The organism is Siccirubricoccus phaeus (genome assembly GCF_008360935.1).
Classification (GTDB): Bacteria; Pseudomonadota; Alphaproteobacteria; order Acetobacterales; family Acetobacteraceae; genus Siccirubricoccus; species Siccirubricoccus phaeus.
This window is the reverse complement of the sequence record NZ_SRXO01000026.1, coordinates 1-55,693: the sequence shown is the minus strand read 5'-3', so window position 1 is coordinate 55,693 and position 55,693 is coordinate 1. Positions and strand designations below refer to the sequence as shown.

The following is a 55,693-nucleotide window of genomic DNA, read 5'->3' as shown; positions in this document are numbered from 1 at the left end:
GCCACCATCGCCTCCACCACCAGGAAATTCGGCGCATCCCGCGCCACCACCAGAGCGGCCAGCGCGCCCGCCACCACCAAGATCGCCCGGACCCACATCGCCCGTCCTCCTACCGATGATGGAAGCCTAGCCGATCCCGCGCGGTTGTGCCTTGCGCTGGCGCAAGGCCTGGCGGTGCCTCAGGCGCCGAGCCGGTACCAGGCGAGGCGCGGTTTTGGCCACCGCCTTCAGCCGGGCGATCTCCGCCAGCGCTTGTCCGGGTCCCAGCCTGCCTCGCCAGCCGGAATCTCCAGCACCGCGGCGGAGCAGCAGAGCAGGGGGAAGGTCCGTTCCCGCCCCTCGCGGTCCTTACGCGCGCACCTGGTCGGCGGCGCGGTCCGCGGCATTGTAGAAGGTGGCGGCGGAGGCGGCGAAATTCGCCAGCAGCCCCGGCGATCCGGCGGCGCAGCTCCTCCGGCGCCGGGCCGGCCGGGCCGGCGAAGAAGTCGTCGCCGCCGATATGGCCGAGGAAGACGCCCTCCTGCTCCGGGAAATGCCGCTGCAGCGCCTCGGCGAAGAGGCGGATGGCACGGTCCCCGACGCGACGGCCGGGCCCGGTAAAGGAACAGCCGCCCCGTGGCTCCCCGACGCGGCTGCTGTCCGCAGGTCCCGGCGGCGCACCGGGCTGTCCGGTGCCGGCCGGGGCTTCGCCCTGGCCGGCCGTGCGAGGCGCCGGTCGCCCGGCGCCTTCGGGGCCCTCGCGAAGCCGCTGCGCGGCTTCGCGAGGAGCTAGCCCGCCATCGCCGCTTCCTTGCCCTTGCGCAGGGTGGGCATCAGCATGGCGATGAGGGCGACGGCGGCGATCGCCAGCATGGTGGCGCTGATCGGCCGCTGCACGAACACCATGGGATCGCCGCGGGAGAGCAGCATGGCGCGGCGCAGATGCTCCTCCATCATCGGGCCGAGCACGAAGCCGATGAGCAGCGGCGCCGGCTCCATCTTCAGCTTGGCGCAGACCACGCCGAACACCGCGAACAGCACCGTCATGTACACGTCGAAGACGTTGTTGTTGATGGAGTAGGAGCCGATGCAGCAGAACACCAGGATCGACGGGTAGAGGAATTTGTAGGGCACCTGCAGCAGCTTCACCCACATGCCGATCATCGGCAGGTTGATGACCAGCAGCATCACATTGCCGATCCACATGGAGGCGATGAGGCCCCAGAACAGGTCCGGCTGGGCTTCCACCATGCGCGGGCCCGGCTGGATGCCCTGGATGATGAGGGCGCCGACCATCAGCGCCATCACGGCATTGGCCGGGATGCCGAGGGTGAGCAGCGGGATGAAGCTGGTCTGCGCCGCGGCGTTGTTGGCCGCTTCCGGCCCCGCCACGCCCTCGATGGCGCCCTGGCCGAACATGTTCCGGCCCCTCGAGATCTTCCGCTCCATCATGTAGGAGCCGAAGGAGGCCAGCGAGGCGCCGCCGCCCGGCAGGATGCCGAGGACGGAGCCGACCAGCGTGCCGCGCAGCACGGAGGGCGTCGCGCGCCTGAATTCCTCCCTGGTCAGCCACAGATTGCCGACCTTGGTCTTGAGGACGGAGCGCGCCTCCGGCCGCTCGAGGTTCAGGATGATCTCGGCGATGCCGAACATGCCCATGGCGAGGGCGACAAAGCCGATGCCGTCGGAAAGCTCCGGAATGCCGAAGGTGAAGCGCTGCTGGCCGGTCTGCACATCCGTGCCGACCAGGCCGAGGGCGACGCCCAGCACCACCATGGCGACCGATTTCAGCACCGAGCCCTGGGCGAGCACGGCGGAGATGATCAGGCCAAGCAACATGAGCGAAAAGTAATCCGCCGGGCCGAAGGAGAGGGCGACCGAGGTGAGCAGCGGGCCGGAACCGGCGACCAGCACGGTGGCGACGGTGCCGGCGAAGAAGGAGCCGAGGGCGGAGGTGGCGAGCGCCGCGCCGGCGCGGCCGTTGCGCGCCATCTTGTAGCCTTCGAGCGTCGTCACCACCGAGCTGATCTCACCCGGCAGGTTGAGCAGGATGGCGGTGGTGGAGCCGCCATACTGCGCGCCGTAGTAGATGCCAGCGAGCATAATGATGGCCGTCGTCGCCGGCTGGCCGAAGGTGATCGGCAGCAGCAGGGAGATGGTGGCGACCGGCCCGATGCCCGGCAGCACGCCGATGGCGGTGCCGATCAGGGCGCCGATCAGGGCAAAGAGCAGATTGGTGAAGCTGAAGGCGACGGTGAAGCCGTGCCCCAGATTGGCGAGGATGTCCATGGCCGTTCGGTCCCTTTTCCGGCGCCTGGGTCAGAACTGCGGCCAGACGGCCACGCGGATGTCGAGTTGCTTGATGAACACCCACCAGCAGAGCGCCAGAAGGAAGATGCCCATGCCGAGCACGCCGAGCGGACGCTGCCGGTGCTCCGGCTCCGCCGCGCAGGCGACCAGGATGGTGCCGATCAGCGCCAGCATCAGCCCGCCCTGCTCGAGCAGCAGGGAGAAGACGCACATGGCGGCGCAGATGAAGCCGATGAGCGACCAGCCCTTGGCGATGCAGACCACCAGGAAACCGGCCAGCATGCCGAGGCCGACGGCGTTGTAGGTGCTTTCGAAAAACGTGCCGAGCGCGGGGGCGAGCTTCCACACCAGGGTGCCGACGACGATCCCGGCGATGAGGGTGGTGATCTCGGTTCCCGTCCATTTCTGCAGCGGGTCCGGGCCATTGAACAGCGCCGTGGCCAGCACCAGCGAGCCGAGGCCGAATTGCAGCCAGAACACCAGCATCGGCATGTAGCCCGGGCCCATGCGACGCGCCGAGCCCAGCGCATGGTCCTGGTTGAGCCATAGGCCGATGACGGCCAGCAGGACCAGCAAGGCGCCCGCCGCGATATCCTTTGCATTAAGTTTCATTTGTCGACTTTCCTCGGCTCCCAGGCTGGCCCCGGGCGTAGTGAGGCCCGGGTTCCGGCTTTCGCTGCAACGACACCCTGGCACGCGGCCCCGGTCAAGCCGGTGGCGCAACCGGGGCAATGGGGCGGCCTTACGGCCCGCATCGGAGCCCGGGCCCGGAGGCCCGGCAGATGGTCGCCCGGCCGGCCGGCGGGGCGACCGGGCGGGCCGTGCATGTCGCGGGTGAGAACGCCGCCGCCTCCGGCCTGCGCAAGGCGCCGCCCGGCCGGGCAATGCCGGCGGCCACGCCGCGGCTGGCGCGGGCGGTACCAGGCGAGGTCCGGCCCCGCTGCACCGCGCAGCCAGCGGCAGCGCATCGCCACGGTGGCATGGCCAGGCAGCGGCGGCGCAGCACCGTCCGGCACGGCCGGGCCGCCCCGCATGGCAGGCAGGCCGGGCCAGGCCGTGCGCTGAGCACGCGCCACCGGCGACAGCGCCGCCAATGCAGCACTGTCCGCGACAAGCATGTGGCGCGGCGACGTCCCGGACATCTTCCCCCCGGTCGGATGTGCCGGTCCTATGGCATGGGATTGTCCCACCGGGCAAGCGGCGGCGCATCGTTCAAGGCACCGCAAGGCTTTGTTGCGCTGCGACATTCCGGCTCTTGTGTCCGTGTAGGCTTCCCGTAATCCTCGCCGCCCGATCTCCCGCGCAGGACATGCCATGGCCGACCGCCTGCTGAACGACCCTGAAACCCGCATCCGCGTCGCGACCGAGGCGCTGGAGCCGCAGCTCATCGCCATCCGCCGCGACATCCACGCCCATCCGGAGCTGGCCTTCGAGGAGGTGCGGACGGCCGGCATCGTCGCCGCCGAGCTGGCGCGCATGGGCATCGCGCACCGCACGGGCATCGGCAAGACCGGTGTCGTCGGCGTGATCGCAGGCGGGCGGCCGGGCCCGACGCTCGCCCTCCGCGCCGACATGGACGCGCTGCCGATCCATGAGGCGACGGGGCTGCCCTTCGCCAGCACGGTGGACGGGAAGATGCATGCCTGCGGCCATGACATCCACACCACCACGCTGCTCGGCGTGGCGGAGGTGCTGCAGGCGCTGGCGCCGCAGCTTGCCGGACGGGTGGTGCTGGTGTTCCAGCCGGCCGAGGAGGCGCTGGGCGGCGCTGCCGCCATGGTGGCGGATGGCGTGCTGGAAGGCGTGGACATGGCAGTGGGCTTCCACAACATCCCGGACATGCCGGTCGGCGAATTCGGCTATGTCCGCGGTGCCACGCTGGCCGCGGCGGACCGCTTCGACCTGGTGGTGCAGGGCCGCAGCGGCCATGCCGCGCATCCGGAGGATGCGATCGACCCGATCGTCGCCGCCAGCGCCTTCGTCGCCAATGCGCAGACCGTGGTGAGCCGCGAGATCGACCCGCTGCACCCGGCCGTCGTCACCATCGGCATGATCCATGGCGGCACCGCGCCCAACATCATCCCGGAAAGCGTCGAGCTGCGCGGCACGGTGCGCACGCTGAGCGTGGAGGCGCGCGATACGGCGGAAGCCGCGCTGAAGCGGCTGGCGGCAGGGCTGGAGGCGATGCACCGCGTCACCTGCCACCTGAATTACCGCCGCGGCGTGCCGCCGCTGATCAATGCGGACAGCGTACTGGATCCGGCCGTTTCCGCCGTGCGCGCGCAATTCGGGGAAGTGGTGGCGGAAGGCAAGCCCAGCATGGGCGCCGAGGATTTCGCGGAATTCGCGGAGCGCGTGCCGGCCTTCCAGCTCCGCATCGGCAGCGGCGCGCCGGGGCGCAACGACCATCTGCACAATGCCGGCTACCAGCCGGATGAGCGCTGCATCGGGCTCGGCGTGCAGGCGCTGTCGCGCATCGCGCTGGAGATCCTCTCGTGAGCCGGCGCATCGCCGAGCTGACGGCGCCGGACGTGGCCGCGCGCCTGGCCGCAGGCGCCGCCGTGCTGCTGCCGCTGGGCAGCCTGGAGACGCATGGGCCGCAGGCGCCGATGGGCGATTTCCTGCTGGCGGAGGAGATCGCGCTGCGTATCGCCGAAGCTGCCGGCGCCGCAGGAACGGATGCGCTGGTGCTGCCGCCCATCCCCTTCGGCGGCGAGGATTTTTTCTCGTTCGTCCCGGGCGGCATCGTGCTGACGCCGGCGACGCTGCAGGCGGTGGTGGAGGAGGTGTGCGACAACCTCATCCGCACCGGCGCGCGGCGTATCCTGCTGGTCAACGGCCATGCCGGCTCCATCGCTCCGGTGGATGCGGCGATGCGGGTGCTGCGGCGGAAATACGAGCTGCGCCTGCCGGTGCTGCATCTCTGGCGCGTCGCCGGCGCGCTGCACCAGGAATTCGGCGGCGCGGCGGCAAGCTTCGGCCATGGCGGCGATCCGGTGTGGTCCGTGGCGCAGCATCTGCGGCCGGAGCTGTGCAGGCCGGAGAAAGCGCGGGAGCGGGAAGCGGTGCCGCCGATCTACGGCCTGCCGGTCGCGGATTTCGCCACGGTGAAGATCGAGGGCGTCGCCTTCACCCTGCCGACCGAGGTGGAGGAGGTGGCACCGGGCGGCGTCGCCTGCGCCGACAGCCGTCCGGGCAATGCCGCGCATGGCGCGCGCATCGTGGAACGCATCACCACCGCCGGCGCCGCCATGCTGGCGCGGCTGAAGGAGCATGTGGCATGAAGGTCTGCATCTTCGGCGTCGGCGCGATCGGCGGCGTCATCGCCGCGCGCCTCGCCAAGGGTGGCGCGGAGGTCTCCGTCCTCGCCCGCGGCGCCATCCTGGAGGCGATCCGGACGAAGGGGCTGACCATGCACGCGCCGGACGGCACGCTGCACAGCAGGCCCCGCGCAGCGGCGACGCCGGCGGAGCTGGGGCCGCAGGACTACGTCATCGTCACCACCAAATCGCCGGCGCTGCCTTCCGTCGCCGCCAGCATCGCGCCGCTACTGGGGAAGGAGACGCCCGTCGCCTTCGTGATGAACGGCATCCCCTGGTGGTATCGCGACCGCACCCCGCGCGAAGGTGAAATCCTGCCGGAGCTCGACCCCGGCAATGCGGTGCGCAGCGCCATCGGCGTGAACCGCACCATCGGCGGCGTGGTCTATTCGGCCTGCGAGGTGGTGGAGCCCGGCGTGGTGCATGTGGAAACCGCCGATGGCCGCGTCATCCTGGGCGAGCCGGATGGCAGCCTGACGCCGCGGGTGGAGGTGCTGGGCGCGGCGATCGCCGCGGGCGGGCTGCCGGCGCCGGTGGTGCCGGATATCCGCAAGGCGATCTGGACCAAGCTGATGGGCAACCTCGTCTCCGGCCCGCTCTGCATCCTCGGCCGCGCCGGCATGGCCGATGTGCTGAGCAGCCCCGCCGTGCGCAGCCTGGCAGTGGAGATGATGCGGGAGGTGACGGCCATCGCCGCCTCAGAAGGCGTCGAGATTCCGGGGGACGCGCCGGATGCACGCATCGCGCGCTCGGCGAAGCTGGCCCACAAGCCTTCCATCCTCCAGGATCTGGAAGCGGGGAAATCCATGGAAGTCGCGACCATGTTCCGCGCGCCGCTGCACATCGCGCAGGCCAATGGCGTGGCGGTGCCGAATCTGGAGCGCATCGTCGCGCTGGCAACGCGCGCGGCGATTTCCGCCGGGCTTTACGCCCTGCCGGAAGGGGTGGGGGCGTGAGGGTCTGTGTCTTCGGCGCCGGCGCCATCGGCGGCCATTTGGCGGGACGGCTGGCCAGCGGCGGGGCGGAAGTGTCGGTCGTCGCCCGCGGCGCGCAGCTCGAGGCGATCCGCGCCAACGGGTTGCGCGTGCTGGCGGCAGACAAGGAGATGCATGTGCATCCCCGCGCGGCCTCCGACCCCGCCGCGCTGGGCGAGCAGGATGCCGTGCTGGTCTGTACCAAGGTGCCTGCGCTGCCTTCCGTCGCCGCCGCCATCGCGCCGCTGCTGGGGAAGGAGACGCCGGTGGCCTTCGTCACCAACGGCATCCCCTGGTGGTATTTCCACGCCCATGGCGGGCCGGAGGAAGGGCGCCGCATGCCGGAAGCCGATCCCGGCGACGTGGTGTGGAACGCCGTCGGGCCTGAGCGTGCCATCGGCGGCGTGATCTATTCTGCCTGCAATGTGAAGGCGCCCGGTATCGTCGAAGTGACCAGCCGCACGAGCAAGTTGATCCTCGGCGAGCCTGACGGAAAGGTGAGCGACCGCGCCTTGGCGCTGGCCCGCCTCTGCAAGCAGGGCGGCCTGGCCTGCGCGGTCAGCGAGGACATCCGCAGCGACGTCTGGGGGAAGCTGCTGAACAACCTCTCCTCCGGCCCTGCCTGCGTGCTGGTGCGGCGGCATATGCAGGATATGCTCTCGGACCCCGCGCTGCGCACCGCCTGCACGCGGCTGGTGGCGGAAGGCATGGCCATCGCTGCCGCGCATGGAAGGCCGGTCTCCGGCACGGCGGAGGATCGCATCGCGCTGTCCGCCAGCCTGCCGCACAAGCCTTCCATCCTGCAGGATCTGGAAGCGGGGCGGCCGATGGAGGTGGACTCGCTGTTCCAGGCGCCGCTGCGCCTGGCACGGGAGAAGGGCGTGGCGGCGCCGACGCTGGAACTCTTCGTCGCCATGATGGCCCAGGTCGCGGAAGCCGCCGGGCTCTACACAAGGGGGAAGGCTTGAGCATGGGCGTGCTGCAGATCGACCACATCGTCGTCGATGTCCGTGACCGGATGCAGGAAGGGGCGGAGGCCTTCCGCCGCCTCGGCTTCCAATTGACGCCGATGGGCAGGCACAGCCTGGGCTCCGCCAACCATCTGGCGGTCTTCGGCACGGATTACCTGGAGCTGCTGGGCACCGACGTGCCGGGCGGCAAGCTGCGGCCGGATATCGCGCCCTTCCCGCAAGGGCTGAACGGGCTGGTCTTCCGCGCCTGGGACGGGGAGTCGGAGGCGCTGGAGGCAAGGCTGCTCGCCAACGGCGTGCCGGCGCAGCCGACGCAAGCCTTCAACCGCCCGGTCGATCTGCCGGACGGCACGAAGGGCGATGCGAAGTTCAAGGTGGTGCGGCTGGACCGCGCCGCTGCCTTCGACGGCCGCCTCTACTGGTGTGAGCATCTGACGCCGGAGCATGTCTGGCGTCCTGAATGGCAGGCGCACCCGAACGGCGTCACCGGCGTCGCGCGCGTGCTGCTCTCGGTGCGGGACCCGGAACGCCAGGCGGCGCAATTCCGCCGGATGTTCGGGGCGGAGGCGGTGACCCTGCGCGAGGACGGGCGCGTCATACTGAAGGTGAAGGACGCGGTGGTGGAAGCGGCACCGCACGCCGCGGTGGCGGCGGAACTCGGCAACGCCGCGCCGGACCCGGCAGGGCGAGGGGACTATATGGCGCTGCTGGGGCTGCGCGTGAAGGATGTGGCGGAGGCGGCGCGCTGCGTGATGACGGCACGCCTCCCGGGCGCGATGGCGGCGGGCATCCTGCGGGTGCCGGCGAAATCCGCGGTGAACACCACGATCGACTTCATGGCCTGATGCGGTGTCGAGGGAGGGCGTCCGCCGCAAGGCGCGCCTTGCGGCGCGACCCTCCTCGTTGGGCGCAGTGCGCCCAACCCCACCTGCCGAGGGCCGAAAGGCCCTGGAACCCTTGAGTCAGGCCTCGGCCGGCAGGCCGAAGGCCTCCGGGTAGCCGAACAGGCCGGCCTGGCCGCCGGTGTGGAGGAAGACGATGTTCTCCTCCTTGCCGAAAGCACCCTTGCCGATCAGATCGATCAACCCGGCCATGCCCTTGCCGGAATAGACCGGGTCCAGCAGGATTCCTTCCTTCTGCGCCACCAGCTTCACGGCCTCCACCATGCCCTCGGTGGGCAGGCCATAGCCCTGGCCGACATAGTCGCAATTGGCGGCCACATGCTCCGGCCTGATGATCCCGGGCAAGCCGAGATGGGCGGCGGTGCGCTCGGCCAGCGCCAGCACATTCGCCTCCTGCCGTGGCTTCGGGGCACGGACGCCGATGCCGAGCACGGGAATGCCGGAATTCAGCGCCACCAGCCCCGCCACCAGCCCGGCCTGGGTGCCGGCGCTGCCCGTGGCATGCACCACCCGGTCGATGCGCAGCCCCATCTCCGCCGCCTGGTTCACCAGCTCCAGCGCCGCATTCACATAGCCCAGCGCGCCCACCGGGTTCGATCCGCCGCCGGGAATGACATAGGGCCGGCGGCCCTTGGCCCGCAGCTCCGCCGCCACCGCCTCCATCTCCGCCTGCATATCGGCCCCGCCCGGGCGGCGGGAGATCTGGGCGCCGTGCAGCCTGTCCATCAGCACATTGCCGGAGAATTTGTAGGCGGGATCGGCATAGCCGGTCCGGTCCTCCAGCAGGATCAGGCAGTCCAGCCCCAGCTTCGCCGCTGCCGCCGCCGTTTGCCGCGCATGGTTGGACTGGGTGGCGCCCTGGGTGATGACGATATCCGCCTGTTGGCCAAGCGCCTCCGCCATCAGGAATTCCAGCTTTCGCGTCTTGTTCCCGCCGGTGGAAAGCCCGGTGCAGTCATCCCGCTTGATCCAGAGCTGCGGCCCGCCCAGGTGGCGGGTCAGCGCCTCCATCTTCTCCAGCGGCGTCGGCAGGTGGCCGAGCCGGATGCGGGGGAAGCGGCCGAGGTTCATGCGCAGCGTCTCCTTGTCTCTTTTCCGGCAGCCTAGCAGGCCGCTGCAGAAGCCAGAACCAGGCTCCCCGCACCCGCCGAACCCGCGACGCCCAAACTCATGGTTTCCAAAGGCCTTTCGGCCTTTGGCGGGGAGAGCCGGAGGGGGGCGGCGCCCCCCTCGGCCCCGCTGCCGGGCATTTTGCATCCCTCCGGTCCAGCGGTGTCCTGCCCGCGTTGACCCCGCCGCCGCCCCCTGCCATGCCTGCCGCATGAGCGCCGACCCCACTCTCCGCACCGTCAAGGCCTGGCCTTTCGAGGAAGCCGCCAAGGTCGCCGATCGCCTGGCGGCGGCGCCGAAGCCCGCGGCGCTGTTCGAGACCGGCTACGGCCCTTCCGGCCTGCCGCATATCGGCACTTTCGGGGAGGTGGCGCGCACCACCTGGGTCCGCCGCGCCTTCGAGCGGATGACCGGCCTGCCTGCCCGCCTCATCGCCTTCAGCGACGACATGGATGGGCTGCGCAAGGTCCCGGACAATGTCCCGAACAAGGAGATGCTGGCGCAGCATCTGGGCAAGTCGCTGACCGCCATCCCGGACCCCTTCGGCACCCATTCTTCCTTCGGCGCGCACAACAATGCGCGGCTGCAGGCCTTCCTCGATGAATTCGGCTTCCAGTACGAATTCGCTTCCGCCACCGACTACTACAAGGGCGGCCGCTTCGACGCCGCCCTGCTGCGCATGGCGGAGCGGCATGAGGAGGTGCGGCGGGTGATCCTGCCCACCCTGGGGCCGGAGCGCCGCGCCACCTATTCCCCCTTCCTGCCCATCCACCCGGAGACCGGCGTGGTGATGCAGGTGCCGATGGAGGAGGTGCGGCCGGCGGGCGACCTGCTGGTCTGGCTGGACCCCGCGACCGGCAAGCGGCATGGCACGCGCATCACCGGCGGGCATTGCAAGGCGCAGTGGAAGGCGGATTGGGCGCTGCGCTGGTACGCCCTCGGCGTGGATTACGAGATGTCCGGCAAGGACCTGATCGACAGCGTGAAGCTTTCCTCGGCCATCTGCCGTGTCCTCGGCGGCACGCCGCCCGTGGGCTTCACCTATGAGCTGTTCCTGGACGAGCAGGGGCAGAAGATCAGCAAGTCCAAGGGCAATGGCCTGACCATCGAGGAATGGCTGCGCTACGCCCCGCCGGAGAGCCTGGCGCAATTCATGTACGCCGCGCCGCAGCGGGCGAAGCGGCTGTTCTTCGACGTCATTCCCCGCGCGGTGGATGAATACCTTGCCAATCTGGAGAAGCTGAAGGCGCAGCCGGAGCCGACCAACCCCGCCTTCCACATCCACAACGGCAGCAGCAACGACCCTGGCTCGCCCATCTCCTTCGCCATGCTGCTGAATCTCGCCAGCGTGGTGAATGCGGAGGGGCCGGAGATCCTCTGGGGTTTTATTCGTCGCTACGCCCCGGGCGTGACGCCGGACAGCCACCCCATGCTGGCCCGGCTGGCCGAGCATGCCGTTTCCTACTATCGCGATTTCGTCGCCCCAACGAAGCAGTACCGCGCGCCGAGCGCCATGGAACGCGCAGCACTCGAGGATCTGCTACAGGTGCTGCGCAGCCTGCCGGCGGATGCCGATGCGGAGATGATCCAGAACCAGGTCTTCGAAATCGGCAAGCGCCACGCCTTCGCCAATCTGCGGGATTGGTTCGGCTGCCTCTACCAGGTGCTGCTGGGGCAGCAGGAAGGCCCGCGCTTCGGCGGCTTCGTCGCCCTCTACGGCATCGCCGGCACCATCGGGCTGGTGGAGACTGCCCTGGCGCGGGAGGCCGGCGCGGCGTGACCGGCGCGCTGGGCTGGCTGAGGCGCCATGGGGCGGCGGTCTTCGGCCTGCTGCTGCTGGTCGGCGCCCTCTATGTGGTGCAGCGGGAATTCAGCAGCCTCTCGGTCGCCGATATCCGCCGCGCCATGGCCGCCATCCCGGCCCGCGCCATCTGGCTGGCGGGCGGCTGCACAATCCTCGCCTACCTGGTGCTGGCCATCTACGACAAGCTCGGCTCGGTCTATGCCGGGCGGTCGGTTTCCTGGACCAAGAGCTTCCTTGCCTCCTTCTGCGGCTATTCGCTGGCGCATAATCTCGGCTTCGCTGCCGTCTCCGGCGCCGCGGTGCGCTACCGGCTCTACTCCGCCTGGGGGCTGACGCCACTCGAGATCGCCAAGGTGGTGGGCTTCACCAGCCTCACCTTCGGGCTGGGCGGCATGGCGCTTGGCGGGCTGGTGCTGGTGCTGGAGCCGGAGGTGGTACCCTGGTTCGGCACCCATCTGCCGCATTGGGCGCTGCAGGCGCTGGCCATCCCGCTCTGGGGCGTGGTGCTGACCTATGTGGTGCTCAGCCGATTCTTCCGGCATGTGCGGATCTTCCGCCATGAGATCGAGCTGCCGCGGCCGCGCATGGCGCTGGCGCAGGCGCTGCTCGCCACCGTCGATGTCGCCGTCACCGCCGGCATCTTCTACATCCTGCTGCCGGAGGCGGAGGGGCTGACCTTCATCCGCTTCGTCGGCATCTACCTGGCCGCCTATGCCGCCGGGATCCTCGCGCATGTGCCGGGCGGCATCGGCGTATTCGACGGCGCCATCCTGCTCGGGCTGCAGCCCTACCTGCCGGCGCCGGAGGTGATCGGCGCACTCTTCGTCTTCCGGCTCTACTACTACATCCTGCCGCTCTTCATCGCCGGCGCGCTCTTCGTCGGCTTCGAGATCGGCCAGCGCCGCGCCATGCTGCAAAGGCTGACCGCGATCGGCACGGGCACGGATGCGCTGGAGGTGCCGGCGCTCGCCTCCCTGGTGGCGCTGGCCGGCGCGCTGCTGATCTTCCTCGGCGCGCTGCCGACGCGGGGGACGATCATCGAGCTCTGGGCCGGGCATGTGGCGGCCCTCGTTTCGCATTTCGCCGCCTCCATCGTCGGCTCCCTGCTGCTGGTCATGGCCTTCGGCCTGCTGCGGCGGCTGACCATCGCCTGGAGCCTGACGCTCATCCTGCTGCTGAACGGCGCCGCCATCGCCTGGGTGCGCGGGGAGGAATGGTGGCTCTGGGGCCCCTTCCTGCTGCTCACCGCCCTGCTGGCCAGTTTGCGCAGCGCCTTCTACCGGGACAGCCGGCTGATCCGGGAACCGCTTTCGGCGGAGACGCTGGTGCCGCTGCTGGCCGTCGCGGTCTGCGGCATCACCCTGGCACTGGTCGCCTATGGCGGGCGGGTTTCCAATGAAAGCTGGTGGCAGGTGGTGTTCTCCCGGCTGGCGCCGGATTCGCTGCGCTTCACCGTGGGGCTGACCGGGGTGCTGCTGCTGGCCGGCATGGTGCGGCTGCTGCGTCCGGCGCGCATCGCCCCGTTGCCCTGGGGTGCGGCGATGCGGACGCGGCTGACCGAACTTGGCGCCCTGGCCCCGGCCGAGGCGGATGGGGCGGTATTCGGAGAGAATGGCAGGGCCGGCTTCGCCTTCCTGAAGCGGGACGGCGTCTGGCTGGCGCTGGGTGATCCGGCGGGGGAAAGAGCGGATGCGATCTCCGCCATCTGGCGCTTCCGCGATCTGTGCGAGCGGGCAGGGGTGGACCCGGCTTTCTGGCGCATCGGGGACGGGCTGCTGCGGGTCTATGGCGATATCGGGCTGACGACGGTGCGGCTGGCGGAACAGCCGCCCCTCTATCTGGCGCTGAAGGCGGAACGCGACCTGGCGACGCTGCTGCCTCTGCTGCCGCCGGAAATGCAGCGCGAGGCGAAGCTGCAGAAGGCGCCCGCGGAGTAGGGCGCCCTGCGGCACGGCCGGAGCGGATTTACCGTTGGCCTTTCATGGCTTCGCCATGAAAGGCCGTGCGAGGCGCCGATCCCGGAGCGATAACGGGGCCCCCGCGGCGTTGCGCAGCAACGGCGCGGGGATTGGCGGCGTGGGGACTATTGCGTCGCCCAGATGATGCGGTGCATCCAGGTGATCTCGGCCAAGTCGAAGGCATAGTCCGGATGCGCGGGGTTCAGGCTGCGCAGCTCGATCCGCCTGGCGGATTGGCGCTTCAGCTCCTTCGCCATCACCTCCCCCTGCTGGGTGCGCACCACCACGCGGTCGCCGCGGCGGATGGGCGCGGCGGGGGAGACGATGACGGTGTCGCCATCGCGGAACACCGGCTCCATGCTCTCGCCGGAAATCTCCAGCGCATAGGCGTTGGGGTCGCCGACATCGGGCAGCGAGATCTCGTCCCAGCCGCCGCCCACCGGATAGCCGCCATCGTCGAAATAGCCGTCGCCACCCGCCTGGGCCAGGCCGATCAGCGGAATCCGGCGGGACGCCGTCTGGCGGCCGTTGCGCGAGAGTGCGGGCACGCCGGTGACGAGGGCGGCGAAATCCTCGAAGCTGGTGCCCGTCGCGCCCAGCACCTTGGCGACGCTTTCGGTGGAGGGCCAGCGGGAGCGGCCATCCGCCCCTACCCGCTTGGAGGGGTTGAAGGCGGTGGCGTCGAGCCCAGCCCGGCGGGCAAGGCCCGAGGCGGAAAGCCCGTGCTCGGCGGCGAGCGCATCCAGGGCACGCCAGATATCCTCATGGTTCACGTCCCGCTCCTCGGTTCAGCGCAATGGGTGGGTGGCCCTAGATATGGGGGCTTGACCTGGGCATAACATCCTAGGTTCGGAGTCGGGGATCAATAGGCGAATTTTCCTTTTTCGTGCTTGCCTTGGGAACAACCCTGGGTTTACGTTCCTGAAACGTTCCACCCTGGCGCGAAGGACAGCCCCCGATGACCACCGCCGCCCGCCCCGGACACGCCCCCGTCCGCAATACACCCAACCGGATGCAGCCCTTCGACACCACGGAAGAGGTCTGGTTCTGGACCATGGCCGCCCTCATCGCCCGGCGCGACGGCGCCCGCATCGTCTCCGGCGCCGGGCTGGTGCAGCGGCCCTGTGAGCCGGACGATGTGGTGAAGGCGCTGGACCGGCTCTACCGCCAGCGGCGGATCGACCTGCAGCATGCCCGCATCCTGCGGATCTGGGGCGAGCGCCAGGCGGCGCCGGACCCGCGCTATGCCAGCGAGAAGGGCGATTGGCGGCTATGGCGGGAGGCGATCTCGCGGCTCGACTGGCCGCTCAGGGTGAAGGGCATCGTCGCCGGCCCGCTGCCGGTGGCGCAGCCGGCGGAGGTGCTGGCCTTCCCGGGCCACCGGCCGTGATCCGGGCACGGCCTTCCCACGGGCGGGCTGTCGGGGCGGCGGGGCAGCGCGTCTACATCGCCTTCGGCGGGGCGGCGGAGCTGCCTTGGCTGCGCCTGCTGCGCCCCGGCTTCCGCCACTGCTTCGCGGCGCTGGAGGAGGCGGGCGGCTGGCTGGTGGCGGACCCGCTCTCCGGCCGGCTGGTGCTGACGCGGCTGGATCTGCCGGCGGGCTTCGACCTGCCGGGCTTCTACCGCCGGGCGGGGCTGACGGTGCTGGGGCCCTTCCAGCCGGGCGGGCCGCGCTGGTCCGTGCTGCCCTCGCTCTGGCCGTTGAATTGCGTCTCGTTCTGCCGGGCGGTGCTGGGGTGTGGGGCGCCCTTCGCGGTGACGCCGCATGGGCTGTATCGGGGGCTGAAGCGTGGGGGCTTCGCCCCCATACCCCCCAGCAGGGGCTCTGCCCCTGCACCCCGCCGGTGGTTGCGGCAGTGCCGGCAACTCCCTCCCCGGACCCCGGTGTAAGTCGGCAGGCTGAACCCACTAGAGCGGGATCGGTTGATCTGCGCTCACCCGCTCCGCTCTAGCTCTTTGTTCGGTCGCGTGATTCACGGTTTCGGTCGATTCGACCTCAAACCGATCACGCTCTAGTCCAAAACTCAGACCGGGGTCCGGGGCCAAGGTCCTGGTCCCGGCGGAGGTGCAGGGTCGCTGGCGCTGCCCGCGACGCCCTCCTGCCGGGGGTTCGGGGGCAGCGCCCCGACACACGCAGCGGCGGAACGGCACGGATGCCGTTCCACCGTTTCTGTGTTTGCAGGAATACCTGCTTATTCACTGCTATGGAATTCCGTCTGGTCCTAAGAATATTTTCTTGACCATCGCAGCATCCTCGGCTAAGAACCTCCTCGTCAACGGGCGAACTGCGCCCGCTGGCCTTCCTCCCGATCCCCTCCCTTGGCGCGGACCCGGCCCTTCCCCGTGAAGGACCGGGTCCGCGCTTTTTTGCGCCCGGGGTCGCGGAGCCCTGCCGACAGGAGAGGATGCGCATGGGTGGCCTGTTCAGTTCCCCGCGGCCGGTGATCGTCCAGCCGACGCCCGCCCCCGCCCCCACTCCCGCGGAGACGATCAGCGCGGCCGAAGCTGCCGCGGCGGATGCCGCCAGCCAAGCGCGCAGCGAGGCCCGCAGCCGCGCCGCCCGCGGCATCGCCGGCACCATCGCCACCTCCGCCCGCGGCGTGCTGGACCCGGCGCCCACCCTGCCCGCCGCCGCCCGCAAATCCCTGCTGGGAGAGTGACCCCGATGGACGCCGAAGCGCTCCTCGCCGGCCATGCCAGCGCCCTCGAACGGCGCCGGCCGGTCGAGCCGATCTGGCAGGCCTGCTACGACTACGTGCTGCCCGCGCCGCAGCACGGCCCCGCTTTGTTCGACGCCACGGCGGCCGATGCGGTGGAGCAGCTCGCCGCCTCCCTGCTGGCGGAGCTGACGCCGCCCTGGTCCCGCTGGTTCGGCCTGGCGCCCGCGCGGCCGTTGCAGGATACCGCCCGCGGCCACGCTGCGGCGCTCGCGCTGGAGGATGCGGCGGATACGCTGCAGCGGCATTTCGACCGCTCCAACTTCGCGATCGAGATGCACCAGGCCTTCCTCGACCTGGTCATCACCGGCACCGGGCTGCTGATGGTGGAGGAAGCGCCGCTCGGCGAGGCCTCCGCCTTCCGCTTCAGCGCGGTGCCGATGCGCATGGCGGTGCTGGAGGAAGGGCCGGATGGCAGGCTTTCCATCGTCTATCGCCAGGCCCGGCTGACCGCCACCGCGCTGCGCCGCCGCTTCCCCGAGGCAGTGCTGCCGCCTGAACTGCTGCGCGAGGCGGCGAATGGCGACACCACCGCCCATCCGGTGCTGGAAGTGGTGCAGCCGGACCGCGGCGGCATAAGCTACCACGCCCTGCTGATCGACGATCCGCTGCGGCCGCTGCCCTTGGCGGAAGGCCGCTTCGCGGAGAATCCCTGCATCGCCTTCCGCTGGATGAAGGTGCCGGGCGAACTCTACGGCCGCGGCCCGGTGATGAAGGCGCTGCCGGATATCCGCACCGCCAACAAGGTGGTGGAGCTGATTCTGAAGAACGCCTCCATCGCCGCGACCGGGATCTGGCAGGCGGAGGATGACGGGGTGCTGAACCCCGCCACCATCAAGCTGGTCCCCGGCGCCATCATCCCGAAGGCACCGGGCAGCGCCGGCCTGACGCCGCTCGCCGCGCCCGGCAATTTCGACGTCTCGCAGCTCGTGCTCGAGGATCTCCGCACCCGCATCCGCGGCGCGCTGCTGGCGGACCGGCTGGGCCCGGCGCAGGACGCGAAGATGACGGCGACCGAGGTGCTGGAACGCAGCGCCCAGACCGCGCGGCTGCTCGGCGCCACTTACGGCCGCTTGCAGACGGAGCTGCTGACGCCGCTCGTCATGCGCTGCCTCGCCATCCTCCGCCGGCGGGGCGAGCTGCCGCCGCTGCTGGTGGCCGATGGGCGGGAGGTCGCGCTGCGCTACGAAAGCCCGCTGGCCCGCGTGCAGGGCCGTGCGGATGCGGCGAATACCCTGCTGTTCCTGGAATCCGTCGGCAAGCTCGGCGGCAGCGCGGCCGCCCAGGTCGATGCCGTCGCCGCCACGCGCTGGCTGGCCCGCACCCTCGGCGCCCCGGCCGAGGTGCTGCTGTCGAGCCCCGCTCAACCCCCTGCCCAACCGGGAGTGACCCCGCATGCCTGAGGATCTGCTGCAGTCGCCGGACCAGTCTTCCGCGCCGGAGGGCAGCGCGCCCGCCCCGCGTCCCGCCCCCACCGATGTGCCGGAGAAATTCCGCGACCCCGAGACCGGCGCGCTGCGCGTCGACGCCCTGCTGAAATCCTACCGCGAGCTGGAGCGCCGCCTCTCCCAGCGCATGGGCCCGCCGGCTGCCGATGCGGCGCCGGAGGACCTGCTGCGCTTCCGCCAGGCCATGGGCATCCCGGACGCGCCGGAGGGCTACAGCATCACCCCGCCGCATGCGCTCTGCTGCTCCGACGACGAGGTGAATGGCCGGCTGCACCAGGCGAATTTCACCCAGGACCAGGCGCAGCTCGTCTACGATCTGGCGGCGGAGCGGCTGCTGCCGCTGATCGCCGAGGCCGCAGCGCAGTACGAGGCCGACCGGCAGCGCGAGAAGCTGATGGCGCATTTCGGCGGCGAGGAGCGGTTCCGCCAGGTGGCGGCGCAGCTTTCCGCCTGGGGCCGCGCGAAGCTGCCGGAGGGCGTCTACGGCGCGCTGGCCAGCACCGCGGATGGCGTGCTCGCCCTGGAGCAGATGATGCGGAAGGAGGAGCCGGGCCTTAGCCGGGATGCCGCGCCGCAGACCGCCGAGAGCGAGAGCGAGCTGCGCGCCATGATGCGCGACCCGCGCTACTGGCGGCAGCGGGACCCGGCCTTCGTCCGCCGCGTGACCGAGGGCTTCCGCCGCCTGGTCGGCAACTGAGCCGAGGCCTGATGTCCCGCTTCCGAAGTTCGCCGTTGGCGCGGCGCCCTTCGGATCGGGCACCAGCCTTTGTTTGAGGGTCCTGCTTATCTGCTCCTTCGCTGCCATGGCAGCGAAGGAGCGGGCAGGGCACCAGGCCCCCACCCTCTCCGGCAGGGCTGGAGTGCGCGCTGCCCCCTCCCCCACAGCGCCCTCGCCCTGCCGCGGGCGCCCGCCGCCTTCCTCGCGGCGCGGCGCCCGGGGGCGGGCGGATGCCCGGCCGCGCCGAGGCGCGCCCTGCCGACGCAGGCGCCACCCGCCTCGCGTGACGCGGCCGTTGTCGCATCGCCCGCCCCCTCCCTTCACGGCCATGACCAACCCGCAAGGCGCCGCGCCGTGCGGGCCATGGCCGCGCGCAGCCGTCCGGCCCGCGAACGCGGCCAACCGTGGCGGCGGCGCTTCCGCCCCCATCGTGAAAGGAAGGACACATGTCCGCTTCCATCGACCAGGCCTTCATCAAGCAATACGAAGCCGAGGTGCAGGAGGCCTATCAGCGTCACGGCAGCAAGCTGCGCCCCAGCGTGCGCAGCAAATCCGATGTCCGCGGCGCCTCCACCATCTTCCAGAAGGTGGGCAAGGGCACCGCGGCGGCGAAGGCCCGCAACGGCGTGGTGCCGGTGATGAACATCGACCACACCGCCGTCGAATGCTTCCTGCAGGACTACTACGCCGGCGACTGGATCGACCGGCTGGACGAGCTGAAGACCAACATCGATGAGCGCGCCGTGGTGGCGAATGCCGGGGCCTATGCGCTGGGCCGCAAGACGGACGAGCTGATCATCGCCGCGCTGGACAGCGGCACGGTCGAGGCGATCGGCACCAACAGCGGCGAGACCGACAATGACGGCCTGACCCGCGCCAAGGTGCTGCTGGCCTTCCAGGCGCTGGGCAATGCGGACGTGCCGGATGATGGCAACCGCTTCGCGGTGGTCGGCTGGAAGCAGTGGAGCGAGCTGCTGACCATCCAGGAATTCGCCAATGCCGATTATATCGGTCCGGACGAGCTGCCCTGGAAGGGCACCCAGGCGAAGCGCTGGCTGGGCGCCACCTGGATGCCGCATAGCGGCCTGACCCTGAGCGGCACGCTGCGCTACTGCTACTTCTACCACAAGAGCGCGGTCGGCCACGCCGTGGCGTCCGAGATCACCACGGACGTCACCTGGCATGGCGACCGCGCTGCGCATTTCGTCAACACCATGATGAGCCAGGGCGCGGTGCTGGTGGACAACACCGGCGTCGTGCGCATGCGCGCGAAAGAGTAGTTGCGGATGCGCGCCAAGGAATAGTTCGCGCGGCCTGGCCACCCCCACCCAACCCTCCCCCGCCAGCGGGGGAGGGCTTGCCGCACTCCCTCCCCCGCAATGCGGGGGAGGGTCGGGGTGGGGGTGGGCCCTTCCTTTTCCACCTCCCGCCTGCCCGGAGCCCCAAATGGCCCTTTCCGCCCTCGCGCTCTGCTCGCGCGCGCTGCTGAAGATCGGCGCACAGCCGATCGCCTCGCTCGATGAAGGCACCGCCGAGGCCGAGGTGGCGGCGAATCTCTACCCGGCTGTGCGCGACGCCCTGCTCTCCCTCTTCCCGTGGAGCTTCGCGACCGCCCAGGCCGCCCTGCCGCGGCTCTCCGCCCGGCCGACCGCGGATTTCGACCACGCCTTCCAGCTCCCCGTGGATTTCCTCCGCGCCCTCTCCGCCGGCACGCCGAATAGCGGCCGCGGCCTGGTCTACCGCATCCTGGAGGACCGGCTGCATTGCAGCGCGGAGCAGGTCATCCTCTCCTACATCTTCCGCCCGGTGGAGGCCGCCTTCCCGCCCTTCTTCGCCGCCGCGCTGGCCACGCGCCTTGCCGCCGAATTCTGCATCCCGCTGACCGAGAACACCTCCCGCGCCCAGCTTCTGCTGAACCAGGCGGAGGCGGAGCTCCGCAGCGCGCGCCAGGCGGACAGCCAGCAGGCGACGCCGCGCGGCATCGAGGATTTCCCGCTGCTGAATGCGCGGGGCTGAGATGGCCCAGTCCCGCATCCTGAAGACCAGCTTCGCCGCCGGCGAGGTGGCGCCCGAACTGCTCGGCCGGCCGGATCTGCGCGCCTGGGCCAATGGCGCGCGCAGGCTGCGCAACGTCTTCATCCAGCCCACGGGCGGCGTCACCCGCCGCCCCGGGCTGCGCCATGTGATGACCCTCCCCGGCCCTGCCCGGCTGATCCCCTTCGAGTTCAACACCGAGCAGACCTACCTGCTGGTGCTGACCGCGGGTCAGCTACGGGTCTTCATTAATGACGACCAGGTGGCGCAGATCAGCGGCCCCTGGACAGCGGCGATGCTGCCGCAGCTCGCCTTCACCCAAAGCGCGGACACGCTGCTGCTCTGCCATCCGGACATGGTGCCGCAGAAGGTGACGCGCAGCAGCCATACAAGCTGGAGCGTGACGGCCTGGAGCTTCCTCTACGAGCCCTTCTTCCGCTTCAGCGACATCGCGACGACACTGACGCCTTCCGGCACCAGCGGCAGCGTAGCGCTGACCGCCTCCGCCGCCGCCTTCCTGCCTGGTCATGTCGGCACGCGCTTCCGCCTCGGCGGCAAGCGGGTGCTGGTCACCGCCGTCGCCACCGCCACCTCCGCGACGGCCTCGGTGGAGGAAGTGCTCCCCGGCACCGCGGCGACCGCGGATTGGGACGAGGCCTCCTTCTCCGCCGTGCGCGGCTGGCCGGTCTGCCTCTGCTTCCACCAGGACCGGCTGGTGATCGGCGGTTCGCGGGATCTGCCGAACCGGCTCTGGCTCTCGCGCTCCGGCGATCTCTTCAACTTCGACACCGGCACCGGGCTCGACGACCAGTCCATCGCCTTCGGCCTGGTTTCCGACCAGGTGAATGCAATCCGCGGCGTCTTCTCCGGCCTGCACCTCCAGGTCTTCACCTCCGGCGCGGAGTGGATGGTCAGCGGCGCGCCGCTCACCCCCGCCTCCATCCAGCTCAACCGGCAGACGCGGGTCGGCTCGCCGGTGGCGCGGATGATCGCGCCGGTGGATGTCGATGGTTCCACCATCTTCGTCTCCCGCAGCGGCCGCGGCGTCTATGAGTTCACCTACACGGACCTGCAGCAGGTCTATCAGGCGAATGACCTGGCGCTGGCGGCGCAGCACCTGGTCCGCGACCCGGTGGCGATGTGCTACGACCAGATTCGCCGGTTGCTGCACGTGGCGATGGCCGATGGCGGCCTCGCCACGCTCACGCTCTACCGCGCCGAGGAAGTCACCGCCTGGACGCGGCAGGAGACGGACGGGCTGTTCCTTGCCCTGGCCGAGATCGAAGGCACCGTCTGGGCGGTGGTGGAGCGCGGCGGCACGCATCGGCTGGAACGCTTCGACCCGGCTCTGGCGCTGGATGCGGCGCTCACCGGCAGCAGCGCCACGCCGCAGGAAAGCTGGTCCGGGCTCGGCCATCTGGATGGCCGCACCGTCGGCATCCTGGCAGATGGTGCGCCGCGCGAGTCCGCCCTGGTCTCGAACGGCGCCGTCACCATCGACCCTGGCGCGCTGACCCTGCAGGCCGGCCTCGCCTTCAGCCATGTGATCGAGCCGCTGCCGCCCGACCTCGCCACCGTCACCGGCGTCAAGGCGGCGCCGCTGCGGCTGGTCTCCGTCACCTTCCGGCTGCTGGACAGCGCGGCGCTCTCGGTCGATCTCGGCCGCGGCAGCACGCCGGTTTCCTTCCGCCGGCTCGGCACGCCACTGCTGGATGCCGCGCCGCAACGCTTCACCGGCGATGTGCAGCTCCGCGCCATCGGCTGGAAGCGGGACGCGCTCGCGCCGCTCTGGCGGATCGAGGATGCGACGCCGCTGCCGATGACGCTGCTTTCCGTCACCACCGAGACGAGGATCACCGACTGATGGCTTCTCTCGCCTCGCTCGCCACCGTGCTCGGTGCGGGCGCTACCGTCTACGGCACCGTGCGTCAGCAGCAGTCGCAGCAGGCGACGGCGCGGGCGCAGGCGCAGATCGCCCAGCAGCAGCAGGCGGCCCGGCAGCAGGAGCTGGCGGTGCAGCAGGAGGAGCAGACGCGCCGGCGCCAGCAGGATCTGGCCCGCACCGTCGCCGCCACCCGCGCCCGGCTGGCGGCGAGCGGGCCGCAGCCGGATGAAGGCTCCGCCGCCGCCGTCACCGGCGGGCTGCAGCAGGATGCCGCCGCCGCCCAGGCAGCGGATGAGGAGGCCTACCAGGCGCAGCTCGCCCGGGGCCGCGCCAGCCTGTTGCAGCCGGACGGCACCCTCACCACGCTGCTGCGCAGCGGCCGCACCCTCGGCAGCGCCGCGCGCAGCCTGCTGGATTGACCCATGGCGCCCCGGCGCGCCTCCCCGCCGGGAGGCGCCGGCGCCCCCTGACCAGGCGCAGCCCCACACGGCCACGCCTGCGCCGCAACCGAGATATCGGAGCCCGACATGGCCGAGCACATCAAGATCGGCGACGTCGCGCCACGCGTGCAGTACGTGGCGGACGGCGTCCAGACCAGCTTCACCTACCCTTTCCCGATCTTCGCCGAGACCGACCTCGAGCTGCGGGTGGACGGGCTGGTGCAGGGCTACGGCTTCGCCGTGACCGGCGCGGGGGAAAGCACCGGCGGCACGGTGGAATTCCCCGAGCCGCCGCGTGCCGGCGCGGTGCTGACGCTGCGACGCAACCTGGCCGTGGAGCGCATCACGGATTTCCAGGAGAATGGCATCCTCCGCGCCCGCACGCTGAATGATGAGCTGGACTACCAGATCGCCGCGCTGCAGGAGGTGAAGGCACAGATGGCCAATGCCATCCAGCTCGACCCCTCCGATATCGGCGGGGTGACGACGGTGCCGCTGCGCGGCGGGCGGGTGAACAAGCTGCTGGGCTTCGACAGCATCGGCAACCTGACGGTGTTCGACCGCGGCGAGGGCACGATCAGCGTGCCCTTCCCGGATGGCGTGCCGCGCACCGTGGAGGACAAGCTGGCGGAGCGCCTCTCCGCCCGCGATTTCGCCGCCACCGGCGACGGCGTGACGGATGACGGCCCCTCCCTGCAAGCCGCGATGAACGCCGCGGCGGCCAGCGGCAAGCTGCTGGAGGTGGGGGAGGGCGTCTTCCGCACCACCCTGCCGCTGCTGCTGCCGGGGGCGGCGGCCGGCATCCAGATGCGCGGCACCATCCTCTATGCCGGGCCGGGCGGGCAGGCGGCGCTCACCCTCGGCGACGGCGGCGAGGTCAACAACCAGCGCAAGAGCTATCTCGGCCTCGCCGTCTATCGCTCGCTGCAAAGCGACTGGATCGACGAGGCAGATGTCGGCATCCGCATCCGCAACATCGATGCCTGCCAGGTGGAGATCCGCCGGGCGGAGCGCTTCACCATCGGCGTGCAGCTCCTCGGCGACCAGCGCGGCTGCGAGGACAGCGACCTGCGCTACGGCCGCATCATCGACAACCGCATCGGCCTCGATCTGCGCACGGCGACCGCTGCCGCCTGGATGAATTCGCTGCGGCATGCCGGCGGGCATTTCGCCTGCTCCTCCGGCACCAACCCGGGCATGGGCCGCTTCGGCGTGCGGCTTTCCGCCGCCGAGGGCGCCTACCGGCTGCACAACGCGCATCTCTTCACCGGCCCGGCCTTCGAGCTGCAACGCCAGGGCACGCCCGGCACCGTGGACGCCATCCCCTTCCTGGTGGAGGTGGATGGCCGCGGGCTGATCGCGCAGGGCGTGCGGATGGAAGCCTGCTCCCCCTTCGTCGCGCGGCATACCGCCGGCTTCTCGGATGCGCGCTACGAGGTGGCCTATGTCGGCACCTATGGCTTCACCGGCTGCGCGGTGCATTATGCCGGCACGGCGACGCGCGCCGGCGGCACGGTGCTGCCGCTGCACCAGGCGGCGGCGGCGCTCGGCAGCCCGCGGCTGGTGGCGGAGGCGGCGAATGTCCGCAGCCGCGCCTTCCGCTGGGACAGCGCCTCCACCGGCTTCGAGGGGCTGGCGGTGCTCTCCGGCAACCCTGCCGGGCCGCCGACCGACCTGACGGGCTTCTGCTTTCCCGGCCTCTCCTCCGTCACGCTGAACGCCAATACCGTGACGCTGCCGACCAGCCGGGCGCTGGCCTTCGTGGTGGACTGCACCACCTGCAAGGAGTTCTTCCTGGCGGCGGAGGGCAGCGGCTTGCGGCCCATGGCCATGCAGTTCGACGCGGCGGAGAACGTGCTGGACAACAGCGCCCCCGTGCTGTGGTCCAACATGAACACCGCCTGGCAAGGCCCGCCCTCCTACTGGTGGGAAGGCAATGCGGATCTGGACAGCCTGACGGGCGGCGTCGCGCTCAACCGGCTGCAGCGCGTCACGCTGCATGCCAGTGCCGCCTTCGCGGTCATCGGCGTGCGCGGCGGCAATGCCGCCTCCGTGCTGAAATCGCTGCGGCTCTACGCGCCGGCGACGGAAGCGCCGCAGGTGCTGGCCGGCGCCGGCCGGCTCTGGGGCACGCGGGAGCTGACGGCCTCGCTGGCCTATGACCCGCCGGAGCTCGCGGCCGGCGCCGTCGCCATCCAGGCGGTGACGATGCCCTATGTGCAGAACGGCGATTTCGTGCAGGCGAGCTTCACCGGCCAGGCCTCCGCCTTCGTCGAATGGACCGCCGCCATCACCACCACCGGCGCCACCGGCACGGTGACGGCGCGGGCCACCAACCGCCACCCCTCGAACCCGATCGACCTCGATGCGGGGACGCTCTTCGTCCGCGCCGCGAAGCCGCGGCTCTGACGCCGATGGCAGGCAAGCGCAGGGCGAAGATCGATCTGGATTTCGTCGCATCCGCCCGGCTGATCCTCGCGGACTATCACCGCTTCATGTCCGCCGACCCGGCCACGCAGGAAGATGGCGCGAGCAAGCTCTTCGCCGGGCGCCACACCGCCGGCAAGGCCGCGCTCTCGCATCTCGAGCAATTGCTGAAGCTGGCCGCCGGGCAGGCGGACGAGGCGCAGCTCCAGGAGATCGGGGAATCGCTGGCGAAGTACCGCTCTTTCATGGCCGCGGAGATGAAGGAGGAATCCGAAACCGATGACCCAGGGGACGGAGCCTGACTTCCTGGAATTCGTCTGGATCTGGAATCACGTCCAGAACCAGACCACGCCGGCCCCGCATCGCCGCATCGCCCGCTGGCTGCAACTGCGGTGGGAGACGGGCGACCGGCGGCTGCTGCTGATGGCCTTCCGCGGCTGCGGCAAATCCACGCTCACCGGGCTCTATTGCGCCTGGCGGCTGCTGCGGGCGCCGGAGACGCGCATCCTGGTGCTGGCGGCGGACCAGCCCCTGGCGGTGAAGATGGTGGCGCAGGTCCGGCGCATCCTGGAACGTCACCCCTTATGTCGCCCGTTGCTGCCGGAAGGCGCGGAAAACTGGGCGATGGACCGCTTCACCGTGGCGCGGGATGCCGTGCTGCGGGACCCGTCCATGCTGGCCCAGGGGCTGGGCGGCAACATCACCGGCGCACGCGCCGACCTCGTCATCTGCGACGATGTCGAGGTGGCGGGCAATTGCGACACGCCGGCGAAGCGAGAGGAGTTGCGGGCGCGGCTGGCCGAGGTGGAGTTCGTGCTCGTCCCCGGCGGCACCGTGCTCTACATCGGCACGCCGCATTGCGCGGAAACGCTCTATTTGCATCCCTCGCAGGGGGAGGCGTTTCTCGCCGGCTATCGGCGCTTCACCCTGCCGCTGCTGGATGCGGCAGGGAACAGCGCCTGGCCGGAGCGCTTCGACGCGGCGGCGATCGAGGCGCTGCGCAGCCGCGTCGGCCCGCATCGCTTCGCGCGGCAGATGTTGCTGCAGGCGGTCGCCGAGGCGGCGCTGCGGCTCGATCCCGCCTTGCTCATCCGCTATGCGGAGGAGCCGGAGTACCGGGAGGCGAGCGGGCGGGCGCAATTGCTGCTACTCGGGCGGCGGCTGGTCTCGGGGGGCGGGTTCTGGGACCCGGCCTTCGGGCGGCCGCCGGCGCGTGGCGTTTCCGGCGACGGCTCCGTGCTGGCGGCCACCTATGCGGATGGGGAGGGCAACCACTTCCTCCACCGCATCCAGTGGCTGACGCATGACCCGGATGCCGCCATCGACCCGGCGACGCAGCAATGCCGCGCCGTGGCCAGCCTGGCGCGGGAGTTGCTGCTGCCGGTGGTACGCGTCGAGACCAACGGCCTCGGGCGGTTCCTGCCGGCGCTGCTGCGGCGGGAGCTGGCGCGGGCCGGGGCGCCTTGCACGGTGATCGAGCACACCAGCCGGCGGGCCAAGGTGGAGCGGATCCTCTCCGCACTGGAACCGGCGCTGGCGGCGCGGCGGCTGCATGCGCATGAAGCCGTGTTCCGCACGCCCTTTCCGGCGGAAATGGCGGCGTGGCGGCCCGACGCCGCCGGCAACCGGGACGATGCGCTGGACGCGCTGGCGGGGTGCCTGCTGGCGGAGCCGGTGCGGCTGCCGGCAGTCGTGCCGGCGGTACGCGGCCAGGGGTGGCACGGAGGCTAGAGCGTGATCGGTTGAGGTCGAATCGACCGAAACCGTGAATCACGCGACCGAACAAAGAGCTAGAGCGGGGCGGGTGAGCGCAGCCCAACCGATCCCGCTCTAGGTCGAGAGGGGCTCCGCCCCTCTCTCGCATCGGACGCAGTGCGTCCGATCCGCCAAAGGCCGAAGGGCCTTTGGAAACCACCAGTCTCAGGCGCGACGGTCGAAACGCCAAACTCAAGGGTTCCAAGGGCCCTTCGGCCCTTTGCGGGTGGGGTTGGGCGCACTGCGCCCAACGAGGAGGGCAGGGCCCTCCCTCAACCCGCTCGGCGCAGAATCTCGCTCCGGTGCCGCGCCACGCCTTCTTCCGTCAGCTCGTACCGCCCATCCGGCCGCTGCGCCGCCAGCCCCATCCCCTGCAGCCGCCGCAGGCAAGGCCCGTCCTTCAGCCCCGCCGGCCGTCCCACCGCGCCGACCAGGGTCAGCCGGTGCAGGGCCGACCGGCAGCAGGTCTCCAGATAGGGCTCGTTCCATTCGATCAAATCACCGCCCCTCCTTCGGCCTGAAGGGTGGGCGGCCCCCCCACCCGCTTCAAGGAGGCAGCGAGGAGCCCCCATGCCGTTCGAAACCACCTGGTGGATCACCGCCGTGGAGGCGCCGATCGTCGCCGCGCTGTTCTACATGATCCTCGGCCTGCGGCGGGACATGCATGACCGCATCGACCGCAGCGACCAGCGCGAGACCGAGGCGGTGACCCGCACCCGCGACGACCTGGCGGAATTCAAGCTGGAAGTCGCGCGCAATTACGTCCCGCTCTCCCTCATCCGCGACGTGGACCGGCGCCTTTCCCAGCATCTGCTGCGCATCGAGGAGAAGATCGAGGAAGTGAAGCGGTTGGGCGCCCCCCTGGGCCAGCCCATGCCCCGGCTGCGCGACCGCAGCCATGCCGAGGAGGACGAGGCATGACCGGCGCCGATATCCTCGCCCTCACCCTCCGCGCCGAGGCCGGCAGCAAGCCGGTCCGCGCCATCGAGGCGTTGGCGGCGCTGGCGGTGAACCGCGCCCGGCTGGCCGCGGCGGATGCCACGGCGGCCGCGCGCTACGCCCCGGGTGCGGCGCCGGGCCTCGGCCTGGCGCCGATGCTGGCCCTGGTCTGCCGCGCGCCCTTCCTGTTCGGCTGCTGGATGCCGAAGCACCCGCGACGCAAGGCGCTGCTGAACGCCATGCTCTCGGGCGAGGCGGATGCGGCGCTGGAGACCTGCCGCCGCGTCGCCGCCCGCGCCGCGGCCGGCGTGCTGGGCGACCCGACCGGCGGCGCCACCCATTGGCACCTGGCGGAGGAACTGCCGGGCTGGGCCGTCGGGCTGGTACCAACGGCCGAGATCGGCGGCTTCATCTTCTACCGGCTGCCGGCGGGCTGAGCGCCGGTCTCAGCGCCGCGCGCCGGCCGCGCGCAGCACCGCCAGGGCCAGCGCGGTCTTCACCAGCGTCCCCGGCAGGAACAGCAGGAAGCCGGCCATCCAGGCCCGCTCCAGCCCGGTGAAGCCGGCGAGCCAGAGCACGCCGGGCAGGAACAGGGCCAGATGCGCCAGCGTCAGCAGCGCCGCCTGGCGCCAGAGCCCGCTGCCCCGCGCCGCCAGCCCGGCGATCCAGGCGGCCGGCAGGAAGCCCAGCAGGTAGCCCGCCGTCGGCCCCAGCAGCACGGCCGGCCCGGCCTTCGCCCCGGCGAAGACCGGCAGGCCCAGCGCCCCCTCCAGCAGATAGAGCGCGACCGCCGCGAGGCCCAGCCGCCCGCCGCCCAGCGCCCCCAGCAGCAGCACGGCAAGGCTCTGCAGCGTCGCCGGCACCGGCCAGAAGGGCAGGCTGACCTGGGCGCTGGCCGCCAGCACGGCAGAGCCGAGCAGGGCGAAGCCCCAGAAACGGACAGCGCTGCGGGGGTTGGCAAGGGCGAGGGTCATGCATCGGCCTCGATGTTGGTTGGATGTCATCGCCTCTCCCATGCCGGCCGGACCGCGGCAAGCCGTGCCGCGGCCGCAAAGCGCCGCTATACCCTCCCCATGCGAGAGCTGATCTACACCATGGTCCGCGCCGCCGACTGGCGCCTGGCGGAGCTGGCCGGGGCCTACACCGGCAGCGCGGATGATCTGCGCGACGGCTTCCTGCATTTCTCCGCCGCGGCGCAGCTCCGCGCCAGCGCCGCGAAGCACCGCGCGGGGGAGCGAGATTTGCTGCTGGTCGGCGCCGACCCCGCCGCGCTGGGCCCGGCGCTGCGCTGGGAACCGGCCGCGGGCGGCAAGCGCCCGGGCCTGTTCCCGCATCTCTACGGCACCCTGCCGCTCAGCGCGGTGCGGCTGGTGGTACCGCTGCCGCTGGGCGCCGATGGCGCGCATGCCTTCCCGCCGGACATCCCCTGAGACGCCGCGCCCCGCCGGCGCACCCGCTCGCTCATCACGCAGGCGAAGATGACGACGCCGGCGCCGAGCAGGGTCGGCCAATCCGGCAACCTTCCCCAGAACAGCAGATCCAGCAGGCCGGACACCGGCATGGCGGCATAGCCCAGCGGGCCCAGCCGCGCCGCATCGGCATAGCGATAGGCCAGGGCGGTGGAGACCGAGGCGCCGCCCGCGATCAGCCCGTTCACCATCAGCATGGCCAGATCGGCGGGCGGCGGCGCCACCCAGTCCCGGACCGCGAGCGGGCCGAACAGCAGCAGCCCCAGCAGCCCGGGCCAGACCACCAGCATGGCGAGGCCCGCCTCGCCCTTCAACGTCCGGTTCACCGTCTGGGTCACGCTGAAGGCCAGGGTGCCCAGCGCCACCCAGCCATAGCCGATGAGCGACCCGCCGCCGCCGAGCTTCGGCGCCACCGCCAGCAGCACGCCGGCGAAGCCCACCAGGCACCAGGCCCAGGCCGCCCAGGGCACCCTCTCGCGCAGCGCGATGGCCGCCAGCGCCAGGATGAGGAAGGGCGAGGTGAAGAAGACCAGATAGCCCTCGGCCAGCGCCATGTGCCGGAAGCCGAGGAAGAAGGATCCCGCCGCCGTCATCATCGAGGCCGCGCGCAGCATATGCAGCCCCGGCCGCGCCGTGCGGAAGGCGCCGCCGAAGCCCGGGCGCAGCGCCCGCAGGGCGAGGAAGGCCGGCAGCAGCACCAGGTATCGCATGGCGATCACCTGGCCCATCGGATAGGCCCCGGAGAGCAGCTTGCTGTTGGCGTCCAGCAACCCGAACAGCGCTATGCCGCCGAGCAGCAGCAACGGCCCTTTCACCCGATTTCCTCCCGATGCCGTGTCACCCATGCCGTTACGTCCGGCGGGGCCGGTCTGGTGCCTAAGGTTGTCGCGGGGCCCGGGCGGCGCGTCAACCGGGCGGACGGAACCCGCTTCCCCTTCGCCGTCACCTCAGGCATTGAGCGCGGCGATGACCCCGACCCTCGCCTCCGCCCTCATGCCCTTGCTGCGCGGGCTTGATCCCGAAACGGCGCATAATCTGGCGCTGCAGGCGCTGGGCTGGGGCCTGGCCGGGCGCGACACCGCGCCGGATGATCCGGTGCTGGCCACCAGCGCCCTCGGCCTCGCCTTCCGCAACCCCATCGGCCTCGCCGCCGGCTTCGACAAGAATGCCGTCGCCGTGCTGCCGCTGATGCGGCTCGGCTTCGGCTTCGTCGAGGCGGGCACGGTCACGCCGCGGCCCCAGCTCGGCAATCCCCGCCCGCGGCTGTTCCGGCTGGAGGAGGACCGCGCGGTCATCAACCGCATGGGCATGAACAACCAGGGGCTGGAGGCCTTCCGCGCCCGCCTCGCCGCCCTGAAGCGGCCGCTGCCCGCCGTGCTCGGCGGCAACATCGCGGTGAACAAGGACGACGCGGTACCGGAGCGGGACTACCCCGCCCTCTACGCCGCCCTGGCGCCGCTCTGCGACTATGTCGCGGTCAACATCTCCTCCCCCAACACCCCCGGCCTGCGCGACCTGCAGGGCGAGGCGCGGCTGGTCGCGATCCTCGATGCCATCGCCGCGGTGAGGACGCCGGAAGGCCCACCGCTGCTGGTGAAGATCGCGCCGGACCTCGCCGACGACGCGGTGGCCGCGGTGGTGGAGGCCTGCGCCGCGCGCGGCGTCGCCGGCCTCATCGTCTCCAACACCACCATCGCCCGGCCGGACAGCCTGCGCAGCCCGCACAGGGGCGAGGCCGGCGGCCTCTCCGGCGCGCCGCTGCTGGCCCGCGCGACGGAGGTGCTGAAGCTGGCCTATCGGCTGTCGCACGGGCGGCTGACGCTGATCGGCGTCGGCGGCGTCGCCTCCGGTGTCGATGCCTATGCGAAGATCCGCAGCGGGGCCTCGCTGGTGCAGCTCTATGCCGGCTTCGCCTATGCCGGCCCGGCGCTGATCCCGCGCATGAAGCGGGAACTCGCCGCGCTGCTGCAGCGCGACGGGTTCAGGAGCGTCGCCGATGCTGTCGGCGTCGATGCGGCACGCGACGACCGGCCGCAGGCGGCCTGAGGGGAAGAGTGATGGAGATCCTGGACGGCATTGCCAGCCTCGCGGACCGCTATGACGGCTATGTGCTCGACCTCTGGGGGGTGGTGCACAACGGCAAGCAGCCCTACCCACCGGTGCCGGAGGCGCTGCGGCAATTGAAGGACCGCGGCAAGAAGGTGGTGTTCCTCACCAATGCGCCGCGGCGGTCCTGGTTCATCGCCGGCATGCTGGACCGCATGGGGCTGGACCGCGCGCTCTATGACGGCATCATCTCCTCCGGCGAGATCGCCTGGCGCATGCTGAAGGCGAAGCAGCACCCCTTCTTCGCGCAGCTTGGCCCCCGTGCCGTCCATATCGGGCCGGACCGCGACCTTTCCGTGGTGGAGGATGGCGCGGCGGAGCTGGTGGCCGAGGCGAAGGACGCGGATTTCCTGCTGAATACCGGCCCGGATCCGGAGCGCGGCTCGATCGACGCCGAGGCCTACCGGCCGGCGCTGGAGGAGGCGCGCAAATACGGGCTGCCCATGCTCTGCGTGAATCCGGACCGGCATGTGATGGTGGGGACGGAGCGGCTGATCTGCGCCGGCGCGCTGGCGGATATCTACACGGAAATGGGCGGCGAGAGCTTCGAGGTGGGGAAGCCCGATCCGGCGGTCTATGACCCGGTGATGGAGATCATCGGCGATGTGCCGCGCAGCCGGGTGCTGGCGATCGGCGATACTCCGCATACCGACCTGGCGGGGGCGCAGGCGGCGGGGATGGATGCGCTCTGGGCGCTGACCGGGCTGGCGGCGTTCGCCCATGGCGACAACCCTTCCTCCGAGACGCTGCGCCAGGTGGCGCTCTCGGAGGGGGTGGACCCGCTGGCGGCGATCCGCGGGCTGCGCTGGTAGGCAGGGGGCTTCGCCCCCGAACCCCCACCAGGGGCTCTGCCCCCGGACCCCGCCGGGGGAAGGCTTCCCCCCGGGCCCCGCCATAAGTTTGCTGGTTCGACCGTCGGATCCAAAACTCGGACCGGGGTCCGGGGCCAGGTCCTGGTCCCGGCGGGGGGTGCAGGGGGGCGGCGCCCCCCTGCCCCTATCTACCCCGCATGCGCCACCGCCCCGTCCAGGAACGCCCCCGCCGCCCGCAGCACCAGCGCATCCGCCAGCCGCGGCCCGGCGATCTGCAGCCCCACCGGCAGCCCTTCCTCCGTCACCCCGCAGGGCAGCGAGATCGCCGGCCCATGGCTGAGGTTGAAGGGGTAGGAGAATTCCGCCCAGACTAGCCAGTCCCATGCGTGCTGGTCCCAATGCGCCGGGCGCTGCCGCCCCACCTCGAAGGCGGCGACGGAGGCGGCGGGCGTGACCAGCAGATCGAACCCCGCCTCGCCGAACCAGGCGTTCACCGCCGCGGCATAGGCGAAGCGGCGGGTCTGTGCCGCATGGCCTGCCATGAAGCCGTAATCGCGATAGGCCTCGGTGCAGGCCACCAGGCCGGGGTCCATCTGCGCCGCGGCGGCGGCATCGGCGGCCAGGAAGGGCCGCATGGCGGCGCCCCACAAATCGCGCTCCAGCTCCGGCCCGGTCGGGCCCCAGGGCGGCGTCACCGCCTCCACCGTAGCGCCCAGCGCCTCGAACCGCCGCACCGCGGCGGCCACGATCGCCGCCACCTCCGGGTCCACCTTCGCGTGGCCGAGATCGGCGCTGTAGGCGATGCGCAGCCCCTGCGCGCCGTCCGGCTCGACCTCGGCCGGGAAGCGGTCCGGCAGCGTCGTGTGGTCCAGCGGGTGCGGCCCGGCGATGACGCTGAACATCAGCGCCGCATCCGCGACGCTGCGGGTGATGGGCCCGGCATGGGAGAGCGCGCCGTTGTTCGGCACTGGCACATAGGGCACGCGGCCATAGGTCGCCTTGAACCCCACCGCGCCGCAGAAATGCGCCGGCAGGCGGATGGAGCCCGCGCCATCCGTGCCGATATGCAGCGGCCCGCAGCCCGCGCCGCAGAGCGCGGCGGCGCCGGAGGAGGAGCCGCCGGCGGTGCGGCCATGCTTCCAGGGGTTGTGGGTGGTGCCGGTCAGCGGGCTGTCGCTGACGGCGGTCCAGCCCTGCTCCGTGCTGGTGGTCTTGCCGAGGATGATGGCCCCGGCCTCCCGCAGCCGCGCCACCAGCGGCGCGTCGGCGGTGGCAGGCGTCGGATCCGAGAGGCGGGAGCCGCGACGGGTCGGCAGGCCGCGCACCGCCTGGACGTCCTTGATCGTCACCGGCACGCCATGCAGCAGGCCGAGCGTATCGCCCCGCATCACCGCCGCCTCGGCCGCCTGGGCTGCGCTGCGCGCGCCCTCCTCATCCAGCGCGGCGAAGGCGTTCAGCGTGGGGTTCTGCGTGGCGATGCGCGCCAGCACCGCCGCCGTCACCTCCACGGGCGAGACGGATTTGTCCCGCACCATCGCCGCCAGCGTCACCGCGGAAGCGGTGGCGAGATCAGTCGTGACTGTCACCATAGGTCGTCCGGTAGGCCTCGAGCATCAATTCGTCGAGCCTACGCCCCGGGGTGAAACCTGCCAAACCCTCCGGATAGGGGACACCCTTCGGCATGCGCGGGCAGGGCTCAGCGGCGCCGATCACCTGGGTGACGGGGAAGCGGGCGGCATAGATCGGCAGGGCGTAATCCTCCTCCTCATCGCCCACGCCCTTGGCGCGGACCTTGCCGGAGGCCTGCTCGATCTCCATGCCGATGACCGTCGTGGCCTTCAGCTCCTGGGTGGTGCTGGGGCGGAGGGTGGCGTCGCGGCCGGGGTAGAAGCGGTCGATCATCGAGGACAGGGCGCGGTGCTTGTGCGCCGGCTCGTCGATGATGTGTGCCTGGCCGAAGCACATGGCGGAGCGGTAGTCGACGGAGTGGTTGAAGCCGCAGCGGGCGAGCACCAGGCTATCCAGATGCGTCACCGTCAGGCAGACCGGCACGCCGCCCTTCTGGCTGCGCAGCATCCGGCTGGCGGAGGAGCCGTGCCAGTAGAGGTGCTCGCCTTCCCGCCAGAAGACGGTGGGGGTGCAATAGGGCTGGCCGTCGATGATGTAGGCGATGTGGCAGAGCATCGCCGCGTCCAGGATGGCGTGCACCGCCGCCTTGTCATAGGTGCCGCGTTCGTGCAGGCGGCGGACCTTGTTGCGCTCGGAGACGGGGTAGGCGGCGTCGGACATCGTCTGGCCTCGGGCTGGAATTCCTGACCTTCGGCTTATGGCCCTGGCGAATGGTCCAGCGCGAGGGCCAATTCGGCGCGGGCGAATTGGTCCAATCCGGGTCCGAGCCGCTCAGGCCAGGACCACCACCCGCCGCCGGACGGTGAGGAGCAGCGCGCCGACCAGGACCAGGTTCGTCACCCCGGCCAGGGCCGCCAGGGCGAAGCTGAGTGTGTAGTCGCCCGTTAGGTCGAAGAGATAGCCGCCCTGGAAGCCGCCCAGCCCATGGCCCAGCCAGGCGAAGGCGATGATGATCCCCATCAGCGAGGCGCGGCTCGCCGCCGGCGTCAGCATCCGCGCCGTCACCAGCACCCCGGTCATCACCCCGGCATAGCCGAAGCCGTAGATGGGGGCGAAGAGGTAGAAGAGGCTCAGATCGTGGATGCGGGTGAAGGCGAAGACCGCGACGGTCTGCCAGAAGGAGGCGGTGAGGTAGGCCTGGATGGGGCCGATCCGGTCGGCGAGTCGGCCGAAGGCCACGCGGCCCAGGATCGCCGCCAGCAGCATCACGAAGAGCACGCCACCGGCATCGGGCGCCGAGATGTGGTGGCCGTGAATTAGCGGTACCAGATGCATCAGCGGCACCGCCATGCAGGTGCAGCAGCCGATGACGGCGAGGCTCAGCCAGGGCACTACCAGCCCGGGCGGCAGCAAGGGCGCAGGCCCCGCCTGGGCCGCCGGGCCAGTTGCTGGGCGGGGCGGTTCCCGCATCAGCAGCGCCAGCGGCAGCATGACGGCGAGGGAGACGAGGCCCTGCGCCAGGAAGGCCTGGCGCCAGCCCATGGCCTCGATGAGGAAGGCGGTGGCGAAGGGCACCCCGCCCTGCCCCACCGCCTGCCCAGCCGAGGCGATGCCGATGGCAAGCCCCGCCCCGGTGGGAAACCAATTGCCCACCAGACTCAGCAGCGGCGCGAAGAGGCCGGCGCCGAACAGCCCGGCCAGGAAGAAGAGCAGGTAGAATTGCCAGAGCTCCGACGCGCCCGAGGCCATAGTGACGCAGAGCCCGACCACCAGCGCGGCAGCCAGCGCCACCAGCCTGATGCCGGCCCGGTCCGCCACCAGACCCATGGCTATGCCGCCGAGGGAGAGGCCGGCCAGCCCGGCCGAGTTGATGAGGGCGATGGGGCCGCGAGCCCAGCCGAATTCCAGCTCCAGCGGGATGAAGAAGACGGAGAGGCCGTTGACGAGCTGACCCATGGCGACGGCCAGCAGCAGGGCGACGGCGGCGACGATGATCCATCGCCCAGCGGGGCGTAACGCATCCTGCGGGCCGGCTGCCATGCCACCTTCCTCCCCCCTGCGCCTATGGCGGTAACATCGCCGATTCCTCTGCGCCGCCAAAGTGCCGGAAGGCACAGGACGGAAGGCCGGGGATGCGCCGGCATCGCACGGCTTCATGCGCCGAAGCGTTCACCCGCCGCGGCGATCTGCTCTATACCCTCGCCATGTACGATCTTGCCTTCGATGTGGTGGTGGTGGGCGGCGGCCATGCCGGCTGCGAGGCCGCGGCCGCCGCCGCCCGCTGCGGTGCCCGCACCCTGCTGCTGACCCACCGGCTGGAGACGCTGGGGGAGATGTCCTGCAACCCGGCGATCGGCGGGGTAGGCAAGGGGCATCTGGTGCGGGAGATCGACGCGTTGGACGGGCTGATGGGCCGCACCGCGGATGAAGCCGGTATCCATTTCAAGCTGCTGAACCGCAGCAAGGGTCCGGCGGTGCGCGGGCCGCGGGCGCAGGCGGACCGCAAGCTATATCGCCGGGCGGTGCAGGCGCTGCTGCGGGAGACTTCGGGGCTGACGATCCTGGCAGAGGCGGCGGAGGATCTGCTGCTGGGCGCCGGTGGGCAAGTGGCGGGCGTCGTCACTGCCACTGGCCGGCGAATCGGCGCCGGGGCGGTGGTCATCACCACCGGCACCTTCCTGCGGGGCGAGATCCATATCGGCGAGACCCGGATTCCAGCCGGGCGGGTGGGGGAAGCGCCCTCGCTGGGGCTGGCCGCCACGCTGGACCGGCTGGGCCTGCCTCTGGCACGGCTGAAGACCGGCACGCCGCCGCGGCTGGATGGCAGGACCATCGACTGGGCCGCGCTGCAGCCGGACCCGGGCGACGATCCGCCAGAGCCGCTTTCCTGGCTGACGGAGCGGATCACCAACCGGCAGGTGGCCTGCGCCATCACCTCCACCACGCCGGCGGGCCATGCGCTGATCCGGGCCAATCTGCATCGCAGCGCCGTCTATGGCGGGCGGATCGCCGGAACGGGGCCGCGCTACTGCCCTTCGATCGAGGACAAGGTGGTGCGCTTCGCCGAGCGGGAGCGGCACCAGATCTTCCTGGAGCCGGAGGGGCTGGAGGACGACACCGTCTACCCCAACGGCATTTCCACCAGCCTGCCGGAGGCGGTGCAGGCGGCTTTCATCGCCTCCATCCCCGGGTTGGAGAAGGCGCGCATCCTGCGGCCGGGCTATGCCATCGAATACGACCATGTGGACCCGCGCGCCCTGACCCCGACGTTGGAGGTGAAGGACGTGCCCGGGCTGTTTCTGGCCGGCCAGATCAATGGCACCACGGGCTATGAGGAAGCCGGCGCCCAGGGGCTGCTGGCCGGGGTGAATGCCGCCCAGCGCGCCGGCGGCGCCGTGCCGGACCGGGCGCTGAACCGCGGCGAGGCCTATGCCGGCGTGATGATCGACGATCTGGTGCTGCAGGGGGTGACGGAGCCCTACCGCATGCTCACCGCGCGGTCCGAATACCGGCTGGCGCTGCGGGCGGACAATGCCGGGCTGCGGCTGACGGAAAAAGGCATGGGCTGGGGCTGCGTCAGCCCCGTGCGCGCCGCGGCCCATCGCGCCTTCGCCACCGCCCTGGCGAATGCGCTGGCCCGCGCGCGGGCGGAAGGCGCCACCCCGGCACAGTACGTCGCCGCCGGCGTGCCGGTGAAGCAGGATGGCCGCTGGCGCAGCGCCTTCGAAGCCCTGGCCCTGCCGGCGATGACGGCTGACGCGGCCAACCGCATTTTCCCCTGGCTGCGGGATCTCCCGCCCCGGCTGCGGGCGGAGCTGGAGGCTCAGACCCTCTACGCCCCCTATCTTGAGCGTCAGGCGGCGGAGCTGCGGGCGCTGGAACGGGAGGAGCGGCTGGCCATTCCGCCGGTGCTGGATTTCGCCGCCATCCCTGGGCTTTCAGCCGAGATGCGCCAGCGCCTGGCAGCGGCTCGCCCCGCCACCCTCGGCAGTGCCGGCCGCGTGCCCGGCGTCACGCCGGCCGCCCTCGCCGCCCTGGCCATCCATCTCCGCCGCACTGCGGAGCCGCGTTTCACGTGAAACAGCTCCAGGCCGAGGAGTTCGGCGTTTCACGTGAAACAGAGGAGAAGCTGCGCACCTATCTCGCGTTGCTGATCCGCTGGAACAGCCGCATCAACCTGGTGGCCGCGGCGCCCGAGGCGGCGCTGTGGCAGCGGCACTTTCTGGACTCCCTCCAGCTCCTTCCCCTGATGCCTCCCGACCCGACCGGCCCGCTCGTCGATCTCGGCTCCGGCGCCGGCTTTCCTGGCTTGGTGCTCGCCGCCGCCACCGGCCTGCCGACGCATCTGGTGGAATCGGACCGCCGCAAATGCGCCTTCCTCACGGAAGCCAGCCGTGCCCTTGGCCTCGCCGCCGTCACCGCCCACCCCCAACGGATCGAGGACACCGCCCTGCCCCCGGTCCAACTCCTTACCGCCCGCGCCCTCGCCCCACTGGCAAAACTCCTCCCTCATGCGCATCGCCTGCTCGTCCCCGGCGGCATCGCCCTCTTCCCCAAGGGTCGGAATGTCGATCAGGAATTGACGGAGGCAGCCCGCCGCTGGACGATGCGCATCGAGCGGTTCCCCAGCCGAACCGATTCCTCCGCCACCCTCCTACGCCTCAGCGAGATCCGCCCTGCCTCCCCCGCCGCCTGAGCGCGCCAAACCGCGCGTCATTGCCCTCGCCAACCAGAAGGGGGGCGTCGGCAAGACCACCACCGCCATCAACCTGGCCACCGTGCTGGCCGCGGACCGCCGTGTCCTGCTGATCGACCTGGACCCCCAGGGCAATGCCTCCACCGGGCTCGGCGTGGACCGCGCCGCCCGCGGCGCCGGCACCTATGCCCTGCTGACCGGCGACCGGCCGCTGGCGGAGCTGATCCGCTCCACCCCTGTCGCCACCCTCTCCCTCATCCCCGCCGACACCGACCTGGCCGGCGCGGAGGTAGAGCTGGTGGCGCTGGAAGACCGCGACCGCCGCCTGCGCAACGCCCTTGCCGAGGCCGCGGAGCTGCTCGCCGGCTATGACTACATCTTCCTCGACTGCCCCCCCTCCCTCGGCCTTCTCACCCTCAACGCCCTGGTGGCGGCGGACAGCGTTCTGGTCCCCCTGCAGACCGAATTCTTTGCCCTGGAAGGCGTCAGCCAGATCATCCAGACCATCGAGCGCGTCCGCCGCGCGCTCAACCCTGGCCTGGCCCTCGAGGGCATCGCGCTCACCATGTATGACCGCCGCAACAACCTCTCCGAGCTCGTCGCCCAGGATGTCCGCGGCTTCTTCAAGGAAAAGGTATTTGAAACGGTGATTCCCCGGAACATCCGGGTCAGCGAGGCGCCCTCCCACGGCCTGCCCGTCACCCTCTATGATCTCCGCTCCCCTGGCGCCCAGGCCTATATCGCCCTGGCCGCGGAGCTGCGCCGGCGCGAGAAGGCCAAGGCGGCATGAAGCCCCCCCGTCTCGGCCGCGGCCTCTCCGCCCTGATCGGCGAACCGGCGCCCGCCCCGCCCCCCGCCGGCGTCCAGGCGACGGAAGCCCTCCGCACCCTCCCCATCGAGGCGCTGGAGCCCGGCCCCTTCCAGCCGCGTGGCCCGATCGACCCCGCCCCCTTGCAGGAGCTGGCGGACAGCATCCGGGAACATGGCGTCCTCCAGCCCATCCTGGCGCGCGAGCACCCGGACAAGCCCGGCCATTACCAGATCATCGGCGGCGAGCGCCGCTGGCGCGCCGCCCAGCTCGTCCCCCTGCATGAGGTGCCGGTCGTCCTCCGCCCCCTCGGGGACCGGGAGGCCATGGCCGCCGCCCTGGTGGAGAATCTCCAGCGCCAGGACCTCAACGCGCTGGAGGAGGCGGAGGGCTATCGCCGCCTCATCGACGAATTCGGCCTGACCCAGGAAGGCCTCGGCAAGGCGGTGGGGAAAAGCCGCAGCCATGTGGCCAACACCCTCCGCCTGCTCGCCCTGCCGGACCGGGTGCGGGAGCTGCTGCGGGACGGGGCGCTGACCGCCGGCCATGCCAGGGCGATCCTCACCGCCCCGGACCCGGTCGGCCTCGCCCTGCAGGTGGTGGATCGCGGCCTCAATGTCCGCCAGGCGGAAGCCCTCGCCGCCGTGAAGCCCCGCGAGTCCGGGCCGGATCGCGGCCCCGCCCCGCGGGCCGAACCGGAAGTGCTGGCCCTGGAACGCGAGCTGTCGGAGCGCCTCGGCCTCCGCATCACCATCCGCCAGAGCGGCAAGGGCGGCCAGGTCACCATCGCCTACCGGGATCTGGACCAGCTCGACGGGGTGATCCGCCTGCTGCAGGGCGGCTGAACTACCGGCGCGCCGCCGCCTGCCGCGCCAGCCCCACCACCGCGTTCCGGGCCACCACCTCGGATGGGATGCCGGTGGTCTTGGTCCGCCGCTCCGCCTCCAGCAGCGCGCTCCCCGCCGCTTCCAGCGCGCTGCTCCGCCACAGCCGCAGCGCCCGCTCCATCGCCGGCCGGTGGCGGAAGAAGACCGGCGGCCGCAGCCCCTCCACTGCCTGGCGCGGCTCCGCCCCTGCCGCTACCGCCAGCGCCGCCTGATACAGCCGCTGCACGTGCCGCAGCGCCGCCCGCACCACCTGCACGGCATTGGCGCCCTCGGCGAAGGCGGTGTCCAGCGCCCTGTCCGCCACCGCCACCTCCCCGGCCAGCGCCGCCATCAGCGCCTCCTCCAGATCCAGGGCGGAGCCCTCCGCCACGCAGGCCAGTGCATCCTCCGGCGTCACCCGCCCGCCCTGGCCGACGAAGAGCGCCAGCTTCTCCAGCTCCCGCCGCAGCTTCATGCGGTCTTCGCCCAGGCGCTGCGCCAGCCACTCCACCGCCGCCGGCTCGGCGCTCACCCCCAGCTCCGCCAGAATCCGGCCGATGGAGCCGGTCAGCTCCGCCCCCCTCTCCCGGTAGCAGGCGATCACGGCGCCTTGGGCCGAACCCTCCACCGCCTTCATCAGCGCCGCACTGCCGCGCAGCTCCGGCGCCTCGATCACCACCACCCCTGGCCCTTTCCCGGCCAGCGCGGCGCGGGCGGCCTCCGCCACCTGCTTGCCGTCCGCTGCATCCCGCACCCGCACCAGCACCCGCCCGCCGGTCAGCGGCGAGCTGGCCGCCTCATTCGCCAGGGCAGCCGGGCTGCGCAGCGCTTCCTTCGGCATCTCCACCAGCCGCAGCGCATCCCCGCCGGCGACGCTCCGCGCCAGCGCCTCGGCTCTTTCGCGGATCAGCCCGGGGTCGTCGCCATGCAGCAGCACCACCCGGCAGGCGCCGGGATCGGCCAGGAAGGCGTCCAGCCGCCGCGCATCGATCTTCGGCATGCGGGCGCCTCAGGCCGCGCTGCCGGCTTCCCTCCGCCGCCGCAGCTCCATCGCCACCCGGCGGAAGATCTCCTCGGACATCTCCTCCGCCACCCGCGCCTCCATGGCGTCCCGCGCGGAATCGGCGGCGAAGAATTGCAGGTCCGGGATGTTGAAGCTGTCCAGCGTCCGGTAGGGGATGGCGGAGGCGGCGATGGTCTGGGGCGGCGTCCCCATGGTCGCCAGGTTCCAATTGCCCGTCGCCGTGTAGCGCACCCGGGTGATCGCCCCATCCCGCCGATAGCCCAGTATCTCCATCCCGCCGGTCACCGAGACCTGCAGCAGGTAGCGGGCCGGCGTCCCCGGTGCGCTGTCCTCGAATTTGCGCAGCAGGCTGCGCCGCAGGAGCTGGCCCTGCCGCTCATAGACCGGGCCGATCCGCACTGCGGCCAGCTCGCTGCGGAGATCCGCCCCGCTGCCATTCCCGGCATCGATCGGGCCGTAGAGCGGCCGGAAGCCGCAGCCCGCCAGGCCCAGCAGCCCGGTCAGCGCGGCGCGCCGCCCCAGCCGGGCGCTAGACGACGAAATTGACGATTCGGCCTGGGACATGGATGCGCTTCCGGATGGGACGGCCGGCGATGGTACGGGCGACATTCTCCTCCGCCTCCGCCAGGGCGAAGATGCTAGCCTCATCGGCGCCGACCGGCACCTCGATCGTGCCGCGCAATTTGCCGAGGACCTGCACGGCGAGGGTCAGCGTCTCCGCCCGCAGCAGCGCCGGGTCGGCCGCCGGCCAGGGCAGCTCCGCCACCAGCGCCGCCTCGCCGCCTTCCTCCTCCGGACGCAGCAGGGACCACAGCTCCTCCGCCAGATGCGGCATCATCGGGGAGATCAGCCGGGCGATCGTCTCCAGCGCCTCCCGCTTCGCCGGGCCCGTCTCGGCGCTTTCGGCAATGGCATTGGCGAATTCATGGATGCGGGCGACGGCGACGTTGAAGCCGAAGCTTTCCAGTGCCTCGGTCACCGCGGCGATGGTCCGGTGCGTCACCTGGCGAAGCTTCCGCGCCTCGCCCGCCGCGCCTTCCGGCGAAGCCCCCGCCGGCGGCAGCCCCGGCACCGCCCCCGCCACCAGCCGGTAGAGCCGCTGGCTGAAGCGATAGGCGCCGGCGACCCCGGCCTCCGTCCACTCCATGTCCCGCTCCGGCGGGTTGTCGGAGAGGATGAACCAGCGCGCGGTATCCGCGCCGTAACGGTCGATGATGGCGCCCGGATCCACCGTGTTGCGCTTGGATTTGGACATGGCCTCGACCCGGCCGATGGTCACGGGCTCATTGCCGCCCTTCACCACCGCGCTGCGCGTGCCGTCCGGCGCGGCGCTGAACTCCACCTCCTCCGGGTAGAGCCAGCGGCCATCCGCGCCCTTGTAGCTCTCATGCGTCACCATGCCCTGGGTGAAGAGCCCGGCGAAAGGCTCGGTCAGTTCCAGATGCCCGGTGTCGCGCATGCCGCGGGTGAAGAAGCGGCTGTAGAGCAGATGCAGGATCGCGTGCTCGATGCCGCCGATATACTGGTCCACCGGCAGCCAGGCATCGACGGCCGCCTTCGTCACCGGCACCGCCGCCCGCGGCGAGCAGAAGCGGGCGAAGTACCAGCTACTGTCCACGAAGGTGTCGCAGGTGTCCGTCTCCCGCACCGCCGGCCTGCCGCAGGACGAGCAGGCGACATGCTTCCAGCTCGGGTGGTTGTCCAGCGGGTTGCCCGGCTTCGAGAAATCCACATCCTCCGGCAGCTTCACCGGAAGCTGGTCGTCCGGCACCGGCACCACACCGCAGGCTTCGCAATGGATGAAGGGGATGGGGCAGCCCCAGTAGCGTTGGCGCGAAACGCCCCAGTCGCGCAGCCGCCAATTCACCACGCCGGTCCCCTGCCCGCTCGCCTCCAGCCGGGCGATGGCGGCGCGCTTGGCCTCGGCGGTCGGCAGCCCATCCAGCGGGCCGGAATTCACCGCCACGCCCGGGTCGGTGAAGGGCAGCGTCACTTCCGCCCCGTCCTCCGGCGGCCGCACCACCTGGGTGATGGCCAGCCCGTATTTCGTGGCGAATTCGAAGTCCCGCTCGTCATGCGCCGGGCAGCCGAAGATGGCGCCGGTGCCGTATTCCATGAGCACGAAATTGGCGATCCAGACCGGGAAGGTGACGCCCGGCAGGAAGGGATGCGCGACGCGGAAGCCGGTGTCGTAGCCCCGCTTCTCCGCCTGCTCGATCGCCGCCTCGCTGGTGCCCATGCGCCGGCATTCGGCGATGAACTCCGCGGCACCGGGGTCCTTCGCCCCCGCCGCTGCGGCCAGCGGATGCTCCGCGGCGACGGCCAGGAAGCTCATGCCGAACAGCGTGTCCGGCCGCGTGGTGAAGACTTCCACCTCGCCGTCCAGACCCGCCACCGCCTCGGCCAGGCGGAAGCGCACCCGCGCCCCCTCGCTGCGGCCGATCCAATTGGCCTGCATCAGCTTCACCCGCTCCGGCCAGCGGTCCAGTTCGCCCAGCGCCTCCAGCAGGTCCGGCGCGTATTTGGTGATGCTGAAGAACCACTGGCTGAGCTTCTTCTTCTCCACCAGCGCGCCGGAGCGCCAGCCGCGCCCGTCGATCACCTGCTCATTCGCCAGCACGGTGCCGTCCACCGGGTCCCAATTCACCCAGCTTTCCTTCCGCTCCACCAGGCCGGCCCGGTAGAAATCGAGGAACAGCTTCTGCTGTTGGCCGTAATATTCGGGATCGCAGGTCGCGAATTCCCGGGCCCATTCCAGGGAGAGGCCCATGCGCTGCAGCTCGGCGCGCATATTGGCGATGTTCTGGTAGGTCCAGGTGCCGGGATGGATGCCGCGCTCCCGCGCCGCATTCTCCGCCGGCAGGCCGAAGGCGTCCCAGCCCATCGGGTGCATCACCAGATGGCCGCGCGCCCGCTTGTAGCGCGCCACCACATCGCCCAGCGTGTAGTTGCGGACATGCCCCATATGGATCTTGCCACTGGGGTACGGGAACATCTCAAGAACATAGTACTTCGGCTTGGTGCCGTCCGGCACGTCCGGCACGGCGAAGCAGGCGCGCTTCTCCCATTCCGCCTGCCAGCGCGGCTCGGCGGTCTTGAAGTCGTGGCGCAGGTCGCCACGCGGCTCGCTGCTGGTCTCGGGGCTGGCGTCGGTCATCGGCATCGCTGGGCAAGAATTCGTCCAAGGGAATAGGGCGAGGTGCGCGGCAGGGGAAGCCTCCGCCCTGCCCGCCGGGCAGGAGCGCCCCGGCGCACCGGGCAGGCCGGGTTCCCTCGGAAGCGCAGGAGCACCGTCGGAATGCCGAGGAGAGCAGATGGCGGTGGCAACCGCGACCCGCTGCGCCGCGCTGTTCAGCAGGCTGAGCAGGTGGAGGCCTGGGGCAACCTGATCCTCCGCCATCCGAGGGTTCCCAGGGGTGGCGATGCTGCCATGCCGCCGGCGACGTGCCCGGTCGGGGAATGCGCGGGCCCGCCGGGCCTGCGAAATCACCGCCCGGGCGCCGGCCGGGATAGGCTGCGTCCGTCACGTCGCCCCGGGGGCCGGGCGGTGCGGCTTCGCCCTGCCCGCCCGGGCCGGCCCTGCCACGAAGGAGAAGCGGATGGACGTCGCCGTCTTCAGCACCAAGCCCTATGACCGGGCCTGCCTGGATGCCGCCAATGCCGCTGCCGGCCGGCCGCATGCCCTGCGCTACCTGGAACCGCGGCTGGGCCAAGCCACGGCGGTGCTGGCGGATGGCGCCGGCGCCGTCTGCGCCTTCGTGAATGACGAGCTGGACGCGGCGACGCTGGCGGCCCTCGCGGCCCAGGGGGTGCGGCTGGCGGCGCTGCGCTGCGCCGGCTTCAACAATGTGGATCTCGCCGCGGCGGCGGCGCTCGGCATCGCCGTCGGGCGGGTGCCGGCCTATTCGCCGGATGCGGTGGCGGAGCACACGGTGGCGCTCATCCTTGCCCTGAACCGCAAGATCCACCGCGCCTACAACCGGGTGCGGGAAGGGAATTTCGCCCTGGACGGGCTGCTGGGCTTCGACCTGAAGGACCGGGTGGTGGGGGTGGTCGGCACCGGGCGGATCGGCGCGGCGGTGGCGCGCATCATGCTGGGCTTCGGTTGCCAGGTCCCGGCCTTCGATCCGGTGGAGGAGGCCGGGCTGGCGGCCGCCGGAGTGCGCTACGTGCCCTTGCCGGAGCTGCTGGCGGTGGCGGATATCGTCACCCTGCATTGCCCGCTGACGCCGGAGACCCGCCACCTGATCGACGCCGCGGCGGTGGCGCGGATGCGCCCCGGGGTGATGCTGGTGAACACCAGCCGCGGCGCCCTGGTGGATACGGCGGCGGTGATCGCGGGGCTGAAGAGCGGTCGGATCGGCTATCTCGGCCTCGATGTCTATGAGGAGGAGGCGGGGCTGTTCTTCGAGGACCTCTCCGGCCAGGTGATCCAGGACGACGTCTTCACCCGGCTGCTGACCTTCCCGAATGTTCTCGTCACCGCCCACCAGGCCTTCTTCACCGCGGAGGCGCTGGCGGCGATCGGCGAGGTCACGATCGGGAACATCTCGGAATTCGAGGCGACTGGGGTGCCGCGCTTTCCGGTGGCGCGCAGCGGCTGAGGGCCGCCGCCCCGCAAAGGTCCGCCGCATGGCCTGACCTCCGGCGGCAAACCCGCTACATAGGGCGCAGAGGAGCGACCCCGTGCAGATCACCTCCCCCGCCTTCAAGCAGAATGCCGCCCGTGCCCTGGAAGATGCCGGGCTGCAGAAGGCGCTCGGCACCGCCAAGGGCGCCTTCCTGCAGCGCCGCGCCGCCGCCGTCGCCAACCTGCCGGAATTCGAACGCCTGCGCGACATCGGCCGGGACATCAAGAACCACACCCTGGCGAATCTCGACCACTACCTCGAAACCTTCGCTGCCAATGTGGAGAAGGCCGGCGGCCAGGTGCATTGGTGCAGCACGGCGGATGAGGCACGCGACGCGGTCCTCGCCATCTGCCGCCGCGCCGGCGCCCGCACCGTCACCAAGGGCAAGTCGATGATCTCCGAGGAGCTCGGGATCAACCGCCACCTGGAACGCCACGGCATCCAGCCGGTGGAGACGGACCTCGGCGAGTACATCCTGCAGCTCCGCGACGAGCCGCCCAGCCACATCATCGCCCCCGCCTTCCACCTGAACCGGGAGGATTGGGAGGCGGATTTCCGCCGCATGCACACGGACCTGCCGAAGGACCGCGTCTTCGCCGAGCGCCGCGACATCCTGGCCGAGGCCCGCACCCGGCTGCGGGAGCGCTTCCTCGCCGCCGATGTCGGCATCACCGGCGCCAATTTCCTCATCGCCGAGACCGGCTCCTCCGTCATCGTGACGAATGAGGGCAATGGCGACCTGACCCAGACCCTGCCGCGCATCCATATCGCGCTGGCGAGCATCGAGAAGGTGGTGCCGACGCTGGAGGACTGCACCTCCCTGCTCCGCCTGCTGGCGCGCTCCGCCACCGGCCAGGATTTCTCCGTCTACACCACCTTCTCCACCGGCAGCCGCCGCCCCGGCGACCTCGATGGGCCGGAAGAATACCATGTGGTGCTGGTCGACAATGGCCGCTCCAACATGATCGGCACCGAGTTCCAGGAGATGCTGCGCTGCATCCGCTGCGCCGCCTGCATGAACCATTGCCCAGTCTATGGCGCGGTGGGCGGCCATGCCTATGGCTGGGTCTATCCGGGACCGATGGGCAGCGTCCTCACCCCCTCTCTGGTCGGGGTGGAGAAGACCGGCAACCTGCCCAACGCCTCCACCTTCTGCGGCCGCTGCGAAAGCGTCTGCCCGGTGAAGATCCCGCTGCCCGGCATGATGCGCCACTGGCGGGAACGCGAATTCGAACGCCACCTGACGCCCGGCGCCGCCCGCTGGGGCCTCGGCCTCTGGGCCTTCTTCGCCCGCCGCCCCGGCCTTTACCGGCTGGCCACGCGGGCGGCGATCGGCGCGCTCGGCCTGCTGGGCAAATGGTCCCTTGGGGGCAAGGGCGCCTTCCGCTCCCTGCCCCTCGCCGGCAATTGGACCAAGGGGCGGGACCTGCCGGTGCCCGAACCGGGCGGCACCTTCATGGCCCGCTACGCGGCCGGGCAGCGGCGGCGGTGACGGCGATGGCGACTCTCCCGCCACCTCCCCCGCGCCGCCCGGGCGCCGGCCCGAAGCGCCGCCTGCCCACCCCGGGGCATTGCGCCGCCTGTGCCCAGCGCCGCCCCACCCCCGGGGAGCCCGCCAGGCGATGAGCCGGGACGCCATCCTCGGCGCCATCCGCCGCGGCCTGAAGCGCGGCCCCCTGCCCGCCGACCAGCGCGCGATGCTGGATGGCCGCCTCGCCAGCCATCCGCGCCATCTCATCCCCGCCCGCTCCCGCCTGCCGCGGCCGGAGCAGGTCGCCCTCTTCATCCGCAATGTGGAGAAGGAATTCGGCACGGTGGAGCGGGTGCCGGACCTCGCCGCCGTGCCCGCCGCGCTGGCCGACTACCTGGCGGCGCAGAACCTGCCCGCCGCCTTCCCCATGGCGCCGCACCCCGAACTGCTCGGCATCCCCTGGGACAGCCGCCCGCTGCTGCAGCCGGAGCCGCGCCGTGCCCAGGGCACGGACCAGGTCAGCCTGCAGCACGGCTTCGCCGGCATCGCGGAGACCGGCACGCTGATGCTCCCCTCCGCCCCGGAACGCCCGACCACGCTGAACCTGCTGGCCGACACCGCCGTGGTGCTGCTGCGCGCCAGCCGCATCCACGGCGCCTATGAGGAAGCCTGGGACGCGCTGCGCGCCGAGCACCGGGACGCCCGCACCGGCGGCCACATGCCGCGCAACGTCATGTTCGTCACCGGCCCCAGCCGCTCCGCCGATATCGAGCAGACGCTGGAGCTCGGCGCGCATGGCCCGCGGCGGCTGCACATCCTGCTGCTGGATGACGACCCGGCGGCGCTGCCGCCCGCCGCCTGATGTCCACCCGCCGGCGCGGGCTGACGGCGGCGGATCGCGCCCTGTGGCAGGCCTATACGGCGCGCGCCGCCATCACCCCCCTGCCCGGCAAGGAACTCGCCCCGCCGCCCCCGGCCCCGCCGCCGCCCGCGCCCGCGCCGGCCCCAGCCGCGCCCCCTGCCCCGCCGCCGCGCCACGCCCCGCCGCCGCGCCATGTGCCGGAGCTGCATGTCGGCGCCGCCCCGGCCGGGCTGGACGCCAGGCGCTGGAAAGCGCTGAAGCGTGGCGCGATGAAGCCGGAACGCACCCTGGACCTGCATGGCAGGCGGGTGCAGGAGGCGCATGGCGCCGTCCGCCATTTCCTCTTCCAGGCGCATGCGGAAGGGCTGCGCTGCGTCGCCATCGTCACCGGCAAGGGCTCGGCGCTGGAAGGCGGGGTGCTGCGGCGGGAATTGCCGCATTGGCTGAACGCGCCGGAGCTGCGCGGCCTGCTGCTCGGCGCCGCCCATCCGCACGCCACCAACCCAGGCGCCGTGCACCTGCTGCTGCGCCGTCCGCGCGGCCCATGAGCGCCGCCTCGCGGATCGCGCCGCCCGTGGCGCTGCCGCGACCCTGCCGCCTCAGGCCGTGTGGGGGCGCGAGGATGCGGCGGCCCGCGGCGGCCCCTTGGCGCTGCGCGGCGATGTGGGGACCACCTCCGGGCCCCCCACGGCACCACGCAACGGCATCCCGGGTGGTGCCATGACCCCGTTCGGCGCCCGGCTGCGCGCGTTGCGGGAAGGCCGCGGCATCGGCCTCGCCGAACTGGCGCGGGCGCTGCACGTCTCCGCCGCCTATCTCTCGGCGCTGGAGCACGGCCATCGCGGCCGCCCCTCCCCCGGCCTCATCCACCAGGTGAACGAATATTTCGGCCTGATCTGGGACGATGCGGAGGAGATGGTGCGGCTCGCCCGCCTCTCCCACCCGCGGGTCGTGGTGGACACCTCCGGCCTCAGCCCGGAAGCGACGGCGCTGGCCAACCGCCTGGCGCGGGACATCCACCGCCTGCCCGCCGAGGCGCTGCGCCGCATGGCGGCGGAGCTGGACGCGCTGCCGGCGGAAGCGCCGCGTGCGGGGCGTCATCGGCGATAGGTTGGGGGCTTCGCCCCTTGGCGGCAGTGCCGCCGACCCCCCACCATGGGTGCTGCCCCTAGAGCGTGATCGGTTGAGGTCGAATCGACCGAAACCGTGAATCACGCGACCGAACAATGAGCTAGAGCGGGGCGGGTGAGCGCAGCTCAACCGATCCCGCTCTAGCCCCCGCCGGGGGGAAGGCTTCCCCCCGGACCCCGCCGTGAGTCTGCTGGTCGAACCGTCGGGCTGAAACTCGCACGGCGGGAGGTTGGCGGCACTGCCGCCAAGGGGCGAAGCCCCCGATCTTCACCCCTTCCGCGCATCCAGCATCTGCCGCACCTTCGCCGCCAGCGCATTGCCGGTATAGGGCTTGTTCAGCAGCTCCACCCCCGGGTCCAGCCGGCCATGGTGGATGATGGCGTTGCGGGTATAGCCGGTGGAGAACAGCACCGGCAGCTTCGGCCAGCGCGCCGCCACCACATCCGCCAGGGCGCGGCCGTTCATCGGCCCGGTCAGCACCACATCGGTGAAGACCAGCGCGATCTCCGGATGCGTCTCCAGCAGCGCGATCGCCGCGGGGCCCTGATCCGCCAGCAACACGCGGTAGCCGGCATCCTCCAGCGCCGTGGCGGCGAAGTCGCGCACCATCGGCTCATCCTCCACCAGCAGCACCGTCTCGCCCCGGCCCGGCGCCAGCGGCAGCGGGTCCTGGATGCCGGGCGTCGGCGCGATCGGCACCGGCCCGCTCTCCCGCATCCGCGGCAAATAGAGCTTTACCACCGTGCCCTGCCCCAGCTCGCTGTAGATCGCCGCATGGCCGCCTGTCTGCTTGGCGAAGCCATAGACCTGGCTGAGCCCGAGCCCGGTGCCCTTGCCCACCGGCTTGGTCGTGAAGAAGGGCTCGAAGGCGCGGGCCAGCACCTCCGGCGTCATGCCGGTGCCGGTGTCGGAGACCGAGACCATCACATACTGGCCGGGCCGCACCTCCGCCCGCGCCGCGGCATAGGCCTCGTCCAGATGGGCGTTGGCGGTCTCGATGGTCAGCTTGCCGCCCTCCGGCATCGCGTCCCGCGCATTCACGGCGAGGTTCAGCAGCGCGCTCTCGAGCTGGTTGGGGTCCACCAGCGCCCGCCACAGCCCGCCGGCGAGCACGGTCTCCACCTGCACCTCCTCGCCGATCGTCCGCTGCAGCAGGTCGGACATGCCGGCCACCAGCCGGTTCACCTCCACCGGCTCCGGCGCCAGCGCCTGCTGGCGGGAGAACGCCAGCAGGCGCCGCGTCAGCTCCGCCGCCCGCCGCGCCCCCTCATCCGCGCCATGCACCGCGCGCTGCAGCCGCTCCGGCGCCTCCGGCCCGATCTGCCGGCGGATCAGCGAGAGGTTGCCGATGACGACGGTCAGCAGGTTGTTGAAGTCATGCGCCACGCCGCCGGTCAGCCGCCCCACCGCCTCCATCTTCTGCGCCTGGCGGAATTGCGCCTCGGCCCGCTCCCGCTCCGCTGCCTCGGCGCGCAGCCGGGCATTGGCCTCGCTCAGCTCCTCCGTCCGCTCCTCCACATGCCGCTCCAGCCCGGCATTCAGCGTCTGCAGCTCCGCTTCCCGCGCGCGCAGGCGGCGGGAAGCCTCGACCATGGCGAGGCTGATCTCGCCGATCTCCCGCACCCGGGTCTGGGTGAGGCGCAGCCTCTCGCCGCGGCCGAGCGCCGCGGCCTGCCGCGCCAGGGCCTGCAGCGGCAGGGCGATGGCGCGGGCGAAGAGGAAGGCCAGCAGGGCGGAGATCAGCAGCAGCGCGAAGCCGACCCCGGCCAGCAGCCGGAGGGAGTCATGCAGCGGCGCCGTGAGCTGCTGCTCCGGCACGCCGACCGCGACCCGCCAGCCGGCGAGGCGGGTGACGGCATAGGCGCCGAGCGCCTTCGTGCCGTCCAGCGTGGTGCCGCGCCAGGTGCCGCCCTGGCCCTGGGTATTGGCCCGGAGATCGGCGGTCGCCTCGCGGCCGACCAGTTCCTCGTGCCGGATGTTGCGCGCCAGGATCCGCCCGGCGCCGTCCACCACCGCCAGGGTCCAGCCCTCCGGCACCCCTTCCTCGACCAGGAGCTGGCGGATGCGCTCCACCGGCAGGCTGAGGCCGAGGATCGCCTGCCGCCCATCCGGCAGCCGCACCCCGCCCTGCACGGCAAACATCGCCGTGCCGGTGACCGCGCCCAGGAAGAGGTCGGAGACCACCGGCCGGCCGCCCTCCCACAGCGCCGGGCCGGGATCCGGCAGGGCGGCGCGGGGCAGGTCCGTACCCCAGGGCAGGCGGGTGTTGACGAGCTGCGTCCCGTCCCGCTCCCGCAGCACCACCTGCAGCCCCAGCCGGTCCCGCACCGCGCTGGCCTGGCGGTGGAAGCCGGCCAGGTTGCCCTCCCGCAGCTCGCGCGAGACCAGCATCACCTCCAGCGCGGCGCTGAGCCCGACCAGCTCCCGGTCCACCGCCAGGGCGGCGGACTGCGCCGCTTCCGTGGCACTTTCCTGCAGCGCGGCGCGCTCCGCCTCCGCCCTTTGCCAGAGCATCAGGCCCAGCCCGACAAGGATGGGCAGCACCAGCGCCACCGCGAAGCGGGCCAGATGAAAGCTGACCGACCGGCCCGCCATGCCGGGGCCGGCCAGCCTTGTCGGATAGGGGCTTTCCACGATCGGCTCTGCCGCGCCTTGGAACGAAGCTGCCCTCGGAAATGTCACGCCGCGCGGCTGATCGGCAAGGCGGTATCTGGGCGGGGGGAATTCGCGCGAAACGGTAGGCGGCGCGCCTGGCGGCTGCGGATGGCGCCTTGCGCCGGGCCTTTGGCGGCATCATCACGTTGCCGTGACGTCCGGCGCGGACGGCATCCGCGGGAAGAATGGGGCTCCGCCCCCGCGCCGCGGACCCCGGCAGCCCGAACCCGAGGGTCTGGAGCGGTTTCACCTCGCCTGTGCTCGGTGAACCCGCTCCGGCTTCTTGTTCTGTCGCTTTTTCCGGACCGTCCGGCGATCCCGCCGGACCTGAAAATGCTCCAAGCCGGAGCCCCTGGCGGGAGCCGGCCCGGTCCCCGGGGGCGCCGGTCCCTCAGCCCAGCAGCACGCCGTGCTGGCGGAGGAAGCCCAGCAGCGGCAGCAGGGGCAGGCCGAGGATGGCGCTGTGCTCCCCCTCCACCGTCCGGAACAGATGCGGCCCCAGCCCTTCCAGCCGGTAGGCGCCGACCGAGCCCAGCACCGCCTCCCCCTCCGCCGCCAGATAGGCGTCGAGGAAGGCCTCGGAAAAGTCGCGCATCGCCAGGCGCGGCCGCGCCAGATGCTGCCAGATCCGCCGGCCGTCCCGCCAGGCGACCAGCGCCGTCACCAGCACATGCGGCTTGCCGCGCAGCGTCAGGAGCTGCGCCCGGGCGGCCGCCAGGTCGGCGGGCTTGTCGAACCAGGCGCCGTCGCAGACCAGCATCTGGTCGGCGCCCAGCACCAGCGCCTCCGGCCGGCGGCGGGCGATGCGCTCCGCCTTGGCCTCGGCCAGCAGCATGGCGGCGTCCTCGGCCGGGATGCCCTCCGCGCGGCAGCCTTCCTTGATCGCCGCCTCGTCCACCGCAGCCGCCTCCGCGGTGAAGACGAGGCCGGCGGCGGCCAGCACGGCGCGGCGGGCGCTGCTCTGGCTGGCGAGGACCAGCCGCGGCTCCGGCGCCTGGAGCAGGATCCCGGTCATTCAGGCGCCCCCGCGGCCGACCAGCACCTCGGCCGCGGGGTCGACCGGCTGCGGCGCCGGCCGCTCATGCCGCTGGTGCCAGGCCTCCATGAGCTGCAGCACGGTGGCCGCCGTCTCCTCGATGCTGCGACGGGTCACGTCGATCACCGGCCAGCCGCGGGCGGTGCAGAGCCGGCGGGCGGCGAGGATCTCCGCCTTCACGCTGTCATGGTCGATATAGTCGTTGCTGTCCTGCCGCACGCCGGCGGCGCCGATCAGCTTGAGGCGGTGGCGGCGGATCTCGATCAGCGCCTGGGTGTCGATGGTCAGCCCGACCACGGGGCAGGGGGGATTCTCCAGCTCCGGCGGCAGCCTGGCGCCCGGCACGATGGGGACGTTGGCCGCCTTGATGCCGCGGTTCGCCAGGTAGAAGCAGGTGGGCGTCTTGGAGGAGCGGGAGACGCCGACCAGGCAGACATCGGCCTCCGCGATGCCGGCCGTGCCCTGGCCGTCATCATGCGAGAGGACGTAATGCATGGCGTCGATGCGGCGGAAGTAATCCGCATCCATCACATGCTGGGCCGCCCGCTTCTCCCGCGCCTGGGCGCCGAGCTGGCCGGCCAGCAGATCCATCACCTGGTCCAGCACGGACAGGCAGGGCACGCCGAGGCGCTGGCAGGCTTCCTCCAGCGCATGCCGCAGGCTGCGGTCCACCAGGGTGAAGAGCACCGGCCCCGGCTCATGGTTCAGCCCCTCCAGCACCCGGTCGAGCTGCAGGCGGGAGCGGATGAGGCTCCAGCGATGGTGCAGGACATGGTGATCCTCGAACCGCGCCAGGGTGGCGCGGGCGATGGAGTTCAGCGTCTCCCCCGTGCTGTCGGAGACCAGATGCAGGTTGATGGAACGGTGGGCCATGGCGGGAGAATAGCGTGGATCGCTGTGGATGCCGGGGAAAACCCTGGGCCGCAAGCCGGCGCCTGGGGATGAAGGAGGATAGGTCCCGCCGCCACCCCGCCTGTGGCCGAAGCGGCGGGAGGCGTTGCCGGTTGCGGGGAGGGCACCGGAATTCCCCTGTGGCTGAAGGGCTTGCGGCACGCCGCCGGGGTGGATGACGCTGTGGACAAGGGCGGGTTGCATTGCATCCCCGGCTTCCACAGGCCCTACAGGCTACCCCAATCTTCGAAGACTCTTTGTTTGCAGGTAGGATGGCGGGGCCAAGGAGAACGCGATGGCCGGCCTGCCCCCCGAGAAACCCCTGCTGCGCGCCCTGGCCGGGGAGGCCGTCTGGCCGCCGCCGCTGTGGCTGATGCGCCAGGCCGGCCGCTACCTGCCGGAATACCGGGAGGTGCGGGCGGAGGCAGGGGATTTCATCAGCCTCTGCACCACGCCGGAGCTGGCCGCCGAGGTGACGCTGCAGCCCATCCGCCGCTACGGCATGGATGGCGCCATCCTGTTCTCCGACATCCTCATGGTGCCCTGGGCCATGGGCCAGCCCTTGCGCTTCGCCGAAGGCGAGGGGCCGGTGCTGGCGCCGGTGCGCGATGCCGCGGCGATCGCCGCGCTGGCGCCCGGGGCCGTGCTGGAACGGGCGGCACCGATCTTCGAGACGGTGCGGCTGGCGCGGGCGATGCTGGAGGCGCAGGCGCCGCGCACCGCGCTGATCGGCTTCGCCGGCAGCCCCTTCACCGTCGCCTGCTACATGGTGGAGGGCCATGGCAGCCGGGATTTCGCCGCGACCCGCGGGCTGGCCTATGCCGATCCCGGCCTGTTCGGCAAGCTGATCCGCACCCTGGTGGAGGCGACGGCCGAGTATCTGCTGGCCCAGGCGGCGGCCGGGGCGGAAGCGCTGATGCTGTTCGACAGCTGGGCCGGGCTGCTGGCGCCGAGCCAGTTCCGCCGCTGGGTGATCGAGCCCACCGCGCTGCTGGTGCGGGCGGTGAAGAAGGCGCGGCCGGATCTGCCGGTGATCGGCTTCCCCCGCCTGGCCGGGCCGCTGCTGGCGGAATATGCCCAGCGGACGGGGGTGCAGGGCCTGGGGGTGGATACGGGCATGGATCTGCGCTGGGCGGCCGGGGCGGTGCAGCCGGGGCAGGCGCTGCAGGGGAATCTCGACCCGCTGGCGCTGGTCGCCGGCGGCATCGCGCTGGAGGCGGAGGCGCGCAGCATCCTGGGTGCGATGCGCGGCTGGCCCTTCATCTTCAACCTGGGCCATGGGATCGAGAAGGTGACGCCGCCCGAGCATGTCGCGGCGCTGGTGCGGCTGGTGCGGGGGGGATAGCCATTCCCCACGATGCCGCTGCCGGGGCCGGGGAGGCCGGCGCCGGGGAGGCGCTGCTGGCAGGGCCATGGCTGTCCGGCTGCGGCCCCTCCGCCTGGGGCGCGGCCCGCGGCAGCCACCGCCGCCGCGGGCCCTGCGAAGGCCCGAGCGAGATGCCTGCCTCCTGCACGCATGACCTCCGCCCCCACTCGACGAACTCACCCCGGGGCGATCGGGCTTGCCCCGGCATGGTGCCGCCGCATCGGCTCGCGCCCCGGCCATTGCCCGATGCCTTCGGTCGGTCCACTCCGGCCGACCCTGCCTCGGAGCGTGAACGTTCGCGGTTGAATCAACCGAAACCTTGCATCAGGCGGCCAAGAAGAGCTGGAGCGGGGTGCGTGGACAAAGGCGAGGGCGCCACGCCCTAGAGCGGTTTCACGCTGACTGTGCAGCGCGAAACCGTTCTAGCGTATGGATTGTAGAGCAGCTTCACGCCTCCGGGCGATGCCGCCCTCCGGCGATCTGCTCTAGGGTCTGTTGAGATTTGGGATTTGCGACCTGTGCGAGATGTGATTCAAGCTCTGGATGGAGCGATTCGTTCTGACTGACGCGCAATGGGCGAAGATGGAACCGCACTGCCTGGGCAAGCTG

Annotated in this window: 52 protein-coding genes (1 of these 52 cut by a window edge); 35 read left to right on the top strand and 17 right to left on the bottom strand. The window is 71.5% G+C overall.

What is annotated here, in order from left to right; all coding sequences use genetic code 11:
- A protein-coding gene (locus tag E5N76_RS29855; protein ID WP_187830398.1) for a hypothetical protein crosses the window boundary here: on the bottom strand, positions 1 to 98 show its 5' portion. Its footprint begins 58 nt before the window's first position; only the first 98 of its 156 coding nucleotides appear in the window; its start codon is at positions 96 to 98; its stop codon lies beyond the left edge, outside the window.
- A gap of 296 nt (positions 99 to 394) precedes the next feature.
- Here E5N76_RS29855 and E5N76_RS25500 point away from each other — a divergent pair, with 296 nt between their 5' ends.
- Positions 395 to 772 carry a hypothetical protein gene (locus tag E5N76_RS25500; protein WP_149540487.1) on the top strand — a complete coding sequence of 126 codons (378 nt, stop codon included), beginning with the start codon at positions 395 to 397 and terminating at the stop codon, positions 770 to 772.
- On the opposite strand, the gene E5N76_RS25495 is transcribed toward E5N76_RS25500, so the two are convergent.
- Complete coding sequence (locus E5N76_RS25495) at positions 769 to 2,268, bottom strand: tripartite tricarboxylate transporter permease (RefSeq protein ID WP_149540485.1); 1,500 nt, start codon at positions 2,266 to 2,268, stop codon at positions 769 to 771. The two genes, E5N76_RS25500 and E5N76_RS25495, sit on opposite strands and share 4 nt — an antisense overlap.
- A gap of 30 nt (positions 2,269 to 2,298) precedes the next feature.
- Positions 2,299 to 2,901 (bottom strand): tripartite tricarboxylate transporter TctB family protein, encoded by a 603-nt coding sequence (locus E5N76_RS25490; RefSeq protein ID WP_149540483.1) that lies wholly within the window; start codon positions 2,899 to 2,901, stop codon positions 2,299 to 2,301.
- A gap of 702 nt (positions 2,902 to 3,603) precedes the next feature.
- Here E5N76_RS25490 and E5N76_RS25485 point away from each other — a divergent pair.
- From E5N76_RS25485 to E5N76_RS25465, 5 genes are read left to right on the top strand one after another with little or no spacing between them, the layout of a single operon-like run.
- Positions 3,604 to 4,788 carry a M20 metallopeptidase family protein gene (locus E5N76_RS25485; protein ID WP_149540481.1) on the top strand — a complete coding sequence of 395 codons (1,185 nt, stop codon included), beginning with the start codon at positions 3,604 to 3,606 and terminating at the stop codon, positions 4,786 to 4,788.
- Positions 4,785 to 5,573, top strand: coding sequence for a creatininase family protein (locus E5N76_RS25480; RefSeq protein WP_187830397.1), 789 nt, complete (start codon positions 4,785 to 4,787; stop codon positions 5,571 to 5,573). The genes E5N76_RS25485 and E5N76_RS25480 overlap by 4 nt, the downstream gene beginning before the upstream one ends.
- Positions 5,570 to 6,565 carry a ketopantoate reductase family protein gene (locus tag E5N76_RS25475; protein WP_149540477.1) on the top strand — a complete coding sequence of 332 codons (996 nt, stop codon included), beginning with the start codon at positions 5,570 to 5,572 and terminating at the stop codon, positions 6,563 to 6,565. Before E5N76_RS25480 ends, E5N76_RS25475 begins: the two co-directional genes overlap by 4 nt.
- Complete coding sequence (locus E5N76_RS25470) at positions 6,562 to 7,551, top strand: ketopantoate reductase family protein (protein WP_149540475.1); 990 nt, start codon at positions 6,562 to 6,564, stop codon at positions 7,549 to 7,551. The genes E5N76_RS25475 and E5N76_RS25470 overlap by 4 nt, the downstream gene beginning before the upstream one ends.
- Before the next feature lie 2 nt (positions 7,552 to 7,553).
- Positions 7,554 to 8,399, top strand: a complete 846-nt coding sequence (locus tag E5N76_RS25465) for a VOC family protein (protein WP_149540473.1) — start codon at positions 7,554 to 7,556, stop codon at positions 8,397 to 8,399.
- Between the two features lie 117 nt (positions 8,400 to 8,516).
- Here the strand turns inward: E5N76_RS25465 and cuyA are convergent, their stop codons facing one another.
- Positions 8,517 to 9,527: a D-cysteate sulfo-lyase gene (cuyA, locus tag E5N76_RS25460; protein ID WP_149540471.1), complete on the bottom strand. Its 1,011-nt coding sequence runs from the start codon at positions 9,525 to 9,527 to the stop codon at positions 8,517 to 8,519.
- Between the two features lie 250 nt (positions 9,528 to 9,777).
- Between cuyA and E5N76_RS25455 the strand changes: the two genes are divergently transcribed.
- On the top strand, positions 9,778 to 11,346 hold the full coding sequence (locus E5N76_RS25455; RefSeq protein WP_149540469.1) for a lysine--tRNA ligase: 1,569 nt from the start codon (positions 9,778 to 9,780) through the stop codon (positions 11,344 to 11,346).
- Positions 11,343 to 13,307 (top strand): lysylphosphatidylglycerol synthase domain-containing protein, encoded by a 1,965-nt coding sequence (locus E5N76_RS25450; RefSeq protein WP_149540467.1) that lies wholly within the window; start codon positions 11,343 to 11,345, stop codon positions 13,305 to 13,307. Before E5N76_RS25455 ends, E5N76_RS25450 begins: the two co-directional genes overlap by 4 nt.
- 146 nt (positions 13,308 to 13,453) lie before the next feature.
- Here E5N76_RS25450 and E5N76_RS25445 read toward each other — a convergent pair whose 3' ends face one another.
- Positions 13,454 to 14,101: a S24 family peptidase gene (locus E5N76_RS25445; RefSeq protein WP_149540465.1), complete on the bottom strand. Its 648-nt coding sequence runs from the start codon at positions 14,099 to 14,101 to the stop codon at positions 13,454 to 13,456.
- Between the two features lie 185 nt (positions 14,102 to 14,286).
- Here E5N76_RS25445 and E5N76_RS25440 point away from each other — a divergent pair, with 185 nt between their 5' ends.
- The 12 genes from E5N76_RS25440 to terL all read left to right on the top strand — a co-directional run bounded on the left by E5N76_RS25440 (position 14,287) and on the right by terL (position 26,728).
- Complete coding sequence (locus E5N76_RS25440) at positions 14,287 to 14,718, top strand: hypothetical protein (protein WP_149540463.1); 432 nt, start codon at positions 14,287 to 14,289, stop codon at positions 14,716 to 14,718.
- A complete protein-coding gene (locus E5N76_RS25435) occupies positions 14,715 to 15,218 on the top strand; it encodes a hypothetical protein (RefSeq protein WP_187830396.1) in 504 nt (167 codons plus the stop codon). The genes E5N76_RS25440 and E5N76_RS25435 overlap by 4 nt, the downstream gene beginning before the upstream one ends.
- Before the next feature lie 521 nt (positions 15,219 to 15,739).
- Positions 15,740 to 15,988, top strand: coding sequence for a hypothetical protein (locus tag E5N76_RS25430; protein WP_149540461.1), 249 nt, complete (start codon positions 15,740 to 15,742; stop codon positions 15,986 to 15,988).
- Positions 15,989 to 15,993: 5 nt separating this feature from the next.
- Entirely contained in the window at positions 15,994 to 17,448 is a 1,455-nt protein-coding gene (locus tag E5N76_RS25425) for a portal protein (RefSeq protein WP_149540460.1), read from the top strand.
- The gene (locus E5N76_RS25420) at positions 17,441 to 18,190 is read left to right on the top strand and encodes a capsid assembly protein (RefSeq protein WP_149540458.1); all 750 of its coding nucleotides are present in this window, start codon (positions 17,441 to 17,443) and stop codon (positions 18,188 to 18,190) included. Before E5N76_RS25425 ends, E5N76_RS25420 begins: the two co-directional genes overlap by 8 nt.
- Before the next feature lie 467 nt (positions 18,191 to 18,657).
- Positions 18,658 to 19,491 (top strand): phage capsid protein, encoded by an 834-nt coding sequence (locus E5N76_RS25415; RefSeq protein ID WP_149540456.1) that lies wholly within the window; start codon positions 18,658 to 18,660, stop codon positions 19,489 to 19,491.
- Positions 19,492 to 19,657: 166 nt separating this feature from the next.
- Entirely contained in the window at positions 19,658 to 20,227 is a 570-nt protein-coding gene (locus E5N76_RS25410) for a hypothetical protein (protein ID WP_149540454.1), read from the top strand.
- 1 nt (position 20,228) lies between these two features.
- On the top strand, positions 20,229 to 22,109 hold the full coding sequence (locus E5N76_RS25405; RefSeq protein WP_149540452.1) for a phage tail protein: 1,881 nt from the start codon (positions 20,229 to 20,231) through the stop codon (positions 22,107 to 22,109).
- Positions 22,109 to 22,549: a hypothetical protein gene (locus E5N76_RS25400; RefSeq protein WP_149540450.1), complete on the top strand. Its 441-nt coding sequence runs from the start codon at positions 22,109 to 22,111 to the stop codon at positions 22,547 to 22,549. Before E5N76_RS25405 ends, E5N76_RS25400 begins: the two co-directional genes overlap by 1 nt.
- Before the next feature lie 108 nt (positions 22,550 to 22,657).
- Positions 22,658 to 24,979 carry a hydrolase gene (locus tag E5N76_RS25395; protein WP_149540448.1) on the top strand — a complete coding sequence of 774 codons (2,322 nt, stop codon included), beginning with the start codon at positions 22,658 to 22,660 and terminating at the stop codon, positions 24,977 to 24,979.
- Positions 24,980 to 24,984: 5 nt separating this feature from the next.
- Complete coding sequence (locus tag E5N76_RS25390) at positions 24,985 to 25,299, top strand: hypothetical protein (RefSeq protein WP_149540446.1); 315 nt, start codon at positions 24,985 to 24,987, stop codon at positions 25,297 to 25,299.
- Positions 25,277 to 26,728 carry a phage terminase large subunit gene (gene terL / locus E5N76_RS25385; protein WP_149540444.1) on the top strand — a complete coding sequence of 484 codons (1,452 nt, stop codon included), beginning with the start codon at positions 25,277 to 25,279 and terminating at the stop codon, positions 26,726 to 26,728. The genes E5N76_RS25390 and terL overlap by 23 nt, the downstream gene beginning before the upstream one ends.
- A gap of 296 nt (positions 26,729 to 27,024) precedes the next feature.
- On the opposite strand, the gene E5N76_RS25380 is transcribed toward terL, so the two are convergent.
- Complete coding sequence (locus E5N76_RS25380; RefSeq protein ID WP_187830395.1) at positions 27,025 to 27,249, bottom strand: hypothetical protein; 225 nt, start codon at positions 27,247 to 27,249, stop codon at positions 27,025 to 27,027.
- A 73-nt stretch (positions 27,250 to 27,322) separates the two neighbouring features.
- On the opposite strand from E5N76_RS25380, the gene E5N76_RS25375 reads away from it, so the two are divergent.
- Positions 27,323 to 27,673, top strand: a complete 351-nt coding sequence (locus tag E5N76_RS25375) for a hypothetical protein (RefSeq protein ID WP_149540442.1) — start codon at positions 27,323 to 27,325, stop codon at positions 27,671 to 27,673.
- On the top strand, positions 27,670 to 28,128 hold the full coding sequence (locus tag E5N76_RS25370) for a cell wall hydrolase (protein ID WP_149540440.1): 459 nt from the start codon (positions 27,670 to 27,672) through the stop codon (positions 28,126 to 28,128). Before E5N76_RS25375 ends, E5N76_RS25370 begins: the two co-directional genes overlap by 4 nt.
- A gap of 9 nt (positions 28,129 to 28,137) precedes the next feature.
- Here the strand turns inward: E5N76_RS25370 and E5N76_RS25365 are convergent, their stop codons facing one another.
- Complete coding sequence (locus E5N76_RS25365) at positions 28,138 to 28,665, bottom strand: biotin transporter BioY (RefSeq protein ID WP_149540438.1); 528 nt, start codon at positions 28,663 to 28,665, stop codon at positions 28,138 to 28,140.
- A 99-nt stretch (positions 28,666 to 28,764) separates the two neighbouring features.
- Between E5N76_RS25365 and E5N76_RS25360 the strand changes: the two genes are divergently transcribed.
- Positions 28,765 to 29,121, top strand: a complete 357-nt coding sequence (locus tag E5N76_RS25360) for a DUF952 domain-containing protein (RefSeq protein WP_149540436.1) — start codon at positions 28,765 to 28,767, stop codon at positions 29,119 to 29,121.
- On the opposite strand, the gene E5N76_RS25355 is transcribed toward E5N76_RS25360, so the two are convergent.
- On the bottom strand, positions 29,028 to 29,975 hold the full coding sequence (locus tag E5N76_RS25355; RefSeq protein ID WP_235907883.1) for a DMT family transporter: 948 nt from the start codon (positions 29,973 to 29,975) through the stop codon (positions 29,028 to 29,030). The genes E5N76_RS25360 and E5N76_RS25355 overlap by 94 nt on opposite strands.
- A gap of 151 nt (positions 29,976 to 30,126) precedes the next feature.
- On the opposite strand from E5N76_RS25355, the gene E5N76_RS25350 reads away from it, so the two are divergent.
- Together E5N76_RS25350 and E5N76_RS25345 are read left to right on the top strand one after the other, a co-directional pair.
- Positions 30,127 to 31,206: a quinone-dependent dihydroorotate dehydrogenase gene (locus tag E5N76_RS25350; protein ID WP_149540432.1), complete on the top strand. Its 1,080-nt coding sequence runs from the start codon at positions 30,127 to 30,129 to the stop codon at positions 31,204 to 31,206.
- 11 nt (positions 31,207 to 31,217) lie between these two features.
- The gene (locus E5N76_RS25345) at positions 31,218 to 32,078 is read left to right on the top strand and encodes a TIGR01459 family HAD-type hydrolase (RefSeq protein WP_149540430.1); all 861 of its coding nucleotides are present in this window, start codon (positions 31,218 to 31,220) and stop codon (positions 32,076 to 32,078) included.
- A 188-nt stretch (positions 32,079 to 32,266) separates the two neighbouring features.
- Here E5N76_RS25345 and E5N76_RS25340 read toward each other — a convergent pair whose 3' ends face one another.
- From E5N76_RS25340 to E5N76_RS25330, 3 genes are all read right to left on the bottom strand, one after another.
- The gene (locus E5N76_RS25340) at positions 32,267 to 33,664 is read right to left on the bottom strand and encodes an amidase family protein (protein ID WP_207792110.1); all 1,398 of its coding nucleotides are present in this window, start codon (positions 33,662 to 33,664) and stop codon (positions 32,267 to 32,269) included.
- Complete coding sequence (locus E5N76_RS25335; RefSeq protein ID WP_149540426.1) at positions 33,648 to 34,367, bottom strand: pyridoxamine 5'-phosphate oxidase family protein; 720 nt, start codon at positions 34,365 to 34,367, stop codon at positions 33,648 to 33,650. The genes E5N76_RS25340 and E5N76_RS25335 overlap by 17 nt, the downstream gene beginning before the upstream one ends.
- 111 nt (positions 34,368 to 34,478) lie before the next feature.
- Positions 34,479 to 35,687, bottom strand: a complete 1,209-nt coding sequence (locus E5N76_RS25330; RefSeq protein ID WP_149540424.1) for an MFS transporter — start codon at positions 35,685 to 35,687, stop codon at positions 34,479 to 34,481.
- Positions 35,688 to 35,851: 164 nt separating this feature from the next.
- Here E5N76_RS25330 and mnmG point away from each other — a divergent pair, with 164 nt between their 5' ends.
- The 4 genes from mnmG to E5N76_RS25310 are packed head-to-tail and all read left to right on the top strand — an operon-like array spanning position 35,852 to position 39,996.
- Positions 35,852 to 37,726, top strand: a complete 1,875-nt coding sequence (gene mnmG, locus E5N76_RS25325; RefSeq protein WP_149540422.1) for a tRNA uridine-5-carboxymethylaminomethyl(34) synthesis enzyme MnmG — start codon at positions 35,852 to 35,854, stop codon at positions 37,724 to 37,726.
- On the top strand, positions 37,723 to 38,343 hold the full coding sequence (gene rsmG, locus E5N76_RS25320) for a 16S rRNA (guanine(527)-N(7))-methyltransferase RsmG (protein ID WP_149540420.1): 621 nt from the start codon (positions 37,723 to 37,725) through the stop codon (positions 38,341 to 38,343). Before mnmG ends, rsmG begins: the two co-directional genes overlap by 4 nt.
- On the top strand, positions 38,324 to 39,133 hold the full coding sequence (locus tag E5N76_RS25315; RefSeq protein ID WP_149540418.1) for a ParA family protein: 810 nt from the start codon (positions 38,324 to 38,326) through the stop codon (positions 39,131 to 39,133). Before rsmG ends, E5N76_RS25315 begins: the two co-directional genes overlap by 20 nt.
- Complete coding sequence (locus E5N76_RS25310; protein WP_149540416.1) at positions 39,130 to 39,996, top strand: ParB/RepB/Spo0J family partition protein; 867 nt, start codon at positions 39,130 to 39,132, stop codon at positions 39,994 to 39,996. Before E5N76_RS25315 ends, E5N76_RS25310 begins: the two co-directional genes overlap by 4 nt.
- 1 nt (position 39,997) lies before the next feature.
- Here E5N76_RS25310 and holA read toward each other — a convergent pair whose 3' ends face one another.
- From holA to leuS, 3 genes are read right to left on the bottom strand one after another with little or no spacing between them, the layout of a single operon-like run.
- Positions 39,998 to 41,017, bottom strand: coding sequence for a DNA polymerase III subunit delta (holA, locus tag E5N76_RS25305; RefSeq protein WP_149540414.1), 1,020 nt, complete (start codon positions 41,015 to 41,017; stop codon positions 39,998 to 40,000).
- A 9-nt stretch (positions 41,018 to 41,026) separates the two neighbouring features.
- A complete protein-coding gene (gene lptE, locus E5N76_RS25300; RefSeq protein ID WP_187830394.1) occupies positions 41,027 to 41,605 on the bottom strand; it encodes an LPS assembly lipoprotein LptE in 579 nt (192 codons plus the stop codon).
- Positions 41,571 to 44,198, bottom strand: coding sequence for a leucine--tRNA ligase (gene leuS / locus E5N76_RS25295; protein WP_149540552.1), 2,628 nt, complete (start codon positions 44,196 to 44,198; stop codon positions 41,571 to 41,573). The genes lptE and leuS overlap by 35 nt, the downstream gene beginning before the upstream one ends.
- A gap of 442 nt (positions 44,199 to 44,640) precedes the next feature.
- Here leuS and E5N76_RS25290 point away from each other — a divergent pair, with 442 nt between their 5' ends.
- From E5N76_RS25290 to E5N76_RS25270, 5 genes are all read left to right on the top strand, one after another.
- On the top strand, positions 44,641 to 45,645 hold the full coding sequence (locus E5N76_RS25290) for a 2-hydroxyacid dehydrogenase (RefSeq protein WP_149540410.1): 1,005 nt from the start codon (positions 44,641 to 44,643) through the stop codon (positions 45,643 to 45,645).
- Between the two features lie 82 nt (positions 45,646 to 45,727).
- Positions 45,728 to 47,164: a LutB/LldF family L-lactate oxidation iron-sulfur protein gene (locus E5N76_RS25285; protein ID WP_149540408.1), complete on the top strand. Its 1,437-nt coding sequence runs from the start codon at positions 45,728 to 45,730 to the stop codon at positions 47,162 to 47,164.
- A gap of 130 nt (positions 47,165 to 47,294) precedes the next feature.
- On the top strand, positions 47,295 to 48,005 hold the full coding sequence (locus E5N76_RS25280; RefSeq protein ID WP_149540406.1) for a LutC/YkgG family protein: 711 nt from the start codon (positions 47,295 to 47,297) through the stop codon (positions 48,003 to 48,005).
- Positions 48,005 to 48,553 carry a Smr/MutS family protein gene (locus E5N76_RS25275; RefSeq protein WP_149540403.1) on the top strand — a complete coding sequence of 183 codons (549 nt, stop codon included), beginning with the start codon at positions 48,005 to 48,007 and terminating at the stop codon, positions 48,551 to 48,553. The genes E5N76_RS25280 and E5N76_RS25275 overlap by 1 nt, the downstream gene beginning before the upstream one ends.
- 172 nt (positions 48,554 to 48,725) lie before the next feature.
- Positions 48,726 to 49,115, top strand: coding sequence for a helix-turn-helix domain-containing protein (locus E5N76_RS25270; RefSeq protein WP_149540401.1), 390 nt, complete (start codon positions 48,726 to 48,728; stop codon positions 49,113 to 49,115).
- A gap of 288 nt (positions 49,116 to 49,403) precedes the next feature.
- On the opposite strand, the gene E5N76_RS25265 is transcribed toward E5N76_RS25270, so the two are convergent.
- The 3 genes from E5N76_RS25265 to E5N76_RS25255 all read right to left on the bottom strand — a co-directional run bounded on the left by E5N76_RS25265 (position 49,404) and on the right by E5N76_RS25255 (position 53,700).
- Entirely contained in the window at positions 49,404 to 51,770 is a 2,367-nt protein-coding gene (locus E5N76_RS25265) for an ATP-binding protein (RefSeq protein WP_207792109.1), read from the bottom strand.
- A gap of 412 nt (positions 51,771 to 52,182) precedes the next feature.
- Positions 52,183 to 52,806 carry a Maf family protein gene (locus E5N76_RS25260; RefSeq protein WP_149540400.1) on the bottom strand — a complete coding sequence of 208 codons (624 nt, stop codon included), beginning with the start codon at positions 52,804 to 52,806 and terminating at the stop codon, positions 52,183 to 52,185.
- Complete coding sequence (locus E5N76_RS25255) at positions 52,807 to 53,700, bottom strand: pyruvate, water dikinase regulatory protein (RefSeq protein ID WP_149540399.1); 894 nt, start codon at positions 53,698 to 53,700, stop codon at positions 52,807 to 52,809.
- A 313-nt stretch (positions 53,701 to 54,013) separates the two neighbouring features.
- On the opposite strand from E5N76_RS25255, the gene hemE reads away from it, so the two are divergent.
- Positions 54,014 to 55,063, top strand: coding sequence for a uroporphyrinogen decarboxylase (gene hemE / locus E5N76_RS25250; RefSeq protein ID WP_149540397.1), 1,050 nt, complete (start codon positions 54,014 to 54,016; stop codon positions 55,061 to 55,063).
- The last annotated feature ends 630 nt before the right edge of the window (positions 55,064 to 55,693 follow it).

Excerpts from the sequence above, each read along its gene's own strand:
- E5N76_RS25495 (WP_149540485.1), bottom strand. The coding sequence starts at position 2,268 with ATGGACATCCTCGCCAATCTGGGGCACGGCTTCACCGTCGCCTTCAGC.
- E5N76_RS25490 (WP_149540483.1), bottom strand. The coding sequence starts at position 2,901 with ATGAAACTTAATGCAAAGGATATCGCGGCGGGCGCCTTGCTGGTCCTG.
- E5N76_RS25485 (WP_149540481.1), top strand. The coding sequence starts at position 3,604 with ATGGCCGACCGCCTGCTGAACGACCCTGAAACCCGCATCCGCGTCGCG.
- E5N76_RS25475 (WP_149540477.1), top strand. The coding sequence starts at position 5,570 with ATGAAGGTCTGCATCTTCGGCGTCGGCGCGATCGGCGGCGTCATCGCC.
- E5N76_RS25465 (WP_149540473.1), top strand. The coding sequence starts at position 7,554 with ATGGGCGTGCTGCAGATCGACCACATCGTCGTCGATGTCCGTGACCGG.
- cuyA (WP_149540471.1), bottom strand. The coding sequence starts at position 9,527 with ATGAACCTCGGCCGCTTCCCCCGCATCCGGCTCGGCCACCTGCCGACG.
- E5N76_RS25455 (WP_149540469.1), top strand. The coding sequence starts at position 9,778 with ATGAGCGCCGACCCCACTCTCCGCACCGTCAAGGCCTGGCCTTTCGAG.
- E5N76_RS25440 (WP_149540463.1), top strand. The coding sequence starts at position 14,287 with ATGACCACCGCCGCCCGCCCCGGACACGCCCCCGTCCGCAATACACCC.
- E5N76_RS25430 (WP_149540461.1), top strand. The coding sequence starts at position 15,740 with ATGGGTGGCCTGTTCAGTTCCCCGCGGCCGGTGATCGTCCAGCCGACG.
- E5N76_RS25425 (WP_149540460.1), top strand. The coding sequence starts at position 15,994 with ATGGACGCCGAAGCGCTCCTCGCCGGCCATGCCAGCGCCCTCGAACGG.
- E5N76_RS25420 (WP_149540458.1), top strand. The coding sequence starts at position 17,441 with ATGCCTGAGGATCTGCTGCAGTCGCCGGACCAGTCTTCCGCGCCGGAG.
- E5N76_RS25415 (WP_149540456.1), top strand. The coding sequence starts at position 18,658 with ATGTCCGCTTCCATCGACCAGGCCTTCATCAAGCAATACGAAGCCGAG.
- E5N76_RS25410 (WP_149540454.1), top strand. The coding sequence starts at position 19,658 with ATGGCCCTTTCCGCCCTCGCGCTCTGCTCGCGCGCGCTGCTGAAGATC.
- E5N76_RS25405 (WP_149540452.1), top strand. The coding sequence starts at position 20,229 with ATGGCCCAGTCCCGCATCCTGAAGACCAGCTTCGCCGCCGGCGAGGTG.
- E5N76_RS25400 (WP_149540450.1), top strand. The coding sequence starts at position 22,109 with ATGGCTTCTCTCGCCTCGCTCGCCACCGTGCTCGGTGCGGGCGCTACC.
- E5N76_RS25395 (WP_149540448.1), top strand. The coding sequence starts at position 22,658 with ATGGCCGAGCACATCAAGATCGGCGACGTCGCGCCACGCGTGCAGTAC.
- E5N76_RS25390 (WP_149540446.1), top strand. The coding sequence starts at position 24,985 with ATGGCAGGCAAGCGCAGGGCGAAGATCGATCTGGATTTCGTCGCATCC.
- terL (WP_149540444.1), top strand. The coding sequence starts at position 25,277 with ATGACCCAGGGGACGGAGCCTGACTTCCTGGAATTCGTCTGGATCTGG.
- E5N76_RS25375 (WP_149540442.1), top strand. The coding sequence starts at position 27,323 with ATGCCGTTCGAAACCACCTGGTGGATCACCGCCGTGGAGGCGCCGATC.
- E5N76_RS25370 (WP_149540440.1), top strand. The coding sequence starts at position 27,670 with ATGACCGGCGCCGATATCCTCGCCCTCACCCTCCGCGCCGAGGCCGGC.
- E5N76_RS25365 (WP_149540438.1), bottom strand. The coding sequence starts at position 28,665 with ATGACCCTCGCCCTTGCCAACCCCCGCAGCGCTGTCCGTTTCTGGGGC.
- E5N76_RS25360 (WP_149540436.1), top strand. The coding sequence starts at position 28,765 with ATGCGAGAGCTGATCTACACCATGGTCCGCGCCGCCGACTGGCGCCTG.
- E5N76_RS25350 (WP_149540432.1), top strand. The coding sequence starts at position 30,127 with ATGACCCCGACCCTCGCCTCCGCCCTCATGCCCTTGCTGCGCGGGCTT.
- E5N76_RS25345 (WP_149540430.1), top strand. The coding sequence starts at position 31,218 with ATGGAGATCCTGGACGGCATTGCCAGCCTCGCGGACCGCTATGACGGC.
- E5N76_RS25335 (WP_149540426.1), bottom strand. The coding sequence starts at position 34,367 with ATGTCCGACGCCGCCTACCCCGTCTCCGAGCGCAACAAGGTCCGCCGC.
- E5N76_RS25330 (WP_149540424.1), bottom strand. The coding sequence starts at position 35,687 with ATGGCAGCCGGCCCGCAGGATGCGTTACGCCCCGCTGGGCGATGGATC.
- mnmG (WP_149540422.1), top strand. The coding sequence starts at position 35,852 with ATGTACGATCTTGCCTTCGATGTGGTGGTGGTGGGCGGCGGCCATGCC.
- E5N76_RS25310 (WP_149540416.1), top strand. The coding sequence starts at position 39,130 with ATGAAGCCCCCCCGTCTCGGCCGCGGCCTCTCCGCCCTGATCGGCGAA.
- holA (WP_149540414.1), bottom strand. The coding sequence starts at position 41,017 with ATGCCGAAGATCGATGCGCGGCGGCTGGACGCCTTCCTGGCCGATCCC.
- lptE (WP_187830394.1), bottom strand. The coding sequence starts at position 41,605 with ATGTCCCAGGCCGAATCGTCAATTTCGTCGTCTAGCGCCCGGCTGGGG.
- leuS (WP_149540552.1), bottom strand. The coding sequence starts at position 44,198 with ATGACCGACGCCAGCCCCGAGACCAGCAGCGAGCCGCGTGGCGACCTG.
- E5N76_RS25290 (WP_149540410.1), top strand. The coding sequence starts at position 44,641 with ATGGACGTCGCCGTCTTCAGCACCAAGCCCTATGACCGGGCCTGCCTG.
- E5N76_RS25280 (WP_149540406.1), top strand. The coding sequence starts at position 47,295 with ATGAGCCGGGACGCCATCCTCGGCGCCATCCGCCGCGGCCTGAAGCGC.
- E5N76_RS25275 (WP_149540403.1), top strand. The coding sequence starts at position 48,005 with ATGTCCACCCGCCGGCGCGGGCTGACGGCGGCGGATCGCGCCCTGTGG.
- E5N76_RS25270 (WP_149540401.1), top strand. The coding sequence starts at position 48,726 with ATGACCCCGTTCGGCGCCCGGCTGCGCGCGTTGCGGGAAGGCCGCGGC.
- E5N76_RS25260 (WP_149540400.1), bottom strand. The coding sequence starts at position 52,806 with ATGACCGGGATCCTGCTCCAGGCGCCGGAGCCGCGGCTGGTCCTCGCC.
- E5N76_RS25255 (WP_149540399.1), bottom strand. The coding sequence starts at position 53,700 with ATGGCCCACCGTTCCATCAACCTGCATCTGGTCTCCGACAGCACGGGG.
- hemE (WP_149540397.1), top strand. The coding sequence starts at position 54,014 with ATGGCCGGCCTGCCCCCCGAGAAACCCCTGCTGCGCGCCCTGGCCGGG.